The sequence below is a fragment of the Amycolatopsis sp. NPDC021455 genome (assembly GCF_040640995.1).
Classification (GTDB): domain Bacteria; phylum Actinomycetota; class Actinomycetes; order Mycobacteriales; family Pseudonocardiaceae; genus Amycolatopsis.
The window spans coordinates 1-55,187 of the sequence record NZ_JBFACT010000035.1; the positions used below are offsets into that span (position 1 = coordinate 1).

The following is a 55,187-nucleotide window of genomic DNA, read 5'->3' on the forward strand; positions in this document are numbered from 1 at the left end:
GGACCGACTGGAACGACCGCCCGACGCCGCTGTTGCCGGTGGTGGGGCAGAACGTCGCGTCCTGGGTGAACGCACCCAACGCCACATTGGGGCGTTTGGGGCCCGTGCTAGCCGGCGTGGTCGGCGAAGATGTCCGACACTCCGCTCGTGGCCACCGGCAGTGCCATGCCGAAGTACGCGTTGAACGTCGGCCCGGTTCCGGCGAGACCCGAATAGTCGCCGAGGAAGTAGCCGCCGGCGTCCGGTGCGGTGGTGTAGTCGAACGACGCCGTGGTGAGCCTCGTCTGCCCGTTGACGGCCCAGTTCGCCGGGTTGCCGCAGTCGCTCGTGGCGGCGTGGCAGTGGGCGATGAACGCGTCGGTGAGCCCGGGCCGGGACGCGGTCGCGTTCTGCAGGTCGTAGTAGGTCAGGCCGATCGTGCCGTCGGCGGTGGCGTGGATCTGCGGCACGAACGCGGGCGTGTCACCCGGCGACTGGTCGACGCGGATGGTCGGGCCCCACGTCAGCCCGCCGTCGGCGGACTGGGCGAACGCGATCTTCGACGCGCCCGTGGCACTGAACCGGGAGTCCTGCCAGACCGCGTACACGTGACCGTTGACCGGGTTGACGGCGAACTCGGGCAGCTCGTCGCTGGAGCGGACCGGGTGCCCGGCGATCGCCACCGAGGCCACCTGCTGGGTGTCGATGCCGATGGCGCCGGACCACGTCGTCCCGCCGTCGGTGGACCGGATCACCGCCGCGGTCGACGTCGACGACCCGCGGCAGTGCTGCCCGCCGTGGGTGTACGGGCAGGCCCCGCCCTTGTTGGTGATCAGGTCGAAGCCGTCGATCAGCACGCCCCGGCCCGGGCCGGTCGTGGGCACGACGATCTGGTTGCCGATCGTCTGGTCGTTCTGCCCGGGGTCGAAGACGATCCGGCCGGTGCTCCAGGTCCGTCCCTTGTCGGTGGTGCGGGAGAAGTAGGTCGGGCCGCGGTAGGTGAATGCGTGGTTGTACGCGCTCGGGTTGGCGTTGGTCTGCGGCGAGACAAGCTGGTCCCACACCGCGTACGCGCGGTCGGCGAGCAGCGGGTCGGCGGTCACCGACTCCTTGTCGTTGAGCACCTGGGTCGAGGTGTCCAGCCGCGCGGTGACCGGGGTTTCCCAGTGGTCGCCGCCGTCGAGCGAGCGGCTGATGAGGATCGCGCTGGCCCCGCCGAAGGCCGGGCCGTCGGCGTTGAACGAGTCCGCGATCGAGTACACGACCCGGCCGTCGGCGGAGAAGCTGACCCACGGGTCGGTGGTGCGCTGGAAGTACCCGGGCGAGCCGGGCGTGGCCCCCGCGCAGATGCTGAACGCCGGCTGCGCGGCGGCCGGGGCCCAGGTCGCCCCGCCGTCGCGCGAGACGACGTCGGTCAGCCCGTTGGACCCGCCGTCGTTCCAGCGGTCCTGCTGCACCGAGCCGACCAGGTGGTTCGGGTCCGCCGGGTCGGCGGCGACGTACGGCTCGACCTCCGAGGCGGGGTAGTTGACGCTGCCGCGCGCCTGCTGCTGGGCGACGAGCGCGGCACACGCCGCCCCGCCGCCCAGCGGGTGGTCGGGCACCCGGACCGGCACCCCGGCGGAGAAGGTGGTGGCGACGGCGACCCCGGCGCCGGCCAGCAGGGCGAACACCGCGGCGCCGGGCGGCAGCGAGCGGCGGGCGAACCGCGGGAAGATCTTCGCGTTCACAAGCGACCTCTTTTCCGACACGCCCGGCGGGCCGCGCGGAAAGGACACGGCCTCTTCCAGGGCACGCTGGAGTCGACGCTCCGCTCGCGGCCGTTACGCGACCCGCCCGCCGAGGGTGAGAAATCCGCTATGCCGGTGAAAAACTCGGCCATCCACAGTGGATTCGGTTAACGCTCGGCCGAAACCGGCGGCCCCTTGACAGGACCCGGGTCCCGCCGCATCCTGGCTCATCTCAGGGTTCCTGATATATACTCTCGCTCAGCTCAGTGAGGAGTCGGACGATGACGGCAGTGGAAGAGCGGCCGGGCACCCGGCCACGCCCGGACGTCGAGCCGGGCCGGTTGTTCATCGGCGGCCGGTGGACCGAGACCGCGGACCGCTTCGACGCCGTGGACCCCGCCACCGGGCGGACCCTCACCTCGCTGGCCCGCGCGTCGGCCGCCGACGTGGACGCCGCGGTGGCGGCGGCCCGGCAGGCCTTCGACGGCTGGGCCGCGACACCGGGCCGGGAGCGGGCGCGGGTGCTGCACCGGGCCGCCGACCTCGTGCGGCAGCGCGCGGACGAGATCGCCGCGGTCGAGAGCGCCGACGTCGGCAAGCCGATCTCGCTGTGCCGGGTGGTCGACGTCGAGACCGTCGCCGAACAGTACGAGTACTACTCGGCCCTGGCCCAGGGCGTAGACGGCGCGACGCGGCAGATCCCCATCCCGTCGCACGCCTACACGCGCCGCGAACCGCTCGGGGTGGTCGCCGCGATCACGCCGTTCAACTTCCCGCTGATCCTGTCCACCTCGAAGATCGCGCCCGCGCTCGCCGCCGGCAACGCCGTGGTGCACAAGCCGGCCGAGGACACCTCCCTCAGCGCGCTGCTGATGGCGGAGCTCCTCTCCGAAGCCGGCGTGCCCGACGGCGTGCTCAACGTGGTCACCGGCTTCGGCTCGGAGATCGGGGAAACCCTGCTGAGCCACCCCGGGGTCGACAAGGTCGCGTTCACCGGCTCCACCGCGGTCGGGCGGCACGCCGCGAGCATCGCCGGGCAGCACCTCAAGCCGGTCACCCTGGAGCTGGGCGGCAACGGGGCGCACATCGTGTTCGAGGACGCCGACGTCGAGCAGGCGGTCGCCGCGGTGATCAAGGCGTTCGTCTTCAACACCGGCCAGTTCTGCATGGCCGGGCCCCGGCTGCTGGTCGCCGACGCGCTGTACGACACGGTCCTGGGCGCGCTCGCCGAAGCCGTGCCGCACGTGCCGGTCGGCGACCCGTTCGACCCCGCGACGGTGGTCGGCCCGATGGCGGGCGAACGGCACCGGGCGAAGGTGGAGCAGTACGTCGAACAGGCCCTGGCCGACGGCGGCCGGATCGTCGCCGGCGGTGGCCGGGGTGACTTCGAAGGCGGGTTCTTCTTCCAGCCGACGGTGATCGCGGACCTGCCGGCGACCTCGCGCGTGATCCAGGAGGAGATCTTCGGTCCCGTGCTGACGGTTCAGCGCTTCACCACCGAAGACGAGGCGATCGCCCTGGCCAACGGCACGCCCTACGGCCTCGCGGCCGGGCTGCAGACCACGAACCTCGCCCGCGCGCACCGCGTTGCCGCGCGGCTGGAAGCCGGGATCGTCTGGGTCAACGACTGGGCGATGCTCGACCCCGCGATCCCCTTCGGCGGCGTCAAGGACTCCGGCTTCGGCCGCGAGTACGGCCCCGAATCGCTCGACGCCTATACGCGCACCAAGTCCGTCGTCATCTCCCTCGCCTGAGCCCACCCAGGAGAAGCCCATGCCCACCACCACAGCGGCCGTCGTGGAGTCCGCCGGCGCCGGGTTCACCCTCGGCGAAGTCGCGCTCGACGAGCTGCGCGACGACGAGGTCCGCGTCCGGATCGTCGCCACCGGCGTGTGCCACACCGACCTCGGCGTCGCCGCCGGCGCCCTGCCCTTCCCGCTGCCCGGCGTGCTCGGCCACGAAGGCGCCGGGATCGTCGAGGAGACCGGCGCCGCGGTCACGCGCGTCGCGCCCGGCGACCGGGTCCTGCTCAGCTACACCTCCTGCGGCGGCTGCGCGAACTGCCGGGACGGCCACCCCGCCTACTGCGAAACCTGGCTGCCGGCCAACCTGATCGGCGGGCGGCGCCCGGACGGCACGTCCCCGATCTCCCGCGGCGGCACCCCGCTCGGCGGGCACTTCTTCGGCCAGTCCAGCTTCGCCGGGCACGCCGTCGCCGACGAACGCAGCGTCGTCAAGGTCCCCGCCGACGCGCCGCTGGACCTGCTGGCCCCGCTCGGCTGCGGCATCATGACCGGCGCCGGCGCGGTGTGGAACGTCCTGGCCCCGCGGCCGGGCGCCACGCTGCTGGTCACCGGCGCCGGCGCGGTCGGCCTGTCCGCCGTCATGGCCGCGCGCCTGACGCCGTCGACGCGGATCATCGCCGTGGACCGGGTGCCCCGCCGGCTCGAACTGGCCCGGGAGCTGGGCGCGACCGACACGATCGACACCTCCGGCGAGGACCTGGCCGAGACGGTCGGCAAGCTGACCGGCGGCCGCGGCGTCGACGGCGTCGTGGAGACCACCGGGAACGCCGACGTCCTGCGGACGGCGATCGGCACGCTCGCCGCGCGTGGCACCGCGGTCGTCGTCGGCGCCCCCGCGTTCGGCACGGAGGTGGGCGTGGACGTCAACTTCCTGCTGCCCGGCCGGCACGTCGTGGGGCTCACGATGGGCGACGCCGAAACCCAGGCCCTGGTGCCGACGCTGGCCGACCTGGTCGCCGCGGGCCGGTTCCCGCTCGAAAAGCTGGTCACCCACTACGAGTTCGGGCAGATTCAAGAGGCAGTCGACGACATGCTCTCCGGCAAGACGATCAAACCGGTGCTCCGCTTGTGAAAGAGGCAGCTGTGAACCTCCCCGATTTCGGCCTCGGCAGCTGGCCCGCCCGCCGGGCGCGGATCAACCCGGCCCGCACCGCGCTCGTGCAGGCGGACCGGACCCTGACCTACGCCGGGCTCGCCGACCGGGTCGACCGCCTCGCGGGCGCGTTGACCCGGCTCGGTGTCAAGCCCGGTGACCGGGTGGCCTACCTCGGCGTCAACGACATCACCGTGTTCGAGACGCTCTTCGCCACCGCGCGGTGCGGCGCCATCTTCGTCCCGCTCAACTACCGGCTCTCCCCCACCGAGATCCGGTACATGCTCGACGACAGCGGCGCCTCGGTCCTGGTGCACAGCGCCGACACCGCGGACCTCGTCGCGGCGGCCGGTGCGCTGCCGGACGGCGTGGTCATCGCGACCGAGGGGGACTTCGAGGCGGAGATCGCCGAGGCCGGACCGGTGCCGGACGTCGCGGTGCGGCTGGAAGATCCGTGCCTGCTGCTCTACACCTCCGGCACCACCGGGCGGCCGAAGGCGGCGGTCCTCACCCACGGCAACCTCACCTGGAACACCGTCAACCAGCTGGCGCACCTGGACGTCCTGGGCACCGACAAGGCGCTGTGCATCGCGCCGCTGTTCCACTGCGTCGGGCTCGGCCAGATCACGCTGCCGACGCTGTTCAAGGGCGGCAGCGTCGAGCCGGTCGCGAAGTTCGACCCGGGCACCATCCTCGCCCGGATCGGCGAAGCCGGGATCACGAGCTTCTCCGCGGTCCCCACGATGCTCGAGATGATGTGGCGGCACGAATCCTGGGACGACACCGACCTGAGCTCGCTGACCTGCGTGCTCTACGGCGGCTCGCCGGTGGCCGAACGCGTCGCGCAGGCGTGGCTCGACCGCGGCGTGAAGCTGCTGCAGGGCTACGGCATGACCGAGGCTTCGCCGGGCGTCTCGATGGCCACCCACGAAGGCACGCTCGACCACCCGGTCGCCGCCGGGGTGCCGCACTTCTTCACCGACGTGGCGGCCCTCGGCCCCGATCTCACGCCGCAGCCGCTCGGCGGGACTCCCGCCGAGCTGCTGGTGCGCGGCCCGCACGTCTTCGGTGGCTACTGGAACCGGCCCGAGGAGTCGCGAGCGAGCTTCGTCGACGACGGCTGGTTCCGCACCGGCGACGTCGTCCGCGTCGACGACGACGGCTGGGCCCACGTCGTCGACCGGGTCAAGGACATGATCATTTCCGGCGGCGAAAACGTCTATCCCGCCGAGGTGGAGGCGGTCGCCGTGCGGCTCGACGAGGTCGACGCCTGCGCCGTGGTGGGCGTGCCGGACGACCGCTGGGGCGAGGTCGGCGCCGCCTTCGTCGTGGTCCGGCCCGGTGCGGAGCTGGAGCCGGCGGCGTTCCGCGCGCACCTCGAACGGCACCTCGCGCGCTACAAGGTGCCGAAACACGTCCAGTTCACCGACGCCTTGCCCCGCAACGCCACCGGCAAGATCCGCCGCGTCGAACTGCGCACCGTCGCCGCCGAAACCTTCACGAACGGAACCGCATGACCACCCCACTGCTGCCTCCCTCGCTGCGTCTGGAGCTGCTCGGCGACATCGCCGTGCTGCGGCTGGCGCGCCCGGAGAAGCGCAACGCCCTCGACGACACGACCGTGCTCGGCCTGGAAACGTTCTTCGGCGCTCCGCCGCAGGGGATCAAGGCGGTCGTGCTCGACGCCGTGGGTGACCACTTCTCCGCCGGGCTCGACCTTTCCGAGCTCACCGAGCGCGACGCGTTCGAAGGCCTGGAGCACTCGATGATGTGGCACCGCGCCTTCGAGCGGCTCGAGCGCGGCCGCGTCCCGGTGGTCGCCGTGCTCAAGGGCGCGGTCGTCGGCGGCGGCCTGGAACTGGCGGCCGCCGCGCACATCCGCGTCGCCGAGCCGTCGGCGTTCTACGCGCTGCCGGAGGGCCAGCGCGGCCTGTTCGTCGGCGGCGGCGGGTCGGTGCGGGTGCCGCGGCTGATCGGCGCGCACCGGATGGCCGACATGATGCTCACCGGCCGCGTGCTCGACGCCGACGAAGGCCACGCCGCCGGGCTGTCGCACTACCGCGTCGAGAACGGCCTGGAGCACGCGCTCGAGCTGGCCCGCAAGATCGCGGGGAACTCCCCGATGACGAACTTCGCCGTCCTGCAGGCCCTGCCCCGCATCGCCGAGGCCAACCCGGCCGAGGGGTACCTGATGGAGGCGCTGATGGCCGCGGTCGCCGGCGGCAGCTCCGAGGCGAAGGAGCGAATGCAGGCGTTCCTCGAAAAGCGCGCGGGGAAGGTCGGCCGATGATCCTGCGCCCGGTCGCGCCCGACGTCCGCGAGACCACCGAGATCGGCCGGTACCTGAAGTGGCTCGGGGAACGCGGCCACGAGTTCGACGACTACGCGGGGTTGCACCGCTGGTCGGTGACCGACCTCGACGGCTTCTGGTCGTCGATCAAGGACTTCTTCGGCGTCCGCTGCCACACCCCGGCCACCGCGGTCGTGCCCGACCGGCGGATGCCGGGCACCGAATGGTTCCCCGGCGCGACCCTCAACTACGCCGAGCACGCCCTGGGCCACGGAGCCGACGACGACATCGCCGTCATCGCGTACTCCCAGACGCGGGACCGCACCGAGCTGACCTGGGGCGAGCTGCGCGATCAGGTCGCACGCGCCCGGGCGGGCCTGGCCCGGCTCGGGGTCGGGCGCGGCGACCGCGTCGTGGCGTACCTGCCCAACATCCCGGAAGCCGTGGTCGCCTACCTCGCGGTCGCGAGCCTGGGCGCGATCTGGGCCTCCTGCGCTCCCGAGTTCGGCGCGCGCTCGGTCGTCGACCGGTTCGGCCAGATCGAGCCGCGGGTGCTGCTGACGGTGGCCGGCTACCGCTACGGCGCCAAGGACGTCGACCGCCGCGCCGAGGTCGAAGCGATCCGCGCGGGCCTGCCGACCGTGGAGCACGTCGTCCACGTCCCCTACGGCGGCCACGAACTCACCGAGGTCCTCGGGTGGAGCGACCTGCTCGACGAGAGTGCGCCCGGCTTCGAGCCGGTCGGCTTCGCGCACCCGCTGTGCGTGCTGTTCTCCTCCGGCACCACGGGCAAGCCGAAGGCGATCGTGCACGGGCACGGCGGAATCCTGCTCGAGCACCTCAAGAACCACGGTCTCAGCTGGGACCTGCGACCCGGCGACCGGATCCTGTGGTTCTCCACCACCGCCTGGATGATGTGGAACGCGCTGGTGTCGGGACTGCTCACCGGCGCGTCGATCGTGCTGGTCGACGGCAACCCGCTGTACCCGGACCTGGCGTGGCAGTGGCGGCTGGCCGCCGAAACGCGGGCGACGCTCATGGGCGCGAGCCCGGGTTTCCTGATGGCGTGCCGGAAAGCGGGACTCGACCCGGCCGCCGAGTTCGACCTGTCCGCGCTGCGGCAGCTCGGCGCGGCGGGCAGCCCGCTGCCCGCCGAGGGCTTCCACTGGGTGCACGAGAAGTTCCCGGGTGTCCTGCTCAACGTCGGCAGCGGCGGCACCGACGTCTGCAGCGGGATCGTCCAGGGCAGCCCGCTGCAGCCGGTCCGGGCCGGCGAGATTTCCGGGCCCTGTCTCGGCGTCGACGCGAAGGCGTTCGACGAGCACGGCGCTCCGGTGGTCGGCGAACTCGGCGAGCTGGTCATCACCGCCCCGATGCCGTCGATGCCGGTGGGGTTCTGGGGCGACGACTCGGGTGAGCGCTACCGCGAGACGTACTTCTCGACCTACCCCGGGATCTGGCGCCACGGCGACTGGATCCGGTTCAGCCCCGAAGGCGGCTGCGTCATCGCAGGCCGCTCGGACGCCACCCTCAACCGCGGCGGCGTCCGGCTGGGCACCGCCGAGTTCTACGCCGTCGTCGAGGAGCTGCCCGAGATCGAGGACTCCCTGGTCGTGCACCTCGAAGACCCCACAGGCGGCAACGGCGACCTGCGCCTGTTCGTGGTGCTGCGGGAGGGCGCCGAACTCGACGACGCGGTGCGCGGCAAGATCGCGGCCGCCCTGCGCGGCTCGCTTTCGCCGCGGCACGTGCCTGACGCCATCACCGCCGTCCCCGCGATCCCCCGCAACCGCACCGGGAAGAAACTGGAGCTGCCGGTGAAGAAACTCCTGCGCGGCGCCCCGGTCGACGAGGTCGTCGGCCGGGACGTGCTGGCCGACGCCGCGTCGCTGGACACGTTCGTCGCGCTCGCCGGGGATCCGGCATGACCGTCCGGATCACGACGTCGCCGGCCGGCCGCGCGGCGGAACCCGGCCCGATCACCACCGTCGCGGTCGTCGGGACCGGCGTGATCGGGGCCGGCTGGGCCGCGTACTTCCTCGCCCGCGGCCTCGACGTCGTCGCCACCGACCCGGCACCCGGCGCCGAGGAGCGCCTCCGCGCCGAGGTCGCGGCGCACTGGCCCACGCTGGTCCGGCTCGGCCTCGCCGAAGGCGCCTCGCAGGATCGGCTGAGCTTCGCGACCGACGTCGGCTCAGCCGTGGCGGATGCGGATTTCGTGCAGGAGAACGGGCCCGAGCGCGAAGACGTCAAGCACCGCTTGTTCGCCGTGCTCGACGAGGCCGCGCGGCCGGAGGTGATCCTGGCGAGCAGCTCGTCGGGCCTGCTGCCGAGCGTCATCGCGCGCGGCTGCCCGAAGCACCCCGAGCGGGTGGTCGTCGGGCACCCGTTCAACCCGCCGCACGTGATCCCGCTCGTCGAAGTCGTTCCCGGCCGGGAAACCGCGCCCGAGGTCGTCGACCGCGCGATCGCGTTCTACACCGCCGTCGGCAAGCGGCCGATCCGGCTGAGCCGGGAGGTGCCCGGCCACGTCGCCAACCGGCTGCAGGCGGCGCTGTGGCAGGAGGCGTACTCCCTCGTCGACCGCGGCATCGCGACGGTCGCCGACATCGACGCCGCCATCTCGCACGGCCCCGGCCTGCGGTGGGCGGTGCTCGGCCCGTTCGCGAACCAGCACCTCTCCGGCGGCGCGGGCGGCCTGGCGCACGTCCTGCGCCACCTCGGGCCACCCACCGAAGAGTGGTGGCGCGACCTCGGCCGCGTCCACCTGACGCCGGAGCTCGCCGAAAAGCTCGTCGCCGGGATCGGCGCCGAGCTCGACGGCACCGACCACGACCGGCTCGTCGCCGCCCGCGACGCCGTCCTCGACCGCCTGCTGGCCGCCAAGGCCGCGCAGCCCGACCTGCCCTGACCTGGAGCTCTTCGTGGATCTTTCCTCCCTGACCGCCATCGACGTCCACACCCACGTCGAACAAGACGGCCACGGCTGTTTCGCCCTCGACCAGGAGCTCCTGGACGCGTCCGCGAAGTACTTCCGCGCCGGCCAGGACCGCACGCCGACGGTGACCGCGATCGCCGAGCACTACCGCGAACGGACCATGGCCGCCGTCGTCTTCACCGTCGACGCGCCGGCCGCGACCGGGCACCCCGCGCTGTCGAGCGAGGAGATCGCCGACGCGGCCGCCGAGCACGCCGACGTGCTGATCCCGTTCGGCTCGGTCGACCCGCACGCGGGCAAGGCGGCCGTGCTGCGCGCGCGGCGGCTGGTCACCGAGCACGGCGTGCGCGGGTTCAAGTTCCACCCGAGCCTGCAGGCGTTCGAGCCCAACGACGTCCGGTTCTACCCGCTCTACGAAGCGATCGCCGAGCTGGGCGTGCCGGCCCTGTTCCACACCGGGCAGACCGGCATCGGCGCGGGCCTGCCGGGCGGGCACGGCATCAAGCTGCGGTACTCGAACCCGATGCTGCTCGACGACGTCGCCGCGGACTTCCCGGCGCTGACGGTGATCCTGGCGCACCCGTCGGTGCCGTGGCAGGACGAAGCGATTTCGGTCGCGACGCACAAGGCGAACGTGTACATCGACCTGTCCGGCTGGTCGCCGAAGTACTTCCCGCCGCAGCTGGTCCGCGCGGCCAACACGCTGCTGAAGCGGAAGGTCCTGTTCGGCTCCGACTTCCCGGTGATCACCCCGGACCGCTGGCTCGCCGACTTCGCCGAGCTGGAGATCAAGGACGAGGTGCGGCCGCTGATCCTCAAGGACAACGCCGCCCGGGTCCTCGGGCTCGCCTGAGGTTTGTCCGATCCGTCCCCGGGCATCCGCCACCTTCGAGGTCTCACGATCGGAGGCGGCGTTGTGGCGGAGGGTGACGTGCACACCTACTACGAGGACGGGCTGTGGAAGAACCGGGTCGAAGGCGGCAGCCGGGCGTCCAACACCTCACCCCGGCGCGTCGACGCCGTACTGGCCGGACGGCAGATCGCGAAGAAGCGGCACGTCGGGCACGTGGTCCACACCCCGGACGGCGACGTCGAGACCGAACGCGACTACCGGCCCCGCCGGCCGGGGCGCTGAACTGCGGGGATGACGTGCGTCACGGCGGAGCACCGGCTGTAACGGACGCCCCGCACCGGCGATAGCCCGTTCGTGTCCGGGGATGCCCCGGCCTTCACGAACGGACTACCCATGCCTCGCCTGCACCTGGCCGCGCTGCTCACGGCCGGCACCCTCGTCCTCGCCTGCACCGCGTGCTCCGGCACGCCGAGCACGCCGGCGCCGGCCGCCGCCGGGACCACCTCCTCCGCCGTGTCCGCGCCGCCGGCCGCCCCGGCCCTCGACGCCGCCAAGGTCGGCACCGCCGTCACCGATGCCGCCAAGCAGGCCAAGGCCGTGCACGTCAAGGGCACCATGACGACGGAAGGCAGCACCGTCAACCTCGACCTGCAGCTCAACCAGGACAGCGCGAACGGCACGATCGTGAAGGACGGCCTCGAGATCCCCGTCCTCCGCATCGGGGACAAGTACTACTTCCGCTTCACCAGCTCACTGGTGAAGCAGGCCGGCGTCCCGGCCTCGGCCGCGAAGCAGCTCACCGGCAAGTGGGTCTCGTCCTCGGCGAAGATCGGCGCGGGCCTGGGCGAAGCCTTCAAGACGTTCCTCGACTACCAGGGCTTCACCGACGGCGTCCTCGGCGAGCTGGGGAAGTCGACCTTCACCGGCGGTGAGTCCACCACGCTGGCCGGCACGCCGGCGCTGAGCTTCAAGAGCTCGGACGGCACCGCGACCGTGGCCGCCACCGAACCGCATTACCTGCTGCGCATGTCGGACCCGAAGCAGGGGGCGATGGAGTTCGGCGACTGGAACAAGCCGACCACGATCAGCGCGCCCCCGGCGTCGGAGATGTACACCGGCCCCGGCGCCTGACCGCCAAAAGCCGTGAAGGCCTCCTTACCGGCTCTTATGACCGGTAAGGAGGCCTTCACGGACTTCATGCCCGGGCGAGTACCGCCCACACCGTCTTGCCGCCGGAGCCGGACCGGCTGCTGCCCCAGTTCTTCGCGACCTTCGTGACCATCCGCAGGCCGAGCCCGGTCTCGGCCAGGTCGAGCCCCTCGCGCAGCACCGCCGGGCGCGCGCTGTCGTCGGCGACCTCGACGGCCAGCATCCCGCGGCGCAGCTCCAGCCGCAGCCGGGGCGCCGAATCCGTGTGGCGGAGCACGTTTTCGACGAACTCGGTCGCGACGAGCTCGGCGTCCTCGGCCAGCTCGGGCACCATCCACTCCGCGCACATGCCGCGCACGAACCGGCGGGCGCGCGCCGAGGTGCGGGACGACCGGTCGAGCAGCCGCCCGCCCCGCCGGCGCGCCGGCGGGGTCAGCGCGGCTTCCGCCGTGTCGTGGTCGGGGTAGACGGGCACGCGATGCCCGGCCGCGGCCAGCGCCGCCCGCTGCTCCGGCCGTCCCGTCACGAGCGCGAAGGGAATCGCCGGCCACTGCCCGACCCGCAGGGCGACGAGGGCGAACACACTGGTCAGTGCCCGGTCGCGCAGCTCGAGGCGTTCGATGTCGACGAGCACGCCGTCCTCGGAATCCGTCGCGAACTCGAGCAGCCGGTCGCGCAGCCGCGGGTAGGTCGTCCGGTCGAGCACCCCGACGACCGCCGCTCTCGCCAGCGCGCCACGCCGCGGGACGAGCCACACCGAATGGTGCCGGGCGAGCACGGGACCACCTCCTTGGACTCCGGTGGACTTCGGTCGCCGATCGGATATCCGGTCCGGAACCCGTCAAACGCGACGCTTTCCCGGCTCACGAAGGCGGCATGCCCCCGCTGTCGGCGCCCTCTTCGTCGCTTTCGGGAGGCCGCGGATCCTGGTCGTGGAACGTCGGCTCGGTGTGCTCGCCGCCGATGTCGGCGTCGGCTTCCATGCTTTCCGCGGTCACCGGGTCGATTTCGGGAGTGCTCATCGCTTCCTCCGATCGGGCGAAACCCGGGCATACCCGGCGTCGCGGGCGCCGAAACGCGTTTGCCCGCCACGCCCCCGGGCATGCCGCCCCGGCGGGTCCCCCGGCCGAGGGGCCCGTCCACCCGAATCGGAGGAAGCGACCATGGCATCGATGGAGACCGAGGTCCGCCGGACCCCGCGCCAGCTTCTCGCCGCGATCGTGGGAGTGGTTTTCCTGCTGGTCGGCGTGCTGGGCTTCATCCCCGGCGTGACCACGCACTACGACATGCTCACCTGGGCTGGGCACCACTCCGGCGCCCTGCTCCTGGGCCTCTTCAATGTTTCGATCCTGCACAACATCGTCCACCTGGCCTTCGGCGTCGCCGGGGTCGCCCTGGCGCGGACCGCGAGCGGCGCCCGGGCCTTCCTCGTCGGCGGCGGCGTGATCTACCTCGTCCTGTGGCTCTACGGCCTGCTGATCGACCAGGGCAGCGCCGCCAACTTCGTCCCGGTGAACACCGCCGACAACTGGCTGCACTTCGGCCTGGGCGTCGGGATGATCGCGCTGGGCCTGATCCCGCTCGGCGCCACGCGGAGCCCCATCGCCGACTCGCGGTGACCCGGCGGCGGGCCGGACGGCCGGTTCAGGACGGCCGCCCGGCCCGGCTTCCCGCGTACGCCCGCTCCCGCACCCGCGCCAGCCAGTCCGGGGCGAAGCCGAGTCCTTCGGGGTGGTTCAGCATGGGGTCGAACGACGGCGCGTCCCCGCCGACGCCGGTCAGCGTCAGCACCGCGCTGTCACACCAGCGGCCGTCTTCACGGCCGGTCCGCAGCACGAACCGCAAGGGGATCGCCGCCCGCACCGCGTCGAGAGACGCCTCGGCCCGCGGCGAAGACGCTTCCGCCCACGCCGCCAGCCAGACCAGCCGATCGGCCCGGCGGTAGGGCACCAAGCTGCTGTACGCGCCGCGTGTCCACGCGGCTGCCGGCCGGGGCAGCAGCCGGCCGAGGTGACCACTGCCGGACGTCGTCAGCGTGATGTCCCACGGCCCGCCGTCGCGGCCCGCGCCGGGGATCCGCACGGCCAGCCCGAGCGCGTCCGGCAGCCGCCCCGGCGTCCCGGCGCCCTTGGACAGCCGCGCGACGACGGACGTCGTCGCCCGCGGCCACGGCAGATCGTCCGCGACGGGCCGGAGCTCGCCGCGCAGCACGACGCCGCCAGGGTGGAAGGCGGGCGCGCGCCGCAGTGCCGCCAGGCCGCGGAAGCCCGTCGAGACGAGGCCGGCCATGTGTAGCTCCCTCGCAGGTGGGGTACTCGGATCACCCTCCCGTTACCCGCGCGGAGCACGGAGAAACCGCACCGACTCGAGGAGCCTGCCATCGCCACCGCGGTCCTGTTCGACGTCGACGGCACGCTCGTCGACTCCAACTACCTCCACGTCCACGCCTGGCGCCGGGCGTTCCACGCGCTGGACCGGAACGTCGACTCCTGGCGCGTGCACCGGGCGATCGGGAAGGGCTCGGGCAAGCTCCTGGCCACCCTGCTGGGCGACGAAGACGCCGAGCGCGTCGGCGACGAGGCCAAGGACCTGCACAGCCGCTTCTACCTCGAGACCGCCGAGTTGCTGCGGCCGTTCGACCGGGCCCCCGACCTCGTCCGCGAGCTGGCGGGACGCGGCGTACGGGTCGTGCTGGCGACGTCGGCGGGGCCGGACGAGCTGGACGCGCTGCGGAAGGTCCTCGACGTCGACGACGTGGTCGCCGGCATCGTGTCCGGGAAGGACGTCGAAGCGACGAAACCCGACCCGGAACCGGTGTTCGCCGCCCTGGAGAAGGCCGGGACGGCACCGGAGGACACGATCTTCGTCGGCGACGCGGTCTGGGACGTCCACGCCGCCACCAAGGCCGGCGTCCGCACGGTCTCGGTGCTCTCCGGCGGGGTCGGCGCGGCGGAACTGACCGGCGCGGGCGCCGTCGCGGTCTACGACGACGCCGCGGCCCTGCTCGACGGCCTCGACGACAGCCTGCTGGTCAGCTGACCTTGCCGGCGACCAGGCGCTCCACCAGCCCCAGCTTGAACCGTTCCCGCCGCTGCACCGGCACTCCCAGTGCCTCGACGAGGACCAGCGGCCGCCGCCGGAAGTGCTCCCCCGCCAGCGGGACGCTCGCCAGCTCGACCAGCCACTGCATGCCGCGCACGAGCCGCGACGACGACGCCACGTGGTCGACCAGGATCAGCCGGCCGCCCGGGCGCAGCACCCGCACCATCTCCGCGACCGCGGCCGCCGGGTCGGGGATGGCGCAGAGGCCGAACGTGCACAGCACGGTGTCGAAGGACGCCTCGGCGAAGGGCAGTTCGTGGGCACTGCCCTGGCGCAGGGTCACCGGGCGGCCGAGCCGGCGGGCGCGGTCCCGGGCGATGGCGAGCATCCCCTCGCTGAGGTCGAGGCCGGTGAGCGTCACCTCCGCGGGGTAGCACGGGAGGTTCAGCCCGGTCCCGACCGCGACCTCCAGGACGTCACCCGCGGCCTGCCCGCAAGCCCACTCCCGCGAGTCGCCGAAGAGACGGCGGTCCCAGACGCCCATCTCCACGTCGTAGGTCGCGGACTTGCGGTCCCAGTACCGCCGCCACCGCTCCGCCTTCGTCATGTCCCCAGCGAAGCACGAACCGGCGCGCCGGTCACTCGGTGCCGGTCGCCGCGGCGACGATCACCTCGGCCACCACCTCCGGCTGGGACACCGCGACGGCGTGCGAAGCGTCGATCCGGCGGACCGTCGAGGACGCGCGCTCGGCCATGAACTCCTGGGCCGCGGCCGGGATCGCGTTGTCCTGGTCGGCGACCAGCGTCCACGAAGGCAGCTTGGTCCACGCCGGGGTGCCTTCGAACGGCGCGGCCAGCGCCTGCTCCGCGACCGGCCGCTGGGTGACCGCCATGATCGCCGCCGTGGCGGCGGGCACGTCGGCGGCGAAGACCTCGGCGAAGTCCTCCGGCTTGATCGACAGCTCGGGCTTGCCGTCGTGGACGAGGACGTTCGTGGTCTCCGGGCCGAGCTTGGCGCCCGGGTAGCGGCCGGACAGCTCGAACACGCTCTCGCCCGCGTCGGGCTGGAAGGCGGCGATGTAGACCAGGGCGCGGACGTTCGGCGTCGAGGTGGCCGCCCGGCTGATCAGGGCGCCGCCGTAGGAGTGGCCGGCCAGCACCACGGGACCGGACACGCCGTTGACGACGTCGGCGACGTAGGCCGCGTCGGACTCGACGCCGCGCAGCGGGTTCGCGACCGCCACCACCGGGAAGCCGAGCTCCTGCAGCTTGGCGACGACACCGTTCCAGCTGGACGAGTCGGCGAACGCGCCGTGGACCAGGACGACGGTGGGCTTGCTCATGTCTGGCTCCTTCGGGAAGAACGATCGGTCTTTCTGTCGGCAACTCTGGCCCGCAGGAGCCGCGTTGGCAATGTGACGAAGCCGATCTGGCAGAACGATCGGTCTTTCTCTATGCTGCGGGGATGAAGACCGTCGACGCGCACCCGAAGGACCGGCTGCTCGCGACCGCCTCGCGGCTGTTCTACGCCGAGGGCATCCACGCCGTCGGAGTCGAGCGCCTGGTCTCCGAGGCGTCCGTGACCCGGGCGACCTTCTACCGGCACTACCCCACCAAGGACGACCTCGTCGCCGCCTACCTCGCCGGCACCAGCCGGCAGATCCGCGCGGCCGTCGAAGCGGCCCGCGCGGGCAAGCCCCCGCGCGAGGCGCTGGCGGACACCATGGCCGTGGTCGGCGACGCGACCCGTGGCGCGGACTTCCGCGGCTGCCAGTTCCTCAACGCCGCCGCCGAATACCCGGACCCGGGGCACCCGGTGCGCGCGGTCATCGACGACCACCGGGAGTGGTTCTTCGCGGTCCTGCGCGAGCAGGCGGCCGCACTCGGCCACCCCGAGCCGGACCACGCGGCGCGCGTGCTCGTCCTGCTGCGCGACGGCGCGCTGCACGGCGGCGAGCTCGACGACCCCGAGAAGGTGCGCGCGACGCTCCGCCGGGCCGTCGAGGACCTCTTCCCCGCCTGAGCCAGCCGCCTTCACCTGCGAAAACCCGGCGGAACTAGGCCGAACGAGTTACCTTGGGCCCGTAAGGTGACGGAGGTGGGGATGACGGCAGACGACGCGTCGCACGTCCCGGCCTGGATCGAGCCGATGCTCGCCAAGGCCGACGGCGGACGGCTGCGCAGCGGTCCCGAGTGGGCCTACGAGTACAAACTGGACGGTTACCGCGCGGCCATGCGGATCGGCCCGGCCGGCACCACCGTGCTCACCAGCCGCAACAACATCGACTTCACGGCCGAGTTCGCCGATCTCGCCGGCGTGCTCGCCCCCGCCCTCGACGGCCGGGCCGCCTACCTGGACGGCGAGGTCGTCGTCTACGGCGAGGACGGCCGGATCGACTTCGAGCTGATGCAGGAACGCCGCGGGCGGTACGTCCGGCACCAGAGCGGGCCGAGGGGGCTGGAGTTCAAGGACGTCCCGGTCCGGTTCCTGGCCTTCGACCTGCTCCGGCTCGGCGACCGCAGCCTGCTCGCCACGCCGTACGAGGAACGCCGTCGTCTGCTGGCGGCCCTGCCGATGCCCGACCCCTACCGCGTCTCGGTGGTCCGCGCGGTCACCTTCGACGAGCTCGCCGCCGACCGCCGCACCCCCGAAGACTTCCTCGCCCACGCCGCGTCCGCCGGGTACGAAGGCGTCGTCGCGAAGCTGCGCTCCTCCCCTTACGTCCCCGGCCAGCGGCCGGACTCCTGGCTCAAGCACCCGCTGATCCGGACGCAGGAGGTCGTCGTCTGCGGCTGGCGCCCCGGCCAGCGCAGCTTCACCGGCACCCTCGGCGGCCTGCTGCTCGGCGCGCACGATCCGGCGACCGGCGACCTCGTCTACATCGGCGACGTCGGCACCGGGTTCAGCCAGGCGACCCGGGCCGACCTGCAGGCGCGGTTGCAGCGGCTCGAGCGCCGCACGCACCCGTTCGTGGCGACGCCGCCGCGGGAGGACACCGTCCGCGCCCGCTGGGTCGAACCGCGCCTGGTGGGCGAGATCGTCTACCGGCAGTTCACCCGCGCCGGCCGCGTCCGCCACACCGCGTGGCGCGGCCTGCGCCACGACAAGGAACCGCGCGACGTCATCGCTCCCCGCGCGGTCCCGCACGAACCCGCCGCCCCGCCGCCACCCCCGCCCGAGCCCGCGGGTCAGCGGATCACCGTCCAGGCCGGCAACCGGCGGCTCACGCTGTCCAATTTGGACAAGGTGCTGTACCCGGCGGACGGGTTCACCAAGGGCGAGGTGATCAACTACTACTCCCGCGTCGCCGAGGTGCTGCTGCCGCACCTGGCGGGCCGGCCCGTCACGTTCATCCGCTACCCCAACGGCGTCGACGGCGAGAAGTGGTTCGAGAAGAACGTCCCGAACGGCGCCCCGGCCTGGCTGCGCACGGTGCGGCTGCCGAGCACCGGCTCACGCGGCAACGGCGGCACCATCGTGTACCCGCTGCTGGACGACCTCCCGGGCCTGGTGTGGGCGGCGAACATGGCGGCGCTCGAGCTGCACGTTCCCCAGTGGACGGTGGAGGGAAGCAAGCGGCGGCCCCCGGACCGGCTGGTGTTCGACCTCGACCCCGGGCCGGGCACCACGATCGTCGACTGCTGCCGGGTGGCCGTCCGCCTCCACGACGTCCTGGTCGCCGACGGGCTCACCCCGTACGCGAAGACGTCGGGTTCCAAGGGAATGCAGCTGTACTGCGGAATAGAGACCGACGACCCGGCGGCGCCGTCGGCCTACGCCAAGCGGCTGGCCCAGCAGCTGGCCCGGGAGACGCCGGAGTCGGTGACGGCGGTGATGGCGAAGGCCCAGCGCACCGGCCGGGTGTTCATCGACTGGAGCCAGAACAACCCGGCCAAGACGACGGTGGCGCCGTATTCGCTGCGCGGCCGCGACCACCCGACGGCGTCGACCCCGGTGACGTGGGAGGAGGTCCGCGCCTGCCGCCACGTCAACCACCTGACGTTCACCGCGGAGGAGGTCCTCGACCGCCTCGAAGACCACGGCGACCTCCTCGCGGACCTGGTGGACACCCGCATTCCGCTCCCCTGAGGGACGCCCGGCCTCAAACGGGGCCTACTCGCGATCGCGGTGCACGAGACGCTTCGCCTTGCCCACCAAGCCGCGGAACATCGAGACCGGGCCCGGGCGAGCCTGGGGTTCGGTCGGCTTCTCGTGGCGGAGTCCTGGTTCCGGCTGTTCTTCGGCGGCTCGCGGCGGCTGCTGCGCGGGAATTTCCTCTTGCTGTGACGGGGTTTCCGGCTCGGCCGGCCGATGCTCGGGTTGCGACTGAACTTGCGCGGCACCCGCCCTTCGCGAAGCCGGCGCCGAAACCCGCCGCGCCACCGGCGCGCGGGCCGGGGCCGAACCCTGCGGCGAAACCCGCCGCACGGCCGGGGCCGGAGCCGGGATTCCCGGCTCAGCCGTGCCCGGCCGTGGCGGGGGGATCTCTCCCGCGATCGTCCCCGTCTCCGGCACCGCACTCACCCGCCCGGGAGCGACCGGGGGTGCCGGCCGTGCCAGCATTTCCGGGGTGATGGCCGGGGTCATCAGCGGCGTGTGCGCCGTGTCGGCGTTGGGCACCGCCGGTTCGCGGGCCGCCGGGTAACGGGCCAGCGGATCGTCGTCGGCCGCCCGGTGGCTCCGGAGGAGACCGCAGCAGCCCAGCAGGCCGAGCAAACCGGCCAAACCCCACCACACCGTCATGACGTTCCTCCGTTCCCTCGCTCCCACTCCGGATAACCCCGCCGCGCGCGGCCAACCGGAGCCTTACCCGGGTGGGTGACACGCTCAGCCCAGCCGCGGGACGTCGCCCGGGAAGGAGATCGGCAGCGAATACAGGCCCCGCGCGGTGCGGCCGCCGCCCAGCCAGCCGTGGAAGAAGATGTGGCCGTCCACGACGTCGGCGCCGCCCGGGGCGTCCACCTTCCCGCCGAGCAGGCCGGTCGACAGGAACGGGGCGTCGGCCTTCACGAACGGGCCCGCCGGCGTCGGCGCGGACGCGTAACCCGTGTGGTAGCCCGAACTCTGGAACGTGTCGGCCGAGTAGAACAGCAGATACCGGGACGGCGTCTTCACCATCGCCGGTGCCTCGACGACCGCCTTCTCGGCCGTCAGGTCCGCCCGCAGCAGCTCGGTGCGCGGGCCGGTGAGCGTGCGCCCGTCGGCCTGCAGCCGCTGCGTCCAGATCGCCGCCGGTGCCCCGGTGGCCGCGCCGTCGCTCTTGTACAGCAGGTGGCGGGACCCGTCGGTGTCGACGAACGTCTGCGGGTCGATGTCGCCGTGGTCCTCGGGCACGCACACCAGCGGCCGGTCGCCGACCGGGGTGTACGGCCCTGGGGGTTTCGCCGCCGTCGCCACGCCGAGGCACATCTCGCCGCCGTCGGTCAACGCGGCCGCGAAGTACAGCACGAACGAGCCGTCCGCCAGCTGCGTGACGTCCGGGGCCCAGAACCCGCCGTCCGGCTTGGCCCACGCGGGCACCGCGCCCAGCGCGTCGCCGCCGATCCGCCACGGCCCGTCCGGGGCCGGGGCGGTCGCGAACGGAATCCGCCCCGAACCCGTGCTCGTCGAGAACGCGAAGTAGCCGTCCGCGGTCTTGACGACGTCCGGGTCGGGGAAGTCCTGGCCGATCAGCAGCCGCGGCGCGCTCAGGGCCGCCGCTTCCGGGCACGCCGCGAAGGCGGCCAGGAGGGTGATGACGGGGACGAGCAGGAAACGCCGGATGCCCATACGCGATTCTGCTTGCCCCGCAAAGCATCCGGCAACGGCAGGAGGCCGCCGTCACCGGGAAGCGTGGACTTGCCCGCCCCCCGGATCGGGTGGATTCGGCGCGGCCGCGCCGGGGTAGCCGCCGTCTCATGCACGCGACGAGTGGACGGGGTGCGCACCGCGCCGGGCACCCCGTCGGCGAAGCCGAAGGTGTGGCGGCCCGGCAGGAAAAACCCTTGGGTGCCCCGGGAAAGCCGCTCGACCGCCGGTCGCCGTTCTTCGCCGGGATGGCCGCCGCGGCCGGCGTGGCCGTCACCGTCGCGGCCGTCGAAGTCGTCCTCGCGGCTTCGGATGTGCTGCTCCTGATCGGGATCGCGTTCTTCCTCGCGGTAGGGCTCGAGCCAGTGACCGCCCGGCTCGCGCGCCGGATGCCCCGCGGGCTCGCCGCCGCCGTCGTCGTGGTGACCGGGCTGGCGGTCCTCGGCGGCGCCGTCGCGGCCGCGGCCGTGCCCCTCGCCGACCAGGCCGGGCAGCTGCGGGACGGCGCTCCCCGCTACCTGGCGCTGCTGCACGACCGCAGCACTCTGCTGGGCCGTGCCGACGAAACCTTCGGTCTCGAAGCGGCCATCCGGTCGGTCCACCTGGCGGACGTCGCGAAGTCGTTCGCCGGCCTGCTCGGCGACGCCGCGATCGTCGTGGTGCTCGCCACCTACTTCGTCGCGGAGTTCCCGCGGATCCGCACCGCGCTGTACCGGCTGGCCCCGCGCTCGCGGCGGCCGCGGGTGATCCTGATCGGGGACGCGGTGTTCCGGAAGGTGGGCGCGTACCTCGTCGGCAACGCCGTGGTGTCGCTGATCGCCGGGACGGCGGCGTTCGCGTGGCTCTGGGCCTTCGGCGTGCCCTACCCGCTCGTGCTCGCCGTGCTCGTCGCGGTGCTGGACCTCGTCCCGGTGGCGGGCTCGGTGGCGGCCGGGGCCGGCACCAGTCTCGTCGCCCTCACGGTGTCGGTTCCCGTCGGGCTCGCCACCGCCGGGTTCTTCGTCGGCTACCGCGTGCTGGAGGACTACGTGCTGCTGCCGAAGATCGTCGGCCGGGCCGTCCGGATCCCGGCGCTGGTCACCGTCGTCGCGGTGCTGCTGGGTTTCGCCCTGCTCGGCGTGGTCGGGGCGTTCGTCGCGGTGCCCGTCGCGGCCGCGATCCTGCTGGTGGTGCGGGAAGTGGCCGTCCACCGGCTCGACCGGACGTGAAACCGCCGCGCGGGGGTTGTCCCCCGCGCGGCGGTGCGGCCGGACCGGTCAGTCGCCCTGGGCGGTCCCGCCGTCGGCGATGTCACCGGCGGCGCAGTTCTGCGGCACCTCGCCCTCGGCGTCGTGCGCGCCCGGGGAGAGCACGGGGACACCGACGCCGTTGGCGACGTCCTGCACCGGAACCTGGACGCCGAGCACGTTGACGTTGTCGTCGCAGACGCCGCCGACGACGTTCAGGTTGTGCACCGCGTCGAGGTTCTGCACGTTGCCGACGAGGCCGAACTGCTCGTTGGTGTCGACCGGGTGGCCGTCGACGCTGATGCCGGCCGCGGACGCGGATCCGCCGAGCACCGCCATCCCGGCGGCGAGGGCGGTGGCGACGAAGCCGAGCTGCTTGATCACGGAAAGAACTCCTTCTGCAGACCCGCCGGACTCTCCGGCGGGGGATCGGGGAAATGACCGGGACCCGGCTTCGGTTCGCCGGGCCCGGAAAGGTCGGTTAGGGTGCGTCTCAAGCCGGGTGGGACCGGCGCACGTCTCCAGTGCCGTGGCCGGTCCCACCCGGGCCGGCGTCGTGCGGCGCCGCCGCGTGCCCGGGACGCGGAGCCGGAGTGTGCAGCTCGCTCCGTGTTCCGGGCACGCGATACGACGTCGGCGCGACGGCCGGATTCCCGCGCCTCGAGCCGGCTTCCGCACACACAGCGGGCGGTCTCGGCGCGGAGATTCAGTTGTCCTGGCTGGTGCCGCCGTCGGCGAGGCCACCCGAAGCGCAGTTGTACGGCGACTCCCCGCTGGCCTCGTGCTCACCCGGCGACAGGATCGGCACGCCGATGCCGTTGAGCGAGTCGTGGATCGGGACCTGGACGCCGAGCACGTTGACGTCGTTGCCGCACACGCCGAGCGTGCCGTTGACGTTGTGCAGCACGTCGGTGTTGTCCAAGTTCACCAGGCCCACCTGGCCGAACTGGTCGTAGCCGCCGTAGGGGTGGCCGTGGTGGTGCCCGTGGTGCTCGTGCCCGTCCGGGGTGCCGGCCGCGGCGACGCCGCCGGCCAGGAACGCGCCGGCCGCCACCGCGGTCGTGACGAAGCCGATCTTCTTCAGCATGGATTGCTCCTCGATGGATGATTGCGTGGGACGGCAGTGAAGGTGTGTTCTCCGGCCCGTGTGAGGGAAACGTACTCAAGACGTGGGCGTCGTTTCCACTTCGTGCCACCATCGTGTGGGTGCCGCAAGTCCCTGACCGCACAAGGAGTGGTCCGATCGGGTTACGGAGATCCCTTTCCCTGCAGGAACTTTCCCCTTTCGCCGACCGATATCGGTTGGTGGTCAAGGAAAGTTTCCGGGCATGCGAAAGAGCCCTGCGCCGCCTTGACGGCGCAGAGCTCCTCGGGACGGTTTCCTATTCGGGCCAGGCCTCGGCTTCGGCCGTGAGCGCGGTGGTCACGTCGATTTCGCCCGACCGCACCCGCCACGCGAGCGAGTCCGGCCGCGGCTGCAGCAGGTGCCAGCCGGTGACGTCTTCGTCGGTGTAGCAAGGGTTTTCGTCGTCACCGATCCCCAGCGCGGCGAAGTACTGACGGGCGGGCCAGGTTTCCGGAACCCAGCCGCGGGCCCAGCGAACGACGATCCTGGCGAGGTCGTTGCGGCCGTCCGCCGGGTGGATCAGGCGGTCGCCGGTGGTGCAGATGAGGCGTGGCGTGTAGGTCGCGCCGAGCGGCGCGACCACGAGTTCAGTGTTCATTCCTCCCCCGGGTCCACGGCAGTGGACGGTGTTTCCCAGTGCGGAAGCGCAGGCGGCGCGAAAAGGGAAGGACAGCCGGGCGGAGCCCGCACGCCTCGATCTCGAGCCGGGCGGCGTCGCCCGTTCCCGTGACGGCGAGTGTGAACCCGGGCGGCGGGGGTACGCCGCGGAAGATCGACTGTCCGAACGGAAGGAAGAGCCACCATGCACGGCACGGCACGAAAACTGGTCTGCGGCACCGCCGCGGCGGCCGCCATCGCCCTGACCGGAGCGGCCCCCGCAGCGGCGACGCCCACTCCGTCGGGCCGACGACGGAACGAGCCACGAAGACAACGGCGACAACGGGTTGTGGGGCCTGCTGGGCCTGGCCGGTCTGCTCGGGTTGGCAGGACTGGTCCGGCGCGGGCCGAGGCCCGGCGCGATGGCGGGATACCCGGTCGCCGGGGCGACGCCGCCTGCCAACGCATATCCGCCCGCCGAGCCGCGGCGGAACCCGCCGGGCGCCTGAGCTTCGCCGATGCGCCGCGCGCGGGGCGTCCGGATGGTCCGGGCGCCCTGCGCCGGGTCTCCGCCGGGTGACTGAGCCCCGCCGGCACTCCGAACCCGGGTGCCGTGGTTGCCCAGCACCGCAAGTCCCGCCACCGAACCACGGAAACCGCCAAGCGCCAGAACCCCACCGGCACCCGGTGGTCGAGCAGCCCAGGTGCCGCCCACCGCGCATCCGCCAGGCCACTGCACCCAGCCGACCTCCCATGGCCGCGCGCATCCACAAGGGCGCTGCACCCCACCGGCCTCCCGCGGCGGCGTACCCCGGGTGCCACCCACCGCGCATCCGCCAGGCCACTGCACCCCACCGGCCTCCCCCAGCCGCGCACCCCCGGCGCCACCCACCGCACATCCGCCAGGCCACTGCACCCAGCCGGCATCCCATGGCCGCGCGCATCCGCAAGGGCACTGCACCCCACCGGCCTCCCGTGGCCGCGCACCCCCGGCGGCACCCGCCGGGCATCCACCGGGCAACTGAACCCCGCCGGCGCTCCGAACCCGGGTGACATCGATGCCCAGCACGGCGTATCCCCTCTCTTCGCGCAGAACGTCCCGGCGCCGATCGCGTCGGGACGTTCTGCGTTTCGTGCTTTCTCGAAGTGGCGCCTTCGTGTCAGGTCCGGCACCGAAGCGGTCGCGGACACGGCCGGAAAAACCGGCCGCACGACCGCCGCCCAGATTAGCGATGTGCTCGGCGAGCGAGAAGTGCTTTTGCGTCGTACCCTTCTTAAGTGTGGCTTTCCCGCCCACGGCAAACGCGCCTGATTACCCATTCTTTCTTCTCATAAACGTCACGAACGAGTGAAACTCACGTTCCTCCCGTGAACCACGCTTCCTCCACCTTCGGTGAGAAAAATCGGCTCGATTCAGCCGTCCATCGTAACCATCGAACACTACCGAGTGACCTCATTACCGAACGTGGCCGAAGCGCCGAATTGCGTTTCCCCGGCTTCACGCGAACTCGATGTTTGTTCCGCGCGAGCCCGTCGCCCGCACACCGTACGGAATCGGCGACCGCCGCGCGGGCCGGGACATCCGCTCGCGCTATCGCCGGCAGAAGATCACCATGATCGCAGTCGGCATCGGAATACCTCCCAGGAGTACGACATGAAAAGTGCAGTGACACGCGCCGCCATGATCCTTCTCACCGCTGCCGCGGTGACCCTCACCGGCGCCGGGGTGGCCGCGGCCGGTGGTCCGGGTGGCAGCGGCTCCTCGAGCACCACGAGCGCCGCGGCGGAGGTCCAGGGGCTGCGTGACCAGCTGTCGTCCCGTGCGGACCACGGCGACGTCGCCGGCACGCAGCGCACCCTCGGCGAGCTGGATCCGTTGCTCACGGATCTGGCGCAGGGCAAGCGGTACACGATCCAGACCGCGGCGCGGGACAGCGCGGCGACGGCCCGGCAGGAGAACACCAAGGCACGCGAGGGGGTCGACGAACTCGCGGCACAGCTGAAGTCCCGCCAGTCGCTGCCGCCGGTCACCACCCTGCTCAACGCGCTGCTGCAGCGGTTGCTGGTCAGCCTCTCCGCCCTGGTCAACGACCTTCTCGGCGGGCTGCCCGTCCCGGTCGGCTAGACCGCACCGGACCCCCGGACGGGCAAGCCGGCGAAGGCCCGGTGCGACACCGCACCGGGCCTTCGTCGTCCGCGAACCGACGGCTATTCGTAGACGACGTAGGCGGGCGCCGGGGTCAGGGCCAGGACTTCCGCCGGGCTCATCAGAGCCGCGCCGCGGCGGGTGTCCTCCTCGAAGAAGAGCTTGAACCCCGGGCGGACGTGGGCGGGCATGGTCGTCATCAGCGTCCGCCACGTCGCCTTCTTCGCCGCCGCCGAACCGATGCCGTCGACCACCTTGACCACCGAAACACCCTGGTGCGGCAGGAGAAGCGCTTCATCGCGCACCACCGAGGCGGCCACCTGGTGGTAGACCATGACCTTGGCGGGCAGGCGGTGCGCCTCGGCCAGGCCGCCGAGGTACCGGGCCACCTCGTCGAGCTCGGCGCCGGTCGTGCGGCCGAACTTCCGGCCCGGCACCACGCCCGGTTCCACCGCCCACTCGGGGTCGAGCGCGACCCCGACGTCGGGCTCGGTCAGCCACCGCTCGTAGGCTCGCACCTCCGGCGGGAAGTCGGCGCGGCCGGGCTGGATGTTCAGCAGCAGCAAGCCGTTCAGCGCGCGGGCCGCGCCGAGGTAGTCGCGGACGGTCGAGTCTTCGCAGCGGCTGCGGTACATGCCGTCCGCGCCGGGCGAGCGGTGCACGGTGGTCGCGATCAGCTCGACGACCGGGGTGACCGGCCGTCCCGGCGGGAACGCCCGGATCTGCGCCTGGAGCCGGCGGCTCGCTTCCGCGAGGTCGCCCGTCATCCGGCCGAGCGCCTTCGCGCCCGGCGCGCCGCAGAACCCGACGAGAAGGCTTGTCTCCAGCGGGTTCGGCGGCGGTGACGGCGGAGCGGCGGACGACGCCGGGACCGGCGCGGCCACCGCCCGGCCCAGCCGCGGCGCGCCGCACGCGCTCGTCGCCAAGCCCGCGAGAGCGGCGGTGAGGACCAGGCGTCGATCGAAGGTTCGTTCGGCGGTGACCGCCTTTTTCGGGACCATCGCGGGGAAATACCCGACGACGATCTTCGCCAAACCGGTTTCCCGGCGATCACCACATCGTGCCCGAGCCGGTTTCCGGCCTAGCGCCACGGCCAGCGGAAACCCGCGGTGGCACGGGATTCCGCGCTCACCCGACCCGGTGGCCCGGCCCGCGCCGGCCGCGGGGCCGACGCACACTTCGGGCATGCGTTGCCTTTTCCGGTCCGGCGCCGGGTTCGCCGCTCTCCTCGCCCTGGCGGCCTGCGGTGCGCCCGCACCCGTGGCCCCGGCTCCGGCGTCGCCACCGCCGCCGGCCACGCCGGCCCGGGTCACGGCCGCCGCCGCGCGCCAGGTGGGCGCCGACGAGCTCGGCCGGGTGCCGATCCTCATGTACCACCGCATCGCCGAGCGGCCGCGGTCGGTCTACGACCGCACGCCCGCGGACTTCACCGCGGAGCTCGAGCGGCTCGCGGACGAGAACTACGTGCCCGTCACCACCGCCGAGCTCCTCGCCCGGCGGCTCGACCTGCCGGCGGGCACGCACCCGGTGGTGCTGACCTTCGACGACGGCGACCCGAGCGCGTTCAGCCTCACCCCGCAGGGACAACCGGCACCGGGCACTGCGGTCCGGATCCTGCTCGACGTCGCCGCCGCGCACCCGCGGTTCCGGCCGGTCGCCGGCCTGTACGTCAACGAGCACCCGTTCGGCGGGGACGGGCGGGCCCTGAGCTGGCTGGCCGAGCACCACTTCGAGATCGGCAACCACACGCGGCGGCACACGAACCTGCGCACGGCCGCCGAAAGCGCGGTGACCACCGCCATCGCGGAAGAGGACGCCCTGATCCGCCAGGCGGTGCCGGGCTACCGGCCGGCGACGCTGGCACTGCCGTTCGGCACCCACCCGCGCAAGGAGGAGCTGGCGTTGCGGGGACCGGGGTACGCCTACGACGGCGTACTGCTCGTCGGCGCGGGCCCGGCACCGTCCCCGTGCTCGGGCGCGTTCGACCCGGGCTCGATCCCCCGCATCCGCTCCCAGTCGGCGGGCGAGGAGGCGGAGTACGGCTCGGCCCATTGGCTGGACGTGCTGGCCTCTCCGGCCGGACACCGCTACACCTCCGACGGCGACCCGTCGACGGTGGCGTATCCCAGGTCCGAGGGTGCGGTGGCACCGGCCTGTGCGAGCGTGGGCCTTGCCTACTGACCCGATCCCGGCGGCCCGCGTCGACTGGCTTCCGCAGCCCCGGCGCCGTCCGGTGCGGCCGGGCGGCGGCCCGGCGCCAGGCACCACACGGGCCGCTCCGGTGATTCCCACCGCACAGGCCGCTCGGGCGACTTCGACCCACCCGGCCGAACCGGCGCCCGAGCCGCCAACCCGCACCGCCCAGGCCGCGCTCGCCCCGTCCGCGGAAGCAGCCCCGGCCTTCCCCATGCCACGGGCGACTTTCCTCGCCCCGGCCTTGGCGGTCGGCCCACCGGCTCCGCGGGTGCCCCGCCCCGCCTTCCTCCCCCTGCCCGGCCCGCTGCCCACCCCCGAGCCCGCGCCGCCACGCGATCCGCCGCCGACGGCGTGGTGGCCGCCCGCCGTGCTCGTTTTCGGCGTTGCGCTCGCCGTCGCCCTTCTGCTCATCCCGCGGGCGGTCGAACCGCGGCGGGTCACCGGGACCGCCTCGGCCCTACCGCCGGCCGTCACCCCGACGACCGTCCCACCACCGGAACCCGCCGCGCTCCCCGGCGGCACGCCGGTCACCGAGGCCGGCGCCGGCACCTGGCACGTCGTCCCCGGGCCGGGCACCGTCGCCGGGACCGGCTCGAAGGTCCTCACCTACACCGTCGAGATCGAGGACGGCGTGGACGTCCCCTCCTTCGCCGCGGACGTCGACGCGGTCCTCGCCGACCCGCGCGGCTGGATCGGGCTCAAAACCGTCACCTTCCGGCGGCTCGGCCCGGCCGACGGCGAGCCCGCCGTCCGGATCAGCCTGACCAGCCCCGGGACCGCCCGGCGTCCCGACCTCTGCGGCTTCACCGTCCCCTTCGACTCCTCCTGCCGCCTCACGCGGGGCCACCGGATCGTCGTCAACCTGGCCCGCTGGCTCCGCGGTGCCCATTCCTTCGGCCACGACCTCGCCGGCTACCGGGCCTACGCCATCAACCACGAGGTGGGCCACGCCCTCGGCTTCGGGCACGTCGGCTGCCCCGCCACCGGGGCGCCGGCGCCGGTCATGATGCAGCAGACCTTCGGGCTGGCGAACACCTACCTCGCCGAGCTCAACCGCGCCGAACCCGGCGCCGCTCGCGTCCGGCCCGACGGTGCCGTCTGCCGGCCCAACCCCTGGGTCACCGCCGCCGCGCACTGAGCGCGGTGGTTTGGACCGCCGCCGACCGGGTACCCACCCCGGGTTTCACTGCGGCTGCGGGAGGGGTGCGATGGTGCGGAAACTTCTGGCCGGTGCGGGTGTGGTCCTGGTGCTCGCCGGGTGCGGCGGGGTCGGCGGTGGTGACAGCGGCGCGGCACCCACCCTGACGAGCATGGGGTTCGGGCTCGGCGACGAAATCGCCACCACCCGGGCCGATCTGGCGGGCAAGGCGATCGCGCCCGCCACGGTGAAGATCGGCGGCGGTGCCTTCGACGCCCAGCAGTTCCTCGCCGCCGTCGCCTCGCACACGCCGCCGGACGTCGTCTACCTCGACCGGCAGCTGCTCGGCACCTACGCCGCGCGAGGCACGCTCGAACCCCTGACCGACTGCATCGCCCGGCAGCACGTCGACGTCGGCCAGTACCGGCCCGCCGCCTTGAAAGAGGTCACCCTCGACGGCAAGGTCTACGGCCTGCCCGAGTCCTACGACAACCGGATCCTGCTGATCAACGACTCCGCCGTCGAAGCGGGCGGAATGCGGCCCCAGGACGTCACGACGACGGACCGGGCGAAGCTGGCCGCCACCGCCCGGACGCTCACCGCGCGGACCGCGGGCGGGCTGTCGCGGATCGGGTTCGACCCCAAGATCCCCGAGTTCCTTCCGTTGTGGGCCAAGGCCAACGGCGTGCGGATGCTCAGCGACGACGGCCGCACCGCGCACCTCGACGACCCGCGGCTGGCCGAGATCCTCACCTACACCAAGTCGCTGATCGACGCCCAGGGCGGCTGGAGCGCGGTGAAGGCGTTCCGCGACTCGTTCGACTTCTTCGGCGAGAAGAACCCGTTCGCCCAGCAGCAGCTCGCGTCGACCGTGATGGACGACTGGTACCTCAACGTCCTGGCCAACTACTCGCCGGACGTGCGGTTGTCCGCCGCGCCGTTCACCGACCCCGCCGGTGCGCCGGTCGACTGGGTCACCGGCAGCGCCTGGGTGATCCCCGCCGGGAGCACCCACAAGGACCAGGCCTGCACCTGGATCAAGACGATGACCGACGCTCCTTCGTGGGTCGCCGCCGCCCAGGCCCGCGCCGAAAAGCGGAAGGCCGCCGGCAAGGCGTTCACCGGCGTCTACACCGGCAACCGCGTCGCCGACCAGGAGATCTTCGGCCGGCTCGTGCAGCTGAAAGACCGCCCGGCGTTCGACGCCGCCGTGCGGACGGTTTTGCGGGCCCAGGAAACCGCCTTCACCATGCCGGCGTCCCCGGCCGGCTCCGAGTTCAAGACGGCCTGGCAGAACGCGGTCAACCGGGTCCTCTCCGGCGAGCAGCAGCCCGCGGACGCGCTGCGCCAGGCCCAGCAGGAGGCCCAGCGGGCGCTGGACGCCGCGGTGGCCCGCCGGTGAGGCGGCGGACGCGGGAAACCTGGGCCGCTTATGCGTTCCTGTCGCCGTGGATGATCGGGTTCGTGATCTTCATGGCGGTCCCGATGGTCGCCAGCCTCGTGCTCTCGTTCACCGACTACGACGCGCTGCGGGCGCCGGACGCCGTCGGGTGGGCCAACTACCGGCGGCTCGTCGAAGACCCCGCCGTGCGCAAGAGCCTGGGGAACACGCTGGTCTACACGGTGCTGTCGGTGCCGGCCACGATGGCCGTCTCGCTCGCGCTGGCCGCCCTGCTCTCGCGGGCGGGCCGCCGGTCGGCCGGGTTCTTCCGCACGGTCTTCTACCTGCCGGAGATCACCCCGAAGGTCGCCGTCGGCGTGCTGTTCCTCATCCTGTTCAACGGCCAGGCCGGCCTGGTCAACGCCGTGCTGGGGCTGGTCGGCATCGACGGTCCACAGTGGAGCACCGACGGGCCGTGGGTGAAACCCGGGCTGGTGCTCATGCACCTGTGGTCGGTGGGCGGCACGGTGGTGATCTACTTGGCCGCGCTGCGCGGCGTGCCGCCGGAGCTGTACGAGGCCGCCGAGCTCGACGGCGCGTCGGCGTGGCAGCGCTTCCGCCGGATCACGGTCCCGATGATCAGCGGCGCGCTGTTCTTCACCCTGATCGTCCAGACGATCGCGGCCCTGCAGTCGTTCGACGAGGCCTACACGGCGTTCTACGGCTCCGCGGCGTCGGCGACCTACAGCAACGACGCGGCCCTGTTCTACCTGATCTACCTGTTCCAGCAGGCGTTCGAGTTCCTCCACCTCGGGTACGCCTCGGCGATGGCGTGGCTGCTGTTCCTCGTGATCCTGGCCATCACGCTGGTGCAGGTGCGGCTGAGCCGCCGGTTCGTCTACTACGAAGGCGGTGACCGGTGACGGTGCGGCAGGTGCTGCGGTGGGCGGGGCTCACCGCGGCGAGCGTGCTGTTCGTCTATCCGTTCGTGTGGCTGCTGAGCGCGTCGCTGAAGCCGCGCGCGCAGGTCTTCGACAACGTGCTGGTCCCCCGCACCTGGGCGTGGGACAACTACGTCGAGATCTGGCGGGCGGCCCCGGTCGCGGCCTGGTTCGCCAACAGCGTGGCGGTGTCGCTGGCCGCGGCCGCGGCGGTGACGCTGACCAGCTCGCTGGTGGCGTTCGGCTTCGCGTACTTCCGGTTTCCCGGCCGCAACGCGCTTTTCGGCTTGGTGCTGGCGACGATGATGCTGCCCGGCGCGGTGACGATGATCCCGGTCTACCTGATCTGGAACAGCGCCGGGCTGGCGCACACGCAGGTGCCGCTGTGGGCGGGCAACCTGTTCGGCAGCGCGTTCTACATCTTCCTGCTGCGCCAGTTCTTCCTCGGCCTGCCGCGGGAAGTGTTCGAAGCGGCCCGCGTCGACGGCGCGAACCACTGGACGCTCTTCTGGCGCATCGCGGTGCCGCTGTGCCGTCCGGCGCTGATCGTCAGCTTCGTGTTCGAGCTGAAGGCCAGCTGGTCGGACCTGCTCAAGCCGCTGATCTACCTGCGCGACCCGGCGCTCTACACGCTGCCGCGCGGGCTCAAGGCGCTGTCCGACCAGTTCGGCCAGGCCGGCGAGCAGCGCTGGGAGATCGTGCTGGCCGGGAGCGTCATCACAACCGTGCCGCTGCTGATCGTGTTCTTCCTGGCGCAGCGCCACTTCCTCGCCGGGATCACGACGGAGGGTTCCAGGACCACCCGGTGAGCGTGGTGCGCATCAGCCGGGCCGCGGCCGGCAGCCGGTCGCCGTCGTTCCAGAACAACGTGATCGTGCGGCGGCAGGCGGGATCCTCCACCGGGATCCAGACGACCGGCACCTGCGCGCCCACCTGCCGGGCCATCGCGGGGTTGAGCCCGATGCCCAGCCCGGCGCCGATCAGTTCCTGGATGGCGCTGGGCTCGTCGCCTTCGAAGACGATCTTCGGGGTCAGGTCGCGGGCGGCGAAGAGCCGGTCGAGGAGACGCCGGTGCCAGTGCCCGCGGCGGGCCGTGACGAACGGCTCGCCGGCGAGGTCCTCGACGCGGACCGAGGCACGTTCCGCGAGCGGGTGCCCCAGCGGCGTGGCCACCAGCACGGGCTCGTCGAGCAGCTCGACGCCGGTCAGGCCGTCGGCGGGGATCGGTTGGGAGGCAACGCAAAGGTCGATCTCCTGGGCCCGCAGCGCCCGCGCCATCGCGTCGGCGGGCAGCTGGTGCAGTTCGACTTCGACGTCCGGGTGGGCCCGCTTGAAGGCGGCGAGCGGACGCGTGAGGGTGAGGAACGTTTCCGACGCCAGGCGCACGGTGCCGAACCCCTCGCTGGTGGCTTCGGCGACCGCACGCCGTCCCGCGTCGAGCTCGCCGAGGGCGCGTTCGACGTAACCACGGAAGAGCTGCCCGGTGTCGTTGAGCCGGAGCCGGCCGGCGCGGTCGAACAGCGGCGTGCCCAGTTCGCTCTCCAGCTTGGCGATCGTGCGGCTCAGCGAAGGCTGGGCGATCCGCAGCTCTTCGGCCGCGCGGCTGAGGTGCTCCAGCCGGGCCACCACGAGGAACTGCCGCAGCGTGCCCAGGTCCACGTCATGCCTCCCCCGTCATAACGGCATAGCAATACTGATCTTAGACAGGATGTTGCAGCGGCCATAGCTTCGAGGCGTGGAAAGCACAGCGAAAACCAGACCCGCCGGCTGGGTGCTGCGGGCCGTCACCGGGGCGCACGTCGTGGTGATCGCCGGCCAGCCGGTGTTCGCCGGCGTGTACCTCAGCGGCGACTACGACGGCCTGCGCCTGCACGCGACCGGTGCGGACGTCGTCACGTCCATCGCCTACGCGCAGCTGATCGTCGCGATCGTGGTGTGGGTGCGGCTGCGGCGAGCGTGGCCGTTCTTCGCCACGACGGCGGTGGCGGCCGCCGAGACGGTCCAGTACTTCGCCGGGCTCGACGGCGCGTTGTGGCTGCACCTCCCGCTGGGCGTGCTGACCATCGCGGGGCTCGTCGTGCTGGCCGTCGCCGTCTGGCGCCGTCCCCTGGAGGCCGTCGATGCGTGACCTGACCCGCCGCCAGGTGCTGGGCTTCGGCGGGGCGTTCGGCCTGCTGGCGGCCACCGGCTTGGCCGCCGCGGCCACGCTGTCGCGGCGCCCGCCCGTCACCGGCGCGGAACTCCGCAGCGCGGTCCCGCTGCCACCCGCGTTTCAGGTTCCGTTGCCGCTGCCGCAGGTGCTGAAGCCGGTGGCGCCCGGCCGTTACGAGATCACCCAGCGCGTCGCGGAAGCCGAGATCCTGCCCGGGATCCGGACGCCGCTGTGGACCTACGGCGGCACGTTCCCGGGGCCCACGATCGAGTCGCGCCGCGGCCAGGCGATCACCGTGACCCACCGCAACGAGCTGCCCGTGCCCACCGTCGTGCACCTGCACGGCGGGCGGACCCCGGCGGACTCCGACGGCTACCCGACCGACCTCGTCCTGCCGCGGGACTGGGCGGACCACCACGCGATGCCCGACCCGCGGGCGGTGCGGACGCACCTGACCCGCGACTACACGTTCCCGCTCGACCAGCGGCCGGCGTTGCTCTGGTACCACGACCACCGGATGGACTTCACGGCGCCGGCCATCTGGCGCGGCCTCGCCGGGCTGCACATCGTCCGCGACGACGCCGAAGAAGCGCTGGGCCTGCCTTCGGGAGCACGCGAACTGCCGCTGATGATCGCGGACCGCGCGTTCGCCGCGGACGGCACGCTCGACTACCCGTCGGTGGACGCCACGCTGCGGGACCGGCCGGGCGTCAGGGAAAGCTTCCTCGGCGGGGTGCTCGGCGACGTCATCCTGGTCAACGGCGCGCCGTGGCCGGTGCACGAGGTGGACGCGGCCCGGTACCGGCTGCGGATCCTCAACGCGTCGAACGCCCGGCACTACGAACTCGAGGCGCTCACCGACGCCGGACGGCGGCTCCCGCTCGTCCAGATCGGCGCCGACCAAGGCCTCTTGGCCGCGCCGGTCACCCACGCGACCCTGCCGATCGGGCCGGCCGAGCGCTACGACGTCGTCGTCGACTTCGCGGGCGTCCCGGTCGGCAGCCGCGTCCGGCTCGTGAACCGGCTGGGCTCCGGGCGCACCGCCGAAGTGATGGCCTTCGTGGTCGCGCGCCGCGCCCGCGACGACAGCCGCGTTCCGCCGGTGCTGTCCACGGATCTGCCGTCGTGGGGCCCGCCGGCCCGGGTGCGCGAGTTCTCCTTCCGGGCCGGGCAGGCGAACGGCGGGCACGGCTGGCTCGTCGACGGGTCGCCGTTCGACCCGGCGCGCACCGACGTCACCGTCCCGCTCGGCGACGTCGAGGTGTGGCGGCTGGTCGCGGACGTCCACCACCCGATCCACCTGCACGTGGCGGGGTTCCGCGTGCTCTCGCGCGGCGGGCGGCCGCCGCTGCCGCACGACGCGGGCCTCAAGGACACCGTCTCGCTGCGCCCGGGCGAAGCGATGGAGATCGTCACCCGGTTCGACGGCCACCGCGGCCGGTACCTCTTCCACTGCCACAACGCCGAACACGAGGACATGGGGATGATGGCCAACCTGGAAGTGGTCTGACGCGGCGGGAATCCGAAAGTTTCGATTCTTGACGCCGGAACGGAAACAGTTCTACGGTTTTCTCGCGAAGGAAACTTACATTCCGCTGTCGCCCCGCTTCCCGGAAGGGAGAACCCCGGTGCGCGCTTCCCGGATCCGTTCGGCTGTCGCCTGTCTCGCGGCTGCTCTGCTCGTCGTAACCGGAATGGTCGCCACGGCCTCCGGCGCCGCCGCGGCGGTCGAGGACGACGGCGCCGACTGCCCGGTGTCGCTGCCCGGCTCGTTCCCCTCGACCGCCAAACTTCCCGATCCCTTCAAGAAGATCGACGGCACGCGTATCACGTCGAAGTCCGACTGGCGGTGCCGTCGCGAGGAGATCAAGAAACTGGCGGAGCGGACGATCTACGGCCAGAAACCGGCGAAGCCGGCGAGTGTCACCGGGACCGTTTCGGCCACGAACATCACCGTGAACGTCAGCGAAAACGGCCGCAGTGCCGGTTTCTCCGCCGGTGTTCAGCTGCCCGGCGGATCCGGGCCGTTCCCGGCGGTCTTCGTGGTCGGCGGATTCGGCGCGGACACCGCGACGATCAAGGCTTCCGGGGCCGCTGTCATCAGTTACGACCCCTTGGCCGTCGGCAAGGAAGGCACCCCGCGGAACAACAAACAGGGCGCTTTCTACAGCATTTACGGCTCGTCCAGCAGCACCGGGCTGCTGGCGGCCTGGGCGTGGGGCGTGAGCCGGATCGTCGACGTCATCGAGCAGTCCGGCGGCAGCGTCCTCAAGGCCGACGCGCTGGGCGTCACGGGATGTTCGCGGTACGGGAAGGGCGCCTTCGCGATCGGCGTGCTCGACCAGCGCATCGCGCTGACGATGCCGATCGAGTCGGGGACCGCCGGGGTGCCGATCCTGCGCGGGATCCCCGGCGAGAGCGGGTCGCAGGGGCTGAGCAACGCCTACGGGGAACAGCCGTGGTTCGGGGACGCGTTCGGCGCCTACACCGGCAATCCCGCCGGACTGCCGGTGGACACGCACGAACTGGCCGGCATGGTCGCGCCCCGCGGGCTGTTCGTCATGGAGAACCCGCACATCGACTGGCTGGGCGCCCGGTCCGGCAGCGTCGCGGCGCTGGCCGGCGCGGAGGTCTACAAGGCGCTCGGCGCGGGCGGCAACATCAGCTACTGGTCTGACGTCCAGGACGGCACGCACTGCGCGTCGCGGCCCGAATGGCGGACGCCGCTGCAGCAGAACATCCAGAAGTTCCTGCTGAAGACCGGCACCACGGCCGGGGTGTTCCGGATTTCCGCGCGGAAGCAGGGCAGCCTGGCGGAGTGGCGCGACTGGACGACACCGGTCCTCAGCGACGGCCCGGGCACCACCACCCCCACCACGCCGACGACCCCCACCACTCCGACGACACCGACCACGCCCGCGGGCGGCGCCTGCACGGCGGCGGTGTCGGTCAACCAGTGGACGGGCGGGTTCGTCACGACGATCCGCGTCACGGCGGGCGCCACGCCGATCACCGGCTGGACGGTCACCGCGAACCTGCCCGCGGGCGCGGCCGTCACCAGCGCGTGGAACGCCGGGCGCAGCGGCGACACGGGCACTGTCCGCTTCACGAACACCGGGTCCAACGGCGCCCTCGCCGCCGGTCAGTCGACGGAGTTCGGTTACCAGGGCACCGGAACCGGCACGGGCACGACGGCGGCCTGCGCGGCCGGGTAGCGCACGGTCACCGCCATTCGGTGACGGTGACCTCGTCGCCGACGGCGATCTTGCCGGGGGTGAGCACCGCCGCCTTCAGGCCGAAGCTGACGCCGTCCGGTTCCCGGCGGTAGTCGGCCAGGGTGCGCAACGGCTCCGGGCCGGCGCGGACCCCGGCCGCCTGGTCGACGAGGGTGACCGCGCAGCGGATCGCCAGTTCGCCGAAGCCGATCTCGGTGCCGCCGATCGTCATCCGGGCCACCCGGTCCTCGGTGTGCGGCTCGGGCCAGCCGTCGACGACGATGTTGGGCCGGAACCGGGTCATCGGCACCGGTTCCGCTCCGCGCGCGGCGATCCGCTCGTTCAAGCCGTCCAAAGAGGACAGCGAAATGATCAGCAGCGCCGTGGAATCCCGGAGCCGGCTCGCCCGGTCCGGCTCGCGGACCAGGCGGACCGGCCGGCCGAGCGCTCCGGACAGCCAGTCCGCCACCTCGTCACCCTGGTCGACCCCGGCGCCGGGCCACTTGTCGACGTCCACCGGCAGGACCGGGCCGTCCACTGCCACGGCCAGCCGGAATTCGCCGGCACCGGGGGCGCTCAGCGAAAGTTTCGCGCCGTCGTCGAGCACCCGGCCCCGGATCGTGGCCAGCCGCGGAGTCTCACCCTGCCAGGCGGTTTCCCCGTCCGGCGCGACCACCGCGAACAGCCGGTCGCCGGGCAGGCCGGTGACCGTGACCGCCACGCGTTCCTCGGCGACTCCGGCACATTCCTTGATCGGATAGGACGTCAGCGAACGAACGGTGGCCATGCGACCAAAGTACCTTGCGCGGCAACCGGATCACAGGACGAAACCGGCCGGGAACGGATCGGACGGGTCGAGCAGGTACGTGGCGTTGCCGGTGATCCAGGCGCGGCCGGAGAACTCCGGGATCACGGCGGGCACGCCGCCCACCTCCGTCTCCCCGACCAGCTCGCCGGTGAACGTCGTGCCGATGAACGAGCTGTTCTCGAATGGCGTGTGCAGCGGCAGTTCGCCGCGGGCGTGCAGCTGGGCCATCCGGGCGGACGTGCCGGTGCCGCAGGGCGAGCGGTCGAACCAGCCCGGGTGGATGGCCATCGCGTTCCGCGACGCGCGCGCGTCGGAGCCGGGCGCGAGGAACTGGACGTGCTTGCAGCCGCCGATCAGCGGGTCGGCCGGATGCTTAGGCGGGCGCTGTTCGTCGATCGCGCCCATGATCGCCAGGCCCGCCGAAAGGATCCGGTCCTTCTCCGCCCGCTCGAACGGAATGTCCACCTTGGACAGTTCGAGGATGGCGTAGAAGTTGCCGCCGTAGGCGAGGTCGTAGCGGACCTCGCCGAACCCGGGCACGTCCACCACGGCGTCGCGCTCGGCGAGGAACGACGCGACGTTGCGCAGCTTGACGCGTTCGGCCCGCCCGTCCCGGACGGACACCTCGGCGTGCACGAGCCCGGCCGGGGTGTCCAGGCGCACCACCGTCACCGGCTCGGTCACCTCGACCATGCCGGTCTCCACCAGCACCGTGGCCACGCCGATCGTGCCGTGGCCGCACATCGGCAGGCACCCGGAGACCTCGATGTACACGACACCCCAGTCGGCGTCGTCCCGGCAGGGCGGCTGCAGGATGGCGCCGCTCATCGCGGAATGGCCGCGGGGCTCGTTCATCAGGAACTGCCGGAGGTGGTCGAGGTTTTCCATGAAGTACCGGCGGCGCTCCGCCATCGTGGCCCCGGGGATCGTGCCGACGCCGCCGGTCACCACCCGGGTCGGCATGCCTTCGGTGTGCGAATCGACCGCCGTGATCGCGCGTGAGGACCGCACCTACGCCACCCCCAGCGCCGCGAGCGCGCGGCCCATGTCGGCGCGGACCTGCTCGCGGTGGACGTCCGAGAGCGGTCCCCGCGGCGGACGGCACGGCCCGCCGCGGCGGCCGACCATGTCCATGCCGAGCTTGATGGCCTGGACGAACTCGGTGCGCGAGTCCCACCGGAACGCGGCCACGAGGGGTTCGTACAGCGCACGGGCCTCGTCGAGCTTGCCCGCGGTGGCCAGCTCGAACAGCCGCGCCGACTCGGCCGGGAACACGTTGGGGAACCCGGCGAACCAGCCGGTCGCGCCCATCAGCAGGCTTTCCAGGACGACGTCGTCGGCGCCGCCGATCACGGCCAGACCGGGCGCGCGTTCGCGGATCTCCAGCACGCGCCGGACGTCACCGGAGAACTCCTTGACGGCCACGACGTTGTCGATCTGCGCGAGTTCGGCCAGCAGGTCCGGCGTGAGGTCGACCTTGGTGTCGAAGGGGTTGTTGTAGACCATCACCGGCAGCCCGACGGACGCGACGGCTTCGAAGTGGGCGAGCACTTCGCCGCGGTTGGCGCGGTAGAGCGTCGGCGGCAGGCAGAGCACGCCGTGCGCGCCGTCCTCGGCCGCCGCCTCGGCCCAGTACCGGGCCTGGTGCGCGCCGGGGCCGTGGACGCCGACGACGACGATCCCGTCGCTGCCGACGGCCTCGATCGCGGTGCGGGCGACGCGGCGGCGCTCGTCGTCGGTGAGGGAGGAGTACTCGCCGAGGGAGCCGTTCGGGCCGACGCCGCGGCAGCCGTTCTCGACGAGCCACCGGCAGTGCTCGGCATAGGTGTCGTAGTCGACGGCCAGCCCGGCGGGCGCGGCATCGTCGGCCCGGTAGGGCAAAGCGGCGGCGACGACCACGCCACCGAGGTCGCGGGTGCTCATGCGTCGGTCTCCTTCGGTTCGGCAATCGGACGGCGGTGGGTGGACAGCAGCCGGCCGACGCGCCCCAATGTGGCGTTGGGTGCATCCAACGCACCCAATGTGGCATTCGGTGCATCCAACGCACCCAATGCCACATTGGGGCGCTTGGAACACGCGGCGATGGTGGCGGCCAACCCCGTGAAGACGCGAGTGCTCACTCGACCCCTCCCCCGGGGTCGGCGAGCTCCCCCAGCCGGATCGGCTGGGCGATCGGACGGTGATGCCGCTCGACGCTCCCGCAGAGGTCGGCGACCGCCGGCCCGCACATCCGCCCCTGGCACGGGCCGAGCCCCGCGCGGGTACCCAGCTTGAGCGCGTGCGGGCCCGGCTCAGCCGGGTCGGCCGTCGCGCGCCGCAGGTCGCCGTAGGTGGTTTCCTCGCAGCGGCACACGATCGTCTCCTCGCGCAGCCAGCCGGGCCAGGCCGCGCCGATCGGGTGCGCGGCCGCGAGCCGCGCGGCGAACGCGCGGGCCCGGTCGCGTGCGCGGAGCAAACCACGAGCCGGACGGCCACCCGCAGCGACGCGGCCCGCGATCGCGCCCTCCGCCGCCGCGGTCACCGCGCCGCCGATGCCCGTGATCTCCCCGGCGGCGAACACACCCGGGACGCTCGTGCGCTGGTCGCCGTCGACCCGGACGAACCCGCCGTTGAGCGCGCAGCCCGCCGCGACGGCCAGTTCGGGCTGGGGCACGAACCCGTGCCCCACGCAGACGGCGTCGACCTCGTAAGCCCGTTCGGTGCCCGCCACGACCGACCAGTCCGCGCGGACGCGGGCCGTGACGACTTCGCGGACCCGGCCGTCCCCGCGGGCTTCGACGACGGCGCGGCCCATCCGGTACGGCACCCGGTGCCGGGCCAGCGTGCCGGCGTAACGCACCAGTTCGGCCATTTTCCCGACGTGGGCCGCCGAGCGCCACGACCATCCTTCGAGGACAGCCGGCACGACGTTGGCCTCCATCACGGCGAGCACCTCGGCGCCCACGTCCAGCAGTGACGCGGCGACCGGCAGCAGGAACGGCCCGGCCCCGGCGACGAGCACCCGCCGTCCGACGGCCACCCGCTCCCCCTTGGCCAGCGCCTGCGCGGCGCCCGCGGTGAAGACGCCGGGCAGCTGCCACCCGGGGAACGGCAGGACCCGGTCGTGGGCGCCGGTGGCGAGGACCAGCGCGTCGGGCTCGAGCACGTGCCGCCGTCGCCCGGTGCCGTCGGCCGGGCCGCGCAGGACGTGGACCCGCTTGTCTTCCAGGGCCCAGACCGTGCTCGACGGCCACCACGTGCACCGGCTCAGCAGCGCCTCGAAGCCGTGCGGTGCTCCCGCCGGCGTCCGGTGGTACTGCCCGCCCGGCGCGTCCGCCTGGTCCAGGACGGTGACGTCCGCCCCGGCCCGCAGCGCGTGCTCGGCGGCCGCGAGCCCCGCCGGCCCGGCCCCGACGACGACCACCCGCGTCACGCGCTCCCCTCCCGGGTCTGGGTCCGGACCTCGTCGCCGTCGGCGGCGCGGCGGCGGCAGGCCCGGACGTCGGGCACGCCGTTCACGGTGAGCAGGCAGTCGAAACAGGCGCCGATCCCGCAGAACACGCCCCGCGGCGCGCCGGAGCGCGTCGTGCGCCACGACGCCCGCCCGGACGCCAGCAGCACACCGGCGATCGTCTGCCCCGCGCGGCCCGTCACGGTTTCGCCGTCGACGGTGATCTCGATCGAGCTCATGCCAGCACCGCCGGACGGTCCACAGTGAACTCTCCGACCGGCATCGACGGTTCCTCCCCGGTGAGCAGCTCGCGCAGCAGCCGCGCGGTGCCGACGCTCAAGCCGATCCCCGCGCCCTCGTGGCCGGTCGCGTGCCAGAGGTTCCCCAGCCGCGGGTCCTCGCCCAGCACCGGGAGGTGGTCGTCCACGTACGGCCGGAAACCGCCGTAGGCCCGCATCACCGCGGCGTCGGCGAGGGACGGGAACAACCGCACGGCCTTGGCCGCGATGGCGCTCAGCACGTCCGGCCGGATCGCGTCGTCGAAGCCCACCCGGCGGCGCGACGAGCCGATCAGCACGGTGCCGCCACGCGTCGACTCCACCACCGCGGACGTCCGCAGCTCGCCGCTGCCGGTCCCGACCGCCCCGACGTAGTCGGCGTCGTAGACCTTGTGGCGCACCACGCCGGGCATCGGCGTGGTCACCAGCACCTCGCCGCGCCGCGGCCGGACGGCGATCGGGGCGCCCAGCCGACCGGAAACGAGCCCGGACCACGGGCCCGCCGCGTTCACGACGACGTCCGCCTCGACCACTTCGCCGGGCACCCGGACGCCGGTCAGCCGGCCGCCGCGGACGACCGCGCCGGTCACCTCGGTGTCCGTGCGCAGCCGGGCGCCGCGGGCGAGCGCCGAACCCAGCAGGGCCAGCGCCGCGCCGGCCGGCTGCACCTGCGCGTCCTCCGGGTAGCGGACGGCCGCGGTCACCTCCCGGGTCAGCGCGGGTTCGGCCGCCGCGACCTCCGCCGCGGACAGCGGTTCGGTCCGGACGCCCGCCGCGGCCTGCTCGCCGGCGAACGCGGTGAGCGCGCGGGCCCCGGCTTCCGTGGTGGCGACGACGATGCCGCCCTTCGGGTCGTACTCCGTCGCGGCCGCCGCCCGCGGGTCGGCGTCGGCGATCTCGGCGAGCAGCCGCGGCCACAGCCGGGCCGACAGCCGCGCGAGCGCGAGCTCGGCACCGGGTCCCTTGTCGGAAACCAGGACGTTGCCCTCGCCGTGCGAGGTGGTGCCGCCCGCGGGCCGGCCGCGGTCGAGGACCACGACGCCGAAACCGGCCACGGCGAGTTCACGCGCGCACGCGGCACCGACGATGCCGGCCCCGATCACCACCACGCGCGTTCGGTTCATCGACCCTCCAGCGTTCGGTATAGCGAACGATAGGTCGGCGTCGCGGAGGGTGTCAATCCTCCGCCGGGACGGGGTGCGGCCGGCCGTCGAGCCGGTCGTCCGCGCGGTACTGCAGCAGCAGCACCGAGTGCACGGGCGCGGTCAGCGCGGTGTAGCCGTGCGGCTCGCCGGCGTCGAACGCGACGTAGTCGCCGGGCCCGAGGTCCACGGTCCGGCCCGCCACCTCGACGCGCAGGCCGCCGGTCTGCACGATGGTGTGCTCGACGCCGGCGTGCCCCTGCGACCGTTGCGGCGCGTCACCGCGGAACACCTGGTCGTACACCTCGAAGACGCTGTTCCCGTCTTCGATCCGGCGCAGTGGGCGCAGGTCGACGCCTTCGCCGCGGAGCACCTCGACCTCCGTCGCCCGCACGACGGTCAGGCCGCCGCGGGGCCGGTGGTCGAGCAGGTCGGAGATGGCCACCTCGAGGACCCGGGACAGGCTGAACACGGTCTCGATCGTCGGGTTGCCGGTGCCCGCTTCCAGCTGGGACAGCGTCGCCTTGCCGATCCCCGACCGCCGCGCCAGCTCCGACAGCGACAGGCCCCGTGCCGAGCGCGCCGCGCGCAGGTTCACCGCCAGCATGTCCCGGATCGACGGGGGGTCGCCGTTCGGCAAAGCGTCCATCAGTCCGGCCTTCCGTTCGGTACACCGATCGAACCAGGGTGATGATAAAGCACTACGAGGAACCAGCCGTCCTCGTTAGCCTGAGCCGAATGACCCCCTCCCTCCTCGCCATGGCCGGCCTGGCCACCCCGATGGCCATCCGGGTGGCCGCGACACTCGACCTCGTGGAACACGCGGGCCCCTCGGGCGCGACCGCGGAAGAGCTCGCCGCCGCGACCGGCGCCTCCGCGCGCGCTTTGGAATGCCTGCTCGACCACCTGGTGGAGGTCGGCGTCTTCGCCGCCGGATCCGGCCGCTACCGGCCCACGGACCTCGGCGCCCAGCTCGCCGGGGACGACCCGGCGGGGATCAAGCCGCTGCTGGACATCCGGTGCGCGGGCGGGCGCGCCGAACTGGCCTTCGCCGACCTGCTGGAGACGATCACCACCGGCGCGTCCGCCTACGAGCGGCGCTACGGTCGCGGGTTCTGGGCGGACCTCGACACCGACCCGGCGCTGCGGCGCTCGTTCGACGCCCAGATGCGCTGGCGCTTCCGGGAGCAGGCCCCGCAGATCGCCGAGCGGTTCGGCTGGGGCCGCTTCCGCCGGATCCTCGACGTCGGCGGCGGCAACGGGACACTGCTCGAAGCGATCCTGCTCGCCCACCCGGAGGTCCGCGGCGAGGTGCTGGACCTGGCACCGTCGGCCGACGCGGCCACCGAGCGGCTCGCGGCCGCCGGGCTCGCGGACCGGGCCCGCGGCGTGGCGGGCAGCTTCTTCGACCCGCTGCCGTCCGGAGCGGACGCCTACCTGCTGTCGGACATCCTGCACGACTGGGACGACGACCACAGCCGCCGGATCCTGGCGAGGTGCCGCGAGGCCGCCGCGCCGGACGGCACGGTGGTGGTGATCGAGCCCGTGCGGAACCAGGGCTCCGGCGCGGCGATCAACCTGTTCATGCTGATGTGCTTCGCGGGCCGCGAGCGGGCCGTGGAGGAGCTGACCGCCCTGGCGGCCGGCAACGGTCTCGTGCTCCGCACCACGACCGCGGTGTCGGACGGGCGGACGGCACTGGAGTTCGGCGTCGCCTGAGCGGTGCCTACCTCGTGTAGGTCAGGCAGTTGGCCGCGTGGCCGCCGTCGCCCGGGCCGACGCGGACGCTCGGCGCCGTGCACTCCAGCGCCGAGTTGTGCCGGCAGTCGACCCGCGAACAGGCGCCGACCTGGGCCACGACGCGGTCCAAGCCGCCCTTCGTGTTCAGCGGGACGAACGTGCCGCAGTCGGCGGAGCCGTTGTCGCCGCCGACGGTGATGGCGAACGCGTGGCAGCCGTCGTGGTTGTAGGAACAGCCGCTGACCGTGCACTCGTGGACGGCCGGCATCTCCGTGGTGGTCATGCTCGCTCCCGGTTCCGTGGTGGGAAGGCAGTCGGTGCCCCGACGCTCCCACCCGGAACCGGGAGCCGCAATTCGGCGGCCACCCGGCCGGGTGAGCGGCTCAGTCCGTCAGAGTCGCCGGGTCGCTCGTGCTCGGCCGGCCGTTCTCGACGTGTCCCGCGAGGCGGCGCAGGAACTTCGGGTCACCGTCGGCCGTGACCGAGACGTCGTACCAGTTCCCGCTGCGGTGGGTGTCCACGTGCTCGACGACCCGCGCGCCCGGCCACAGCCGGCGCGTCACCGAGCGCCGCCCGTAGGCGTCCGTCACGGTCAGCTTCACCGGGGTGGTCGCGGGGTTCGCCAGCTCCAGTTCGAGGCCGGAGCCGGCGCAGCGCACGCTCACCTCGGGCCCGGCGCCGCTCCCGCGGAACTGCCGGACGAACCCGTTCGGGCCGTAGGCGGTGTAGTCGTAGGCCCCGGTGGCCGGCAGCGAGGCGACCAGGGACTTCCCGGCGCCCGCCGTGTACGTCCGCGGCTCGCCCGACGGCGTGACGACGTAGAACGCCGCGCCCGCCCGGCCGTGGTTCGCGAACGTCACCGTGAGGTGGCCGCCGGCGAGCCGGGCGTCGGCGGCCAGGTCGTACGGCAGGGCCCGGGCCGGGCGCAGCCCGCGTTCCTGCTTCGGCAGCACGCCATGGGCCGGGACCGCGGGGATGTAGTCCGGGTGCCGCTTGCGGTCCGGCGGCTCGTAGCCGGCGGTGTCCGGCAGCTTCGGCACGCCCGCGTCGGTCCGCGCGAAGTCGAACGCCGACGTCAGGTCGCCGCACACCGACCGGCGCCAGGCCGAGATGTTCGGCTCGCGCACGCCGAAGCGGCGCTCGATGAACCGGATGATCGAGGTGTGGTCGAACGTCTCCGAGCAGACGTACCCGCCCTTGCTCCACGGCGACACCACGAGCATCGGGACGCGCTGGCCGAGCCCGTACGGGCCGGCCGGGTTCGCCGCCGAGCCCGCGAAGATCTCGCCCGCGGTGTCCACAGTGGACTGCCCGGCCGAGGCGTACGGCGGGACGACGTGGTCGAAGAAGCCGTCGTTCTCGTCGTAGGTGATGAGCAGTGCGGTCTTGCTCCACACGTCCGGGTTCGCGGTCAGCGCGTCGAGCACCTGCGCGATGTACCAGGCGCCGTAGTTCACCGGCCAGTTCGGGTGTTCGCAGAACGCCTCCGGCGCGGTGATCCACGAGACCTGCGGCAGCTTCCCGGCCTTGACGTCGGCGCGCAGCCGGTCGAAGTAGCCCTCGCCCGCCTTGGCGTTCGTGCCGGTGCGGGCCTTCTCGTACAGGGCGTCGCCGGGCTTGGCGTTGCGGTAGGAGTCGAAGTACAGCAACGAGTTGTCGCCGTAGTTGCCGCGGTAGGCGTCCTCGATCCAGCCCCAGCCGCCGGCGGCGTCGAGGCCGTCACCGATGTCCTGGTAAATCTTCCACGACACCCCGGCCTGCTCGAGCCGCTCGGGGTAGGTCGTCCAGGAGTAGCCCTTCTCGTCGTTGCCGAGGACCGGGCCGCCACCCTTGCCGTCGTTGCCCGTGTACCCGGTCCACATGTAGTAGCGGTTCGGGTCGGTCGAGCCCATGAACGAGCAGTGGTAGGCGTCGCAGATCGTGAACGCGTCGGCCAGCGCGTAGTGGAAGGGGATGTCCTCGCGCGTCAGGTACGCCATCGTGGTCGAGCCCTTCGCGGGCACCCACTTGTCGTACTTCCCGCCGTTCCACGCCGCGTGCGTGTCGTTCCAGCCGTGCGGCAGGTCCTGGATGAACTGCAGGCCCAGGTTGTCCGCTTCGGGGCGGAACGGCAGGATGTCGCGCTTGCCGTCCGACTGCTCCCACACCACCTTCCCGGAGGCCAGGGTGACCGGCCGCGGGTCACCGAAGCCGCGGACCCCGCGCAGCGTGCCGAAGTAGTGGTCGAACGACCGGTTCTCCTGCATGAGGACCACGATGTGCTCGACGTCGGCGAGTGTGCCGGTGCGCCGGAAGGCGGGGATCTCCGCCGCGCGGGCGATGCTCGTGGACAGCGCGGTGAGGGCGGCGGTGCCGCCGGCCAGCTGCAGGAACCGCCGTCGGTTGACGTCCGTCATGAAGACTCCGGGGGTGTCGGGGCAGGGAGCCGGGCCAGTATGTGCGGGGCTGGGGGAACCTGTGCCGGGCCCGAGGCTAACTCCGGGCGAAACCCTGGTAAACGGCTCCGGCCGGACAGCCCCTTGACGAAAATACGGAAGCAAGTACTAATGTAGTGCTTCACTATGAACGACGTACCCAACCTCGCCCGGGACGCGGACGGCCTGCTGTACTCCCCCGGCGTCCGGACCGCGCTGACCGAATTCACCCTCGACGACGACACCTCCGTGCCGGAGGCGGCCGCGGCCGTCCGCGCCGCCGCGCGCGGACTGGACCAGCTGCGCTCCCGCGGGACGGACAGCCGCGGCCTCAGCCCCGGCGCGCTCGACATCCTCATCCGGCTCGCCGGCGACGACGCCGGCCACAACATCAAGGACCTCGCCGCCTCGGCCGGGGTCAGCTCCCGCAACGTCACCGGCCTGGTCGACACCCTGGAACGGGCCGGGCTGGCGGTGCGCGTCCCCGACCCCCGCGACCGGCGGTCCGTGCTGGTCCGGATCACCGAGGACGGGCGGACGTGGCTGGCGGAGTTCCGGCGGCCTTCGCAGCTGGCGATGGCCGCGCTCTTCCGCGGGTTCACCGCCGCCGAAACCACGCAGCTGCGGCACCTGTGCCTGCGGCTCGTCGAAAACCAGCACCACCTCGCCCGCCACCTGGAGGACCGATGACCGAAAGCACGCGCGAAACCGTCCAGGCCCACCACCGGGCCCGTAGCTCCGGCGACGCCCGCGGGTGAGGGCCGGATGGCAAACAAAGTCCCGCTTCCGCCCAGCGGAGGTCCGAGGGGGGTCGACCTGCGAGCGGAAACGGGAGTTCGGGGTCGGTACGGGGGTCGCCTCGCGGCGAAAGGCACGACACGGCTCCTGCGTGACCGGTATTCCGTGAAGGCAAGGGGTGAGGCCCGGGGACACCGCCGTACCGACACCCTGTACAACGTCTTGCCCGCGCCGATGTTCCGGCCGGCGGACGTGACGTGCGTCGCTCGCTGTCAGGCCAAGGCGAACCGCTCGGCGAACGCCGACATCTCCTCGAGCGCCCGGCCGGGCTCGGCTGTCGTGGGCGTGACGACGATCCGCGACACCCCCTCCTCCGCCAGCGCGTCGACGTCCTTTGTGGACATACCGAGCGAGCCCCAGTGCGTGTACTGGACGGCGCCGGGATCGCGGCCCGCTTCGGCCGCCGTGGTCCGGACCAGCTCGAGCTGGCGGCGCCGCTCGTCCGGCGGCAGCATGCCGCCCGCGAACCAGCCGTCGCCGCGCCGCCCGGCACGCCGGGCCGCGGCCGCGCTCGAACCGCCGACGTGGACCGGCAGTTCCCGGACACCCACCGGCTTGGGGAACACGCAAACGTCGTCGAAGGCGTAGAACTCGCCGTCGAAGCTGACGCCGTCCTCCCCGCCGCCCCACAGCAGCCGCAGGACGTCGATCGCCTCGTCCGCCCGGCGGCCGCGGGTCGCGAAGTCGACGCCGGCCGCCTTCGCCTCGCCGGGCAGCGCGCCGACGCCGACCGTGAGCAGCCGCATGCGGCCGCCGGACAGCACGTCGACGGTCGCCAGCCGCTTGGCCAGCACCACCGGGTGGTGGTACGGCAGCAGCAGGACCCCGGTGCCGAGCAGGATGCGCCGCGTGACGGCGGCGGCGAAGGTCAGGCACTCCAGCGGATCCGCGTAGGGCAGCGACGGCGGCAGCTCCATCGGGCCGATCCTGGCGCCGGGATACAGCGCGATGTGCTCCGGCAGGGACAAGGACTCGAACCCGCACTCCTCCGCGTGCCGCGCGAACGCCGTGAGCCTCTCCGGGTCAGCGCCGAAAAAGGGCGTGCTGTAACTGATTCCGAACTTCACGCCGCCGAAGCTAGACGTTGACGCCGACGTCAAGGCAACACCGGTTCAGCGGGCGCGGGCCCGCAGGTGCGCCCGCTCGCCGTACGGCCCGAAGAGGATGAGCAGCTCGACCGCCTTCCCGTCGGCGCTGCCGAGCCAGTGCGGGACGGTCGTGTCGAACTCCGCCGCCTCGCCCGGCGGCAGCACCAGGTCGTGCTCGCCGAGGACCAGCCGCAACCGCCCGTGGAGCACGTAGAGCCACTCGTGGCCTTCGTGGGTCTTGTGGTCCGGTTCCGGCGGCCGGCCGGTGCCCGGGATGATCATCTTGTACGCCTGCATGCCCCCGGGACGGCGGGACAGCGGCACGAAAGTCATGCCGTGGCGGTGGATCGGCGTCAGGTGGATGCGGGGGTCGCCGGTGCGGGGCGCGCCGACGAGGTCGTCCAGCGGGACGTCGTACGCGCGGGCCAGCGGGAGCAGCAGCTCCAGGCCGGCCCGCCGCAGCCCGCTTTCCAGCCGCGACAACGTGCTCTCCGAAACCCCGGTCGTGGCGGCGACCTCGGCCAGCGTCAGGCCGCGGTGCCGCCGCAGCGCCCGCAGCCGGGGGCCGACCGCGTGCAGCACGTCCTCGAAGTCCTCGCTCACCCCGCCATCTTGCCGGAACCGCAAGAAAGCGTGCCGGGACCGCGGGTGCCGGGAAAGGTGGCGGCATGCCCCGCCGACGTCGTGACACCCCGCCCCCGCGCACCGGCACGGACGAGAAAGCCGTGTTGCGCGGGTTCCTCGGCTACCTGCGGGACGCCGTGGCCGCCAAGGCCGAGGGCGTCGGAGAACCGGCGGCGCGCACCCCCGGCGTGCCGTCCGGGACGTCGTTGCTGGGCCTGGTCCGGCACCTGACCGCGGTCGAGCGGTTCACCTTCCTCGGGGAGGACCCGCCCGATTGGCCCGGCACCTTCCGGCCCCGCCCGGACGAGACCGCCGCGGAGATCCTGGCCGGCTACCGTGCGGCGTGCGCCGAGGCGGACGCGGTCATCGACGCCTGCGCCGACCTCGCGCACCCGGCGCGCCGCGGGCGCGGCGCCCCGTCGATGCGCTGGGCACTGGTCCACCTGATCGAGGAGACCGGCCGCCACGCCGGGCACGCCGACATCCTCCGGGAGCTGGCCGACGGCAGCACCGGCCGCTGACCTGGCATGATCCGTTCGTGCGGGTGTTGCTGGTGGAAGACGACCAGCCGATCGCCGACTCGCTGCGGCGCGGTCTGGTGCGGTACGGCTACGAGGTCACGTGGGTGCGGACGGGCGCGGAGGCCCTGGCCGCCGAGCCCGCGGACATGGTGCTGCTCGACCTCGGGCTGCCCGACGTCGACGGGCTCGACGTCTGCCGCGAGCTGCGGGCCCGCGGGGACGTGCCGATCATCGTGATCAGCGCGCGGGCCGACGAGGTCGACCGGGTGGTCGGGCTGGAGATCGGGGCGGACGACTACGTGTCGAAGCCCTTCGGCGTCCGCGAGGTGATCGCGCGGATGCGGGCGGTGCTGCGTCGCGTGCGGCCGGCCGTGACCACGCGGCCCGCCGAGCAGGACTCCCTGCCGGGCGGGCGGCTGGTCATCGACCGGCGGGCGCGGCGGGTCCACGTCGACGGCGCCGAGCTGGCGCTTTCGCCGAAGGAGTACGACCTGCTCGCGTACCTCGCGGACGCGCCCGGTGCGGCGCTGACCCGCGAGCAGATCATGGAAGCCGTCTGGGACGCCCACTGGTTCGGCCCGACGAAGACCCTCGACGTCCACATCGGAGCGTTGCGCCGGAAGCTCGGCGACGCGGCCGTCGTCGAGACGGTGCGCGGGGTCGGGTTCCGGCTGGTGACGGGCGGGTGAGCGGGCCGACGTCACTGAACCGCCGGCTGGTCGTCAGCTACGTGCTGCTGGTGGCGATCGCGATCGCCGCGTTCACGGTGCCGGTCGCGTTCGTGCTCACCGGCCAGCTGCGCGGGGACGTCGAGACGTCGGTGCGGCGCGAAGCCGACACCGCCGCGCTCCTGCTCTCGGCCGGGGACCTCCCGTCGCGCCAGGCCCTCGCCCGGCTGGCCGAGGCCTACGACAAGGAGACACCCGGACGCCTCGACGCCGTCCTCGCCGACGGCACCGCGCCCGGTCCCCTGCCGGTGCCGCCGGCCGCGGCCGACCCCGCCTTCCGCGACGCGCTGGCCGGGCGGGTCACCGTCCGGTGGGGACACGCGGCCGCGCTGGACGCCGACGGCCTCGTGCTCGCCGTCCCCGCCCGCGACGCGGCCGGGCGGGTCACCGGGGCGATCCGGGTCAGCTACCCCTCGGCCCCCATCGCCGCACGGCAGCTGCAGATCTGGGGTTTCCGGGCGGTGCTCGCGGTGGCGGTGCTCATCGTCGCCGCGTTCCTGGGCGCCTTCTTCGCACGGCGGCTGACCCGGCCGTTCCGGGGGCTCAACCAGATGGCCGGGCGGCTGCGCGACGGCGAGCTGACCGCGCGCGCCGAAGAAAGCGGCCCGGTCGAAACCCGCACCCTCGCGCGCACGCTCAACACCGCCGCCGAAACCATCGACACGCTCGTGCGGGCGCAGCGGTCGTTCATCGCCGACGCTTCGCACCAGCTGCGCACGCCGCTCACCGCGCTGCGGCTGTCGCTGGACAACATCGCCGACGGCGTGCACGACCCGGACGTGCACGAAGACGTCGACCAGGCCACGGCCGAGGTGGTCCGGATGAGCAGGCTGGTGAACGGCCTGCTCACCCTGGCCAAGGCCGAAGCGGCGATCGGGGCGCCGGAACCGGTGCGGGTCGCCGAGCTGGCCGGCGAACGGCTCGGCGTCTGGCGGGCGGTCGCCGCCGACCGCGGCGTCTCGTTGCGCGAGGACCACGCCGACGACGAGCTGCTCGCGATGGTCAGCCCCGGGCACCTCGAGCAGGTGCTCGACAACGTGCTGTCGAACGCGCTGGAGGTCTCGCCCGACGGCGGCGCGGTCACCGTGTCGACCGGGCGCCGGGACGGCCGCGCGGTGCTGGAGATCGCCGACGAAGGCCCCGGGATGTCCGAGGCCGAGCGGAGCCGCGCGTTCGACCGGTTCTGGCGCGGCCAGGGCCGGACCGGCCCGTCCGGGTCCGGCCTCGGCCTGGCCATCGTGAAACAGCTCGTCACCGACGACGGCGGCACGGTGACGCTCGGCGAGGCCGCCGGTGGCGGACTGAGCGTCCGGATCGAGCTACCCCTCGGGCATCGCCGATGAATGGTGGTTCACGATGAGCCACTTGCCCCCGCGCAGTTCGTAGACGTAGGTGTAGCGTGCCCGCACCCGCTGTGTCTTGCCCTCCTTGGCCAGGGTGAACTCGTAGACGCCGGTGTTGATCGCCGTGTCGGCGTCGAGGACGTCGACGATTTCGTCTTCGATCACGCCCTGCGGTTTGTCCTTGAGGAACTTGGTGAAGTAGTCGACGATCTCGGCCCGCGTGCGGCGGACCTGGTTGGAGACCGTCGGCAGCAGGACCGCGTCCGGCGCGTAGAGGTCGGCCACCCGCTGCGGGTCACCCGTCGCCAGCGCCGCGTTCCACTGCGGGAACAGGTCCGCGATCTGTTGTTCGGCCGGCCGCGCGGGCGCGGCGGCATCGGTGGTGGCCGCGGCCGGGGTCGCCGCGGTACCGGTACCGCACCCGGCCGCCGCCGCCGCGACCGCCGCCGTCGTCACCACGAGCACGCCGGTACGGACTTTGCGCATTTTCGCCTCCTAGGCGGGATTCGCTTACGAATCCACTGTGGATCGACGGCGGGAAGCGGAATTCCAGCGCGCGGACAAGAGCGGGGAAAGGTTCCGCCAAGAAGGCCCGGGCCGTTCATTCTGCGAATCGTGCGAAAAGGTGCTATTCGATCATCATGAGCGAATCACCGGACTACCCCCGATACCCGGACAAACCCGAGTCCCCGGCGTCCGCCGGCCCGGTGGCCGCCCCGGCGCGGCCCGGCACGATCGAAGGCGCCTTCTGGGCCTTCGTCGCTTCGACGGTCCTCGGCCTGGTCGGCGGCATCCTGCTGTTCGTCAACCGGGACGCGCTGGTGGACACCCTGCGCAACGCGGACAGACAACGCGGTGGCACCCTCACCGGCGCGCAGATCGACCAGGCCGCGACCATCACGCTGGTCGTCTCGGTGGTGATCGTGGTCCTCATCGCCGCGCTGTACCTGCTGTTCGCCTTCAAGCTCCGAGCCGGCCGCAACTGGGCGCGCATCGTGCTCACGGTGCTCACCGCGCTGCACGTGATCTCCCTGCTGACCGCCCAGGACACGATCTTGGGGTACCTCGCGGCACTCGCCGCGGTCGTCGGCGTCGTGCTGTCGTTCACCGGCCCGTCGAACGCCTACATCGCGGCGTCCCGCTCCCGCTGACCCCGGCTCCAAGCGCCCCAATGTGGCGTTGGGTGCGTCTGACGCACCGAACGCCACATTGGGTGCGTTGGACGCACCCAATGTGGCATTGGGGCGCTGGGGCCGGAGTCGCCCGATCGGGTTTCGCCAGGCCGTGGAGGGGGAAGCCAGCCGAGGCGGTTGGCTCTCAAGGAGGTTGTCATGGCGGCAACACCCGTACCGGCGTCGTCCGGGGTGCGGACACTGATCCCGGCACGCATCGACCGGTTGCCCTGGTCGCGGTTCCACACCCGGATGGTGGTCGCGCTCGGCGTGGCCTGGATCCTCGACGGCCTGGAAATCACGGTGGCCAGCGCGGTCGCCGACACGCTCACCAAGCCCGAGACGCTGAACATGTCGTCGGCGGCGGTCGGGCTGCTCGCGACGATCTACCTCGCCGGCGAGGTGGTCGGCGCGCTGTTCTTCGGCAGCCTGTCCGACAAGCTGGGGCGCCGGAACCTGTTCATGCTGACCCTGGCCGTCTACCTCGTCGGCAGCGGGCTGACCGCGCTGACCCTCGGCAACGGCGCCGGCTGGGTCGTCTTCCTGTACGCCACCCGGTTCGTCGCCGGCATGGGCATCGGCGGTGAGTACGCCGCGATCAACTCCGCGATCGACGAGCTGATCCCGGCCCGCTACCGGGGCCGCGTGGACATCGCGGTCAACGGGACCTACTGGGCCGGCGCCGTGCTGGGCACGATCGGCACCTACATCCTGCTCAACCGGATGGACCTGTCGCTGGGCTGGCGGCTGGGCTTCCTGATCGGCCCGGTGCTCGGGCTGGTGATCCTGCTGGTGCGGCGGCACCTGCCGGAGAGCCCGCGGTGGCAGATCATGCACGGCAAGGCCGACGCCGCCGAGGAGTCGATCGCCCAGATCGAGCACGAGGTGGCAGAGGCGGGCCGCAGCCTGCCGCCGGTTGACGAGAAGAAAGCCATCGAGGTGACACCCGCCGAGCAGATCGGGTACGTCGCCCTGGCCAGGGTGCTGTTCCGCGAGTACCCGTCGCGGGCGATCCTGGGCGCCTCGCTGATGATCAGCCAGTCGTTCCTGTACAACGCGATCTTCTTCACCTACACGCTGGTGCTCGGCAAGTTCTACGGGGTTTCGTCGGCGGCCACGCCGATCTACCTGATCGCGTTCGCGGTGGGCAACCTGGTCGGCCCGTTCACCATCGGGCACCTGTTCGACACCCTCGGCCGGCGGAAGATGATCTCGGGCACGTACGTCGTGTCCGGCGTCCTGCTGGCCATCACCGCGGTGCTGTTCTACGCCGGGTGGCTCAACGCGATCACGCAGACCATCGCGTGGTGCGTGATCTTCTTCTTCGCCTCCGCGGGCGCCAGTGCGGGCTACCTGACGGTGAGCGAGATCTTCCCGCTGGAGGTCCGGGCGAAGGCGATCGCGGTGTTCTTCGCGATCGCGCAGTGCTTCGGCGCGCTGGGCCCGGTGATCTACGGCGCGCTCATCGGCACCGGCGACCACCCGGTCCGCCTGTTCATCGGCTACCTGCTCGGCGCGGCCGTGATGATCGCCGGCGGCCTGGTCGCGCGGTTCCTCGCCGTCGACGCCGAAGGCAAGTCCCTCGAGGACATCGCCCAGCCGCTGGCCGCCGCCGGCCGCCGCGGCCGCACCCGCGCGGAGGGCGCGTCCTCGCCGTTCTCCACCTGACGGCGCGGAATGCCGTGAAGGCCTCCTTACCGGCCTTAAGAGCCGGGAAGGGGGCCTTCACGGCAAGTCGGTGGCGGTGGCCGGTTTGGGCTCGGCGGAGCCGGGGTAGCCGCCGTTCGGGAAGCGGCCGCCGGGTCGCGGTCGGGAGGTGACATGGGACCACGGAAGTGGCTCGAATCCTGGCCCGTGTACCGCCAGCTGACCGGGACCGACCCGCTCGGGCGGGGCAAGGCGGCGGAGTCCCCGCGGTCGGCGGCCCTGACCCCGCGCACCGCGAGCGCCGACCGGGTGGCCAAGTCCGTCTGTCCCTACTGCGCCGTCGGGTGCGGGCAGCAGGTCTTCGTCAAGGGCGAAAAGGTCGTCCAGATCGAAGGCGACCCGCACAGCCCGATCTCGCGCGGCCGCCTGTGCCCCAAGGGCTCGGCGAGCAAGCAGCTGGTTACCGGGCCGCAGCGCGAGCAGAAGGTCCGCTACCGCGCCCCCTACGCGACCGAGTGGACCGACCTGGACCTCGGCACCGCGATGGCCATGGTCGCCGACCGCGTGCTGGACGCCCGGCGCAAAGGCTGGCAGGAGACCGACGAGCACGGGAAGCCGCTGCGGCGCACCATGGGCATCGCGAGCCTCGGCGGCGCCACCCTGGACAAC

Annotated in this window: 57 protein-coding genes (1 of these 57 running past the window's edge); 31 read left to right on the forward strand and 26 right to left on the reverse strand. The window is 72.7% G+C overall.

Annotated features, from left to right (window positions below):
• Positions 1-107: 107 nt before the first annotated feature.
• Positions 108-1,709: a sialidase family protein gene (locus tag AB0G28_RS30505; RefSeq protein ID WP_361096612.1), complete on the reverse strand. Its 1,602-nt coding sequence runs from the start codon at positions 1,707-1,709 to the stop codon at positions 108-110.
• A gap of 281 nt (positions 1,710-1,990) precedes the next feature.
• Here AB0G28_RS30505 and AB0G28_RS30510 point away from each other — a divergent pair, with 281 nt between their 5' ends.
• The 9 genes from AB0G28_RS30510 to AB0G28_RS30550 all read left to right on the forward strand — a co-directional run bounded on the left by AB0G28_RS30510 (position 1,991) and on the right by AB0G28_RS30550 (position 11,819).
• Entirely contained in the window at positions 1,991-3,463 is a 1,473-nt protein-coding gene (locus tag AB0G28_RS30510) for an aldehyde dehydrogenase family protein (RefSeq protein WP_361096615.1), read from the forward strand.
• A gap of 19 nt (positions 3,464-3,482) precedes the next feature.
• Positions 3,483-4,586, forward strand: coding sequence for an NAD(P)-dependent alcohol dehydrogenase (locus AB0G28_RS30515; RefSeq protein WP_361096618.1), 1,104 nt, complete (start codon positions 3,483-3,485; stop codon positions 4,584-4,586).
• Between the two features lie 11 nt (positions 4,587-4,597).
• Complete coding sequence (locus AB0G28_RS30520; RefSeq protein ID WP_361096621.1) at positions 4,598-6,124, forward strand: long-chain fatty acid--CoA ligase; 1,527 nt, start codon at positions 4,598-4,600, stop codon at positions 6,122-6,124.
• Positions 6,121-6,897, forward strand: a complete 777-nt coding sequence (locus AB0G28_RS30525; RefSeq protein ID WP_361096624.1) for a crotonase/enoyl-CoA hydratase family protein — start codon at positions 6,121-6,123, stop codon at positions 6,895-6,897. Before AB0G28_RS30520 ends, AB0G28_RS30525 begins: the two co-directional genes overlap by 4 nt.
• Entirely contained in the window at positions 6,894-8,825 is a 1,932-nt protein-coding gene (locus tag AB0G28_RS30530) for an acetoacetate--CoA ligase (protein ID WP_361096627.1), read from the forward strand. The genes AB0G28_RS30525 and AB0G28_RS30530 overlap by 4 nt, the downstream gene beginning before the upstream one ends.
• Entirely contained in the window at positions 8,822-9,808 is a 987-nt protein-coding gene (locus AB0G28_RS30535) for a 3-hydroxyacyl-CoA dehydrogenase NAD-binding domain-containing protein (RefSeq protein WP_361096630.1), read from the forward strand. Before AB0G28_RS30530 ends, AB0G28_RS30535 begins: the two co-directional genes overlap by 4 nt.
• 13 nt (positions 9,809-9,821) lie before the next feature.
• Positions 9,822-10,688, forward strand: coding sequence for a 4-hydroxyphenyl-beta-ketoacyl-CoA hydrolase (gene couO / locus AB0G28_RS30540; protein WP_361096633.1), 867 nt, complete (start codon positions 9,822-9,824; stop codon positions 10,686-10,688).
• A 63-nt stretch (positions 10,689-10,751) separates the two neighbouring features.
• A complete protein-coding gene (locus AB0G28_RS30545) occupies positions 10,752-10,970 on the forward strand; it encodes a DUF2188 domain-containing protein (protein WP_361096636.1) in 219 nt (72 codons plus the stop codon).
• Positions 10,971-11,081: 111 nt separating this feature from the next.
• Positions 11,082-11,819, forward strand: coding sequence for a hypothetical protein (locus tag AB0G28_RS30550; RefSeq protein WP_361096639.1), 738 nt, complete (start codon positions 11,082-11,084; stop codon positions 11,817-11,819).
• A 64-nt stretch (positions 11,820-11,883) separates the two neighbouring features.
• On the opposite strand, the gene AB0G28_RS30555 is transcribed toward AB0G28_RS30550, so the two are convergent.
• Together AB0G28_RS30555 and AB0G28_RS30560 are read right to left on the reverse strand one after the other, a co-directional pair.
• Positions 11,884-12,615 carry an ATP-binding protein gene (locus AB0G28_RS30555; protein WP_361096642.1) on the reverse strand — a complete coding sequence of 244 codons (732 nt, stop codon included), beginning with the start codon at positions 12,613-12,615 and terminating at the stop codon, positions 11,884-11,886.
• Between the two features lie 85 nt (positions 12,616-12,700).
• Entirely contained in the window at positions 12,701-12,859 is a 159-nt protein-coding gene (locus AB0G28_RS30560; RefSeq protein WP_361096645.1) for a hypothetical protein, read from the reverse strand.
• A 150-nt stretch (positions 12,860-13,009) separates the two neighbouring features.
• On the opposite strand from AB0G28_RS30560, the gene AB0G28_RS30565 reads away from it, so the two are divergent.
• Positions 13,010-13,456, forward strand: a complete 447-nt coding sequence (locus AB0G28_RS30565; protein ID WP_361096851.1) for a DUF4383 domain-containing protein — start codon at positions 13,010-13,012, stop codon at positions 13,454-13,456.
• Between the two features lie 25 nt (positions 13,457-13,481).
• Here AB0G28_RS30565 and AB0G28_RS30570 read toward each other — a convergent pair whose 3' ends face one another.
• The gene (locus AB0G28_RS30570; protein WP_361096648.1) at positions 13,482-14,126 is read right to left on the reverse strand and encodes a hypothetical protein; all 645 of its coding nucleotides are present in this window, start codon (positions 14,124-14,126) and stop codon (positions 13,482-13,484) included.
• A 105-nt stretch (positions 14,127-14,231) separates the two neighbouring features.
• Here AB0G28_RS30570 and AB0G28_RS30575 point away from each other — a divergent pair, with 105 nt between their 5' ends.
• Positions 14,232-14,876 carry an HAD family hydrolase gene (locus AB0G28_RS30575; RefSeq protein WP_361096854.1) on the forward strand — a complete coding sequence of 215 codons (645 nt, stop codon included), beginning with the start codon at positions 14,232-14,234 and terminating at the stop codon, positions 14,874-14,876.
• Here the strand turns inward: AB0G28_RS30575 and AB0G28_RS30580 are convergent.
• A complete protein-coding gene (locus AB0G28_RS30580) occupies positions 14,869-15,486 on the reverse strand; it encodes a class I SAM-dependent methyltransferase (protein ID WP_361096651.1) in 618 nt (205 codons plus the stop codon). The genes AB0G28_RS30575 and AB0G28_RS30580 overlap by 8 nt on opposite strands.
• A gap of 31 nt (positions 15,487-15,517) precedes the next feature.
• Positions 15,518-16,222 (reverse strand): alpha/beta hydrolase, encoded by a 705-nt coding sequence (locus AB0G28_RS30585; RefSeq protein ID WP_361096654.1) that lies wholly within the window; start codon positions 16,220-16,222, stop codon positions 15,518-15,520.
• Between the two features lie 122 nt (positions 16,223-16,344).
• Between AB0G28_RS30585 and AB0G28_RS30590 the strand changes: the two genes are divergently transcribed.
• Both AB0G28_RS30590 and ligD read left to right on the forward strand, forming a co-directional pair.
• The gene (locus tag AB0G28_RS30590) at positions 16,345-16,902 is read left to right on the forward strand and encodes a TetR/AcrR family transcriptional regulator (RefSeq protein ID WP_361096657.1); all 558 of its coding nucleotides are present in this window, start codon (positions 16,345-16,347) and stop codon (positions 16,900-16,902) included.
• A gap of 81 nt (positions 16,903-16,983) precedes the next feature.
• Positions 16,984-18,969 (forward strand): DNA ligase D, encoded by a 1,986-nt coding sequence (gene ligD / locus AB0G28_RS30595; RefSeq protein WP_361096660.1) that lies wholly within the window; start codon positions 16,984-16,986, stop codon positions 18,967-18,969.
• Positions 18,970-18,993: 24 nt separating this feature from the next.
• Here the strand turns inward: ligD and AB0G28_RS30600 are convergent, their stop codons facing one another.
• Both AB0G28_RS30600 and AB0G28_RS30605 read right to left on the reverse strand, forming a co-directional pair.
• Positions 18,994-19,623 (reverse strand): hypothetical protein, encoded by a 630-nt coding sequence (locus AB0G28_RS30600; protein WP_361096663.1) that lies wholly within the window; start codon positions 19,621-19,623, stop codon positions 18,994-18,996.
• A gap of 84 nt (positions 19,624-19,707) precedes the next feature.
• Entirely contained in the window at positions 19,708-20,649 is a 942-nt protein-coding gene (locus AB0G28_RS30605; protein ID WP_361096666.1) for a glycoside hydrolase family 43 protein, read from the reverse strand.
• Between the two features lie 128 nt (positions 20,650-20,777).
• Here AB0G28_RS30605 and AB0G28_RS30610 point away from each other — a divergent pair, with 128 nt between their 5' ends.
• Positions 20,778-21,875 (forward strand): AI-2E family transporter, encoded by a 1,098-nt coding sequence (locus AB0G28_RS30610; protein WP_361096669.1) that lies wholly within the window; start codon positions 20,778-20,780, stop codon positions 21,873-21,875.
• 48 nt (positions 21,876-21,923) lie between these two features.
• On the opposite strand, the gene AB0G28_RS30615 is transcribed toward AB0G28_RS30610, so the two are convergent.
• The 3 genes from AB0G28_RS30615 to AB0G28_RS30625 all read right to left on the reverse strand — a co-directional run bounded on the left by AB0G28_RS30615 (position 21,924) and on the right by AB0G28_RS30625 (position 23,617).
• Positions 21,924-22,277: a hypothetical protein gene (locus AB0G28_RS30615; RefSeq protein ID WP_361096672.1), complete on the reverse strand. Its 354-nt coding sequence runs from the start codon at positions 22,275-22,277 to the stop codon at positions 21,924-21,926.
• Between the two features lie 322 nt (positions 22,278-22,599).
• Positions 22,600-22,980, reverse strand: coding sequence for a hypothetical protein (locus tag AB0G28_RS30620; protein WP_361096675.1), 381 nt, complete (start codon positions 22,978-22,980; stop codon positions 22,600-22,602).
• 295 nt (positions 22,981-23,275) lie between these two features.
• Entirely contained in the window at positions 23,276-23,617 is a 342-nt protein-coding gene (locus tag AB0G28_RS30625; protein ID WP_361096678.1) for a hypothetical protein, read from the reverse strand.
• Between the two features lie 1,653 nt (positions 23,618-25,270).
• On the opposite strand from AB0G28_RS30625, the gene AB0G28_RS30630 reads away from it, so the two are divergent.
• A complete protein-coding gene (locus AB0G28_RS30630) occupies positions 25,271-25,741 on the forward strand; it encodes a hypothetical protein (protein WP_361096681.1) in 471 nt (156 codons plus the stop codon).
• An 83-nt stretch (positions 25,742-25,824) separates the two neighbouring features.
• Here the strand turns inward: AB0G28_RS30630 and AB0G28_RS30635 are convergent, their stop codons facing one another.
• Entirely contained in the window at positions 25,825-26,796 is a 972-nt protein-coding gene (locus AB0G28_RS30635) for a hypothetical protein (protein ID WP_361096684.1), read from the reverse strand.
• Between the two features lie 151 nt (positions 26,797-26,947).
• Between AB0G28_RS30635 and AB0G28_RS30640 the strand changes: the two genes are divergently transcribed.
• The 5 genes from AB0G28_RS30640 to AB0G28_RS30660 all read left to right on the forward strand — a co-directional run bounded on the left by AB0G28_RS30640 (position 26,948) and on the right by AB0G28_RS30660 (position 32,227).
• Positions 26,948-27,943: a polysaccharide deacetylase family protein gene (locus AB0G28_RS30640; RefSeq protein WP_361096687.1), complete on the forward strand. Its 996-nt coding sequence runs from the start codon at positions 26,948-26,950 to the stop codon at positions 27,941-27,943.
• Positions 27,944-28,169: 226 nt separating this feature from the next.
• Positions 28,170-29,096, forward strand: coding sequence for a DUF3152 domain-containing protein (locus AB0G28_RS30645; protein ID WP_361096690.1), 927 nt, complete (start codon positions 28,170-28,172; stop codon positions 29,094-29,096).
• A 70-nt stretch (positions 29,097-29,166) separates the two neighbouring features.
• Positions 29,167-30,498: an extracellular solute-binding protein gene (locus AB0G28_RS30650; RefSeq protein ID WP_361096693.1), complete on the forward strand. Its 1,332-nt coding sequence runs from the start codon at positions 29,167-29,169 to the stop codon at positions 30,496-30,498.
• Positions 30,495-31,400: a sugar ABC transporter permease gene (locus tag AB0G28_RS30655; protein ID WP_361096696.1), complete on the forward strand. Its 906-nt coding sequence runs from the start codon at positions 30,495-30,497 to the stop codon at positions 31,398-31,400. Before AB0G28_RS30650 ends, AB0G28_RS30655 begins: the two co-directional genes overlap by 4 nt.
• Positions 31,397-32,227 carry a carbohydrate ABC transporter permease gene (locus AB0G28_RS30660; protein WP_361096699.1) on the forward strand — a complete coding sequence of 277 codons (831 nt, stop codon included), beginning with the start codon at positions 31,397-31,399 and terminating at the stop codon, positions 32,225-32,227. The genes AB0G28_RS30655 and AB0G28_RS30660 overlap by 4 nt, the downstream gene beginning before the upstream one ends.
• Here AB0G28_RS30660 and AB0G28_RS30665 read toward each other — a convergent pair.
• Positions 32,196-33,077: a LysR family transcriptional regulator gene (locus AB0G28_RS30665; protein ID WP_361096702.1), complete on the reverse strand. Its 882-nt coding sequence runs from the start codon at positions 33,075-33,077 to the stop codon at positions 32,196-32,198. The genes AB0G28_RS30660 and AB0G28_RS30665 overlap by 32 nt on opposite strands.
• Before the next feature lie 76 nt (positions 33,078-33,153).
• Here AB0G28_RS30665 and AB0G28_RS30670 point away from each other — a divergent pair, with 76 nt between their 5' ends.
• From AB0G28_RS30670 to AB0G28_RS30680, 3 genes are all read left to right on the forward strand, one after another.
• On the forward strand, positions 33,154-33,546 hold the full coding sequence (locus AB0G28_RS30670; protein ID WP_361096705.1) for a hypothetical protein: 393 nt from the start codon (positions 33,154-33,156) through the stop codon (positions 33,544-33,546).
• Positions 33,539-35,080: a multicopper oxidase family protein gene (locus tag AB0G28_RS30675; RefSeq protein WP_361096708.1), complete on the forward strand. Its 1,542-nt coding sequence runs from the start codon at positions 33,539-33,541 to the stop codon at positions 35,078-35,080. Before AB0G28_RS30670 ends, AB0G28_RS30675 begins: the two co-directional genes overlap by 8 nt.
• 184 nt (positions 35,081-35,264) lie before the next feature.
• Positions 35,265-36,785, forward strand: a complete 1,521-nt coding sequence (locus tag AB0G28_RS30680) for a cellulose binding domain-containing protein (protein ID WP_361096711.1) — start codon at positions 35,265-35,267, stop codon at positions 36,783-36,785.
• A gap of 7 nt (positions 36,786-36,792) precedes the next feature.
• Here the strand turns inward: AB0G28_RS30680 and AB0G28_RS30685 are convergent, their stop codons facing one another.
• Genes AB0G28_RS30685 through AB0G28_RS30720 form a run of 8 tightly spaced genes read right to left on the reverse strand, consistent with a single transcriptional unit; the run spans position 36,793 to position 43,092 of the window.
• Positions 36,793-37,572: an MOSC N-terminal beta barrel domain-containing protein gene (locus AB0G28_RS30685; RefSeq protein WP_361096714.1), complete on the reverse strand. Its 780-nt coding sequence runs from the start codon at positions 37,570-37,572 to the stop codon at positions 36,793-36,795.
• 30 nt (positions 37,573-37,602) lie between these two features.
• Positions 37,603-38,604, reverse strand: a complete 1,002-nt coding sequence (locus AB0G28_RS30690) for a proline racemase family protein (RefSeq protein ID WP_361096717.1) — start codon at positions 38,602-38,604, stop codon at positions 37,603-37,605.
• Positions 38,605-39,516, reverse strand: a complete 912-nt coding sequence (locus AB0G28_RS30695; RefSeq protein WP_361096720.1) for a dihydrodipicolinate synthase family protein — start codon at positions 39,514-39,516, stop codon at positions 38,605-38,607.
• Positions 39,513-39,713: a hypothetical protein gene (locus AB0G28_RS30700; protein WP_361096722.1), complete on the reverse strand. Its 201-nt coding sequence runs from the start codon at positions 39,711-39,713 to the stop codon at positions 39,513-39,515. Before AB0G28_RS30700 ends, AB0G28_RS30695 begins: the two co-directional genes overlap by 4 nt.
• A complete protein-coding gene (locus tag AB0G28_RS30705; RefSeq protein WP_361096725.1) occupies positions 39,710-41,005 on the reverse strand; it encodes an NAD(P)/FAD-dependent oxidoreductase in 1,296 nt (431 codons plus the stop codon). Before AB0G28_RS30705 ends, AB0G28_RS30700 begins: the two co-directional genes overlap by 4 nt.
• Positions 41,002-41,262 carry a (2Fe-2S)-binding protein gene (locus AB0G28_RS30710; protein ID WP_361096728.1) on the reverse strand — a complete coding sequence of 87 codons (261 nt, stop codon included), beginning with the start codon at positions 41,260-41,262 and terminating at the stop codon, positions 41,002-41,004. The genes AB0G28_RS30705 and AB0G28_RS30710 overlap by 4 nt, the downstream gene beginning before the upstream one ends.
• Entirely contained in the window at positions 41,259-42,425 is a 1,167-nt protein-coding gene (locus AB0G28_RS30715; protein ID WP_361096731.1) for an FAD-dependent oxidoreductase, read from the reverse strand. The genes AB0G28_RS30710 and AB0G28_RS30715 overlap by 4 nt, the downstream gene beginning before the upstream one ends.
• A 52-nt stretch (positions 42,426-42,477) precedes the next feature.
• Complete coding sequence (locus tag AB0G28_RS30720) at positions 42,478-43,092, reverse strand: helix-turn-helix domain-containing protein (protein WP_361096734.1); 615 nt, start codon at positions 43,090-43,092, stop codon at positions 42,478-42,480.
• 89 nt (positions 43,093-43,181) lie between these two features.
• Between AB0G28_RS30720 and AB0G28_RS30725 the strand changes: the two genes are divergently transcribed.
• Positions 43,182-44,162: a methyltransferase gene (locus AB0G28_RS30725; RefSeq protein WP_361096737.1), complete on the forward strand. Its 981-nt coding sequence runs from the start codon at positions 43,182-43,184 to the stop codon at positions 44,160-44,162.
• 7 nt (positions 44,163-44,169) lie between these two features.
• On the opposite strand, the gene AB0G28_RS30730 is transcribed toward AB0G28_RS30725, so the two are convergent.
• Together AB0G28_RS30730 and AB0G28_RS30735 are read right to left on the reverse strand one after the other, a co-directional pair.
• Positions 44,170-44,466: a DUF1540 domain-containing protein gene (locus AB0G28_RS30730; protein WP_361096740.1), complete on the reverse strand. Its 297-nt coding sequence runs from the start codon at positions 44,464-44,466 to the stop codon at positions 44,170-44,172.
• Positions 44,467-44,566: 100 nt separating this feature from the next.
• On the reverse strand, positions 44,567-46,579 hold the full coding sequence (locus tag AB0G28_RS30735; protein ID WP_361096743.1) for a phosphocholine-specific phospholipase C: 2,013 nt from the start codon (positions 46,577-46,579) through the stop codon (positions 44,567-44,569).
• A 165-nt stretch (positions 46,580-46,744) separates the two neighbouring features.
• Here AB0G28_RS30735 and AB0G28_RS30740 point away from each other — a divergent pair, with 165 nt between their 5' ends.
• Complete coding sequence (locus AB0G28_RS30740) at positions 46,745-47,287, forward strand: MarR family transcriptional regulator (protein WP_361096746.1); 543 nt, start codon at positions 46,745-46,747, stop codon at positions 47,285-47,287.
• 320 nt (positions 47,288-47,607) lie between these two features.
• Here the strand turns inward: AB0G28_RS30740 and AB0G28_RS30745 are convergent, their stop codons facing one another.
• Complete coding sequence (locus AB0G28_RS30745; RefSeq protein ID WP_361096749.1) at positions 47,608-48,462, reverse strand: TIGR03619 family F420-dependent LLM class oxidoreductase; 855 nt, start codon at positions 48,460-48,462, stop codon at positions 47,608-47,610.
• 45 nt (positions 48,463-48,507) lie between these two features.
• Positions 48,508-49,086 carry an XRE family transcriptional regulator gene (locus tag AB0G28_RS30750; protein WP_361096752.1) on the reverse strand — a complete coding sequence of 193 codons (579 nt, stop codon included), beginning with the start codon at positions 49,084-49,086 and terminating at the stop codon, positions 48,508-48,510.
• Positions 49,087-49,151: 65 nt separating this feature from the next.
• Between AB0G28_RS30750 and AB0G28_RS30755 the strand changes: the two genes are divergently transcribed.
• From AB0G28_RS30755 to AB0G28_RS30765, 3 genes are read left to right on the forward strand one after another with little or no spacing between them, the layout of a single operon-like run.
• Positions 49,152-49,628: a DinB family protein gene (locus AB0G28_RS30755; protein WP_361096755.1), complete on the forward strand. Its 477-nt coding sequence runs from the start codon at positions 49,152-49,154 to the stop codon at positions 49,626-49,628.
• 17 nt (positions 49,629-49,645) lie between these two features.
• Positions 49,646-50,317 carry a response regulator transcription factor gene (locus AB0G28_RS30760; protein WP_361096758.1) on the forward strand — a complete coding sequence of 224 codons (672 nt, stop codon included), beginning with the start codon at positions 49,646-49,648 and terminating at the stop codon, positions 50,315-50,317.
• Entirely contained in the window at positions 50,314-51,699 is a 1,386-nt protein-coding gene (locus tag AB0G28_RS30765; RefSeq protein ID WP_361096761.1) for a HAMP domain-containing sensor histidine kinase, read from the forward strand. The genes AB0G28_RS30760 and AB0G28_RS30765 overlap by 4 nt, the downstream gene beginning before the upstream one ends.
• Here AB0G28_RS30765 and AB0G28_RS30770 read toward each other — a convergent pair.
• Complete coding sequence (locus AB0G28_RS30770; RefSeq protein WP_361096764.1) at positions 51,676-52,185, reverse strand: SgcJ/EcaC family oxidoreductase; 510 nt, start codon at positions 52,183-52,185, stop codon at positions 51,676-51,678. The two genes, AB0G28_RS30765 and AB0G28_RS30770, sit on opposite strands and share 24 nt — an antisense overlap.
• Positions 52,186-52,340: 155 nt before the next feature.
• Here AB0G28_RS30770 and AB0G28_RS30775 point away from each other — a divergent pair, with 155 nt between their 5' ends.
• The 3 genes from AB0G28_RS30775 to fdh all read left to right on the forward strand — a co-directional run.
• Entirely contained in the window at positions 52,341-52,850 is a 510-nt protein-coding gene (locus AB0G28_RS30775; protein WP_361096767.1) for a hypothetical protein, read from the forward strand.
• Positions 52,851-53,030: 180 nt separating this feature from the next.
• Complete coding sequence (locus tag AB0G28_RS30780) at positions 53,031-54,539, forward strand: MFS transporter (RefSeq protein WP_361096770.1); 1,509 nt, start codon at positions 53,031-53,033, stop codon at positions 54,537-54,539.
• Positions 54,540-54,692: 153 nt separating this feature from the next.
• Positions 54,693-55,187 carry the beginning of a formate dehydrogenase gene (fdh, locus tag AB0G28_RS30785; protein ID WP_361096773.1) on the forward strand. 2,775 nt of this gene lie beyond the right edge of the window, so 495 of the gene's 3,270 nt are visible here — the first part of the coding sequence; its start codon is at positions 54,693-54,695; the stop codon falls past the right edge of the window.

Excerpts from the sequence above, each read along its gene's own strand:
- AB0G28_RS30680 (WP_361096711.1), top strand. The coding sequence starts at position 35,265 with ATGGTCGCCACGGCCTCCGGCGCCGCCGCGGCGGTCGAGGACGACGGC.
- AB0G28_RS30775 (WP_361096767.1), top strand. The coding sequence starts at position 52,341 with ATGAGCGAATCACCGGACTACCCCCGATACCCGGACAAACCCGAGTCC.
- AB0G28_RS30710 (WP_361096728.1), bottom strand. The coding sequence starts at position 41,262 with ATGAGCTCGATCGAGATCACCGTCGACGGCGAAACCGTGACGGGCCGC.
- AB0G28_RS30740 (WP_361096746.1), top strand. The coding sequence starts at position 46,745 with ATGAACGACGTACCCAACCTCGCCCGGGACGCGGACGGCCTGCTGTAC.
- AB0G28_RS30515 (WP_361096618.1), top strand. The coding sequence starts at position 3,483 with ATGCCCACCACCACAGCGGCCGTCGTGGAGTCCGCCGGCGCCGGGTTC.
- AB0G28_RS30685 (WP_361096714.1), bottom strand. The coding sequence starts at position 37,572 with ATGGCCACCGTTCGTTCGCTGACGTCCTATCCGATCAAGGAATGTGCC.
- AB0G28_RS30675 (WP_361096708.1), top strand. The coding sequence starts at position 33,539 with ATGCGTGACCTGACCCGCCGCCAGGTGCTGGGCTTCGGCGGGGCGTTC.
- AB0G28_RS30640 (WP_361096687.1), top strand. The coding sequence starts at position 26,948 with ATGCGTTGCCTTTTCCGGTCCGGCGCCGGGTTCGCCGCTCTCCTCGCC.
- AB0G28_RS30560 (WP_361096645.1), bottom strand. The coding sequence starts at position 12,859 with ATGAGCACTCCCGAAATCGACCCGGTGACCGCGGAAAGCATGGAAGCC.
- AB0G28_RS30725 (WP_361096737.1), top strand. The coding sequence starts at position 43,182 with ATGACCCCCTCCCTCCTCGCCATGGCCGGCCTGGCCACCCCGATGGCC.
- AB0G28_RS30755 (WP_361096755.1), top strand. The coding sequence starts at position 49,152 with ATGCCCCGCCGACGTCGTGACACCCCGCCCCCGCGCACCGGCACGGAC.
- AB0G28_RS30590 (WP_361096657.1), top strand. The coding sequence starts at position 16,345 with ATGAAGACCGTCGACGCGCACCCGAAGGACCGGCTGCTCGCGACCGCC.
- AB0G28_RS30730 (WP_361096740.1), bottom strand. The coding sequence starts at position 44,466 with ATGACCACCACGGAGATGCCGGCCGTCCACGAGTGCACGGTCAGCGGC.
- ligD (WP_361096660.1), top strand. The coding sequence starts at position 16,984 with ATGACGGCAGACGACGCGTCGCACGTCCCGGCCTGGATCGAGCCGATG.
- AB0G28_RS30625 (WP_361096678.1), bottom strand. The coding sequence starts at position 23,617 with ATGAACACTGAACTCGTGGTCGCGCCGCTCGGCGCGACCTACACGCCA.
- AB0G28_RS30600 (WP_361096663.1), bottom strand. The coding sequence starts at position 19,623 with ATGACGGTGTGGTGGGGTTTGGCCGGTTTGCTCGGCCTGCTGGGCTGC.
- AB0G28_RS30570 (WP_361096648.1), bottom strand. The coding sequence starts at position 14,126 with ATGGCCGGCCTCGTCTCGACGGGCTTCCGCGGCCTGGCGGCACTGCGG.
- AB0G28_RS30510 (WP_361096615.1), top strand. The coding sequence starts at position 1,991 with ATGACGGCAGTGGAAGAGCGGCCGGGCACCCGGCCACGCCCGGACGTC.
- AB0G28_RS30780 (WP_361096770.1), top strand. The coding sequence starts at position 53,031 with ATGGCGGCAACACCCGTACCGGCGTCGTCCGGGGTGCGGACACTGATC.
- AB0G28_RS30605 (WP_361096666.1), bottom strand. The coding sequence starts at position 20,649 with ATGGGCATCCGGCGTTTCCTGCTCGTCCCCGTCATCACCCTCCTGGCC.
- AB0G28_RS30585 (WP_361096654.1), bottom strand. The coding sequence starts at position 16,222 with ATGAGCAAGCCCACCGTCGTCCTGGTCCACGGCGCGTTCGCCGACTCG.
- AB0G28_RS30620 (WP_361096675.1), bottom strand. The coding sequence starts at position 22,980 with ATGCTGAAGAAGATCGGCTTCGTCACGACCGCGGTGGCGGCCGGCGCG.
- AB0G28_RS30580 (WP_361096651.1), bottom strand. The coding sequence starts at position 15,486 with ATGACGAAGGCGGAGCGGTGGCGGCGGTACTGGGACCGCAAGTCCGCG.
- AB0G28_RS30695 (WP_361096720.1), bottom strand. The coding sequence starts at position 39,516 with ATGAGCACCCGCGACCTCGGTGGCGTGGTCGTCGCCGCCGCTTTGCCC.
- AB0G28_RS30530 (WP_361096627.1), top strand. The coding sequence starts at position 6,894 with ATGATCCTGCGCCCGGTCGCGCCCGACGTCCGCGAGACCACCGAGATC.
- AB0G28_RS30770 (WP_361096764.1), bottom strand. The coding sequence starts at position 52,185 with ATGCGCAAAGTCCGTACCGGCGTGCTCGTGGTGACGACGGCGGCGGTC.
- AB0G28_RS30610 (WP_361096669.1), top strand. The coding sequence starts at position 20,778 with ATGCACGCGACGAGTGGACGGGGTGCGCACCGCGCCGGGCACCCCGTC.
- AB0G28_RS30720 (WP_361096734.1), bottom strand. The coding sequence starts at position 43,092 with ATGGACGCTTTGCCGAACGGCGACCCCCCGTCGATCCGGGACATGCTG.
- AB0G28_RS30650 (WP_361096693.1), top strand. The coding sequence starts at position 29,167 with ATGGTGCGGAAACTTCTGGCCGGTGCGGGTGTGGTCCTGGTGCTCGCC.
- AB0G28_RS30735 (WP_361096743.1), bottom strand. The coding sequence starts at position 46,579 with ATGACGGACGTCAACCGACGGCGGTTCCTGCAGCTGGCCGGCGGCACC.
- AB0G28_RS30550 (WP_361096639.1), top strand. The coding sequence starts at position 11,082 with ATGCCTCGCCTGCACCTGGCCGCGCTGCTCACGGCCGGCACCCTCGTC.
- AB0G28_RS30525 (WP_361096624.1), top strand. The coding sequence starts at position 6,121 with ATGACCACCCCACTGCTGCCTCCCTCGCTGCGTCTGGAGCTGCTCGGC.
- AB0G28_RS30645 (WP_361096690.1), top strand. The coding sequence starts at position 28,170 with ATGCCACGGGCGACTTTCCTCGCCCCGGCCTTGGCGGTCGGCCCACCG.
- AB0G28_RS30535 (WP_361096630.1), top strand. The coding sequence starts at position 8,822 with ATGACCGTCCGGATCACGACGTCGCCGGCCGGCCGCGCGGCGGAACCC.
- AB0G28_RS30715 (WP_361096731.1), bottom strand. The coding sequence starts at position 42,425 with ATGAACCGAACGCGCGTGGTGGTGATCGGGGCCGGCATCGTCGGTGCC.
- AB0G28_RS30630 (WP_361096681.1), top strand. The coding sequence starts at position 25,271 with ATGAAAAGTGCAGTGACACGCGCCGCCATGATCCTTCTCACCGCTGCC.
- AB0G28_RS30565 (WP_361096851.1), top strand. The coding sequence starts at position 13,010 with ATGGAGACCGAGGTCCGCCGGACCCCGCGCCAGCTTCTCGCCGCGATC.